This window comes from [Clostridium] symbiosum ATCC 14940, assembly GCF_000466485.1.
GTDB classification, from domain to species: domain Bacteria; phylum Bacillota; class Clostridia; order Lachnospirales; family Lachnospiraceae; genus Otoolea; species Otoolea symbiosa.
In genome coordinates this window covers 1-46,943 of sequence record NZ_KE992859.1, presented here as the reverse complement: position 1 = coordinate 46,943, position 46,943 = coordinate 1, and the positions used below count along the sequence as shown (strand labels likewise).

49 protein-coding genes and 2 pseudogenes are annotated in these 46,943 nt (G+C 43.4%); 34 read left to right on the top strand and 17 right to left on the bottom strand.

The features are described 5' to 3' along the window. The first annotated feature begins 18 nt into the window (after positions 1–18). From CLOSYM_RS06825 to CLOSYM_RS06815, 3 genes and pseudogenes are all read left to right on the top strand, one after another. Positions 19–1,353, top strand: a pseudogene (locus CLOSYM_RS06825) (MATE family efflux transporter). A 384-nt stretch (positions 1,354–1,737) separates the two neighbouring features. Further along, a pseudogene (locus CLOSYM_RS24005) lies at positions 1,738–1,872 on the top strand (RNA polymerase sigma factor); the annotation flags it as partial. A 92-nt stretch (positions 1,873–1,964) separates the two neighbouring features. Next, positions 1,965–2,360 carry a replication initiator protein A gene (locus CLOSYM_RS06815; RefSeq protein WP_021641527.1) on the top strand — a complete coding sequence of 132 codons (396 nt, stop codon included), beginning with the start codon at positions 1,965–1,967 and terminating at the stop codon, positions 2,358–2,360. Here CLOSYM_RS06815 and CLOSYM_RS06810 read toward each other — a convergent pair. The 3 genes from CLOSYM_RS06810 to CLOSYM_RS06800 form a co-directional block, all read right to left on the bottom strand. Then, complete coding sequence (locus CLOSYM_RS06810) at positions 2,300–3,154, bottom strand: C39 family peptidase (protein ID WP_021641526.1); 855 nt, start codon at positions 3,152–3,154, stop codon at positions 2,300–2,302. The genes CLOSYM_RS06815 and CLOSYM_RS06810 overlap by 61 nt on opposite strands. Before the next feature lies 1 nt (position 3,155). Beyond that, the gene (locus CLOSYM_RS23620) at positions 3,156–3,929 is read right to left on the bottom strand and encodes a lytic transglycosylase domain-containing protein (protein ID WP_081697053.1); all 774 of its coding nucleotides are present in this window, start codon (positions 3,927–3,929) and stop codon (positions 3,156–3,158) included. Positions 3,930–4,029: 100 nt separating this feature from the next. After that, positions 4,030–5,694: a flagellin N-terminal helical domain-containing protein gene (locus CLOSYM_RS06800; protein WP_044902216.1), complete on the bottom strand. Its 1,665-nt coding sequence runs from the start codon at positions 5,692–5,694 to the stop codon at positions 4,030–4,032. A gap of 227 nt (positions 5,695–5,921) precedes the next feature. On the opposite strand from CLOSYM_RS06800, the gene CLOSYM_RS06795 reads away from it, so the two are divergent. Together CLOSYM_RS06795 and CLOSYM_RS06790 are read left to right on the top strand one after the other, a co-directional pair. Further along, positions 5,922–7,196 carry a nucleotidyltransferase family protein gene (locus CLOSYM_RS06795; RefSeq protein WP_021641523.1) on the top strand — a complete coding sequence of 425 codons (1,275 nt, stop codon included), beginning with the start codon at positions 5,922–5,924 and terminating at the stop codon, positions 7,194–7,196. A gap of 137 nt (positions 7,197–7,333) precedes the next feature. Continuing rightward, positions 7,334–7,834 (top strand): flagellar brake protein, encoded by a 501-nt coding sequence (locus CLOSYM_RS06790; RefSeq protein WP_169728238.1) that lies wholly within the window; start codon positions 7,334–7,336, stop codon positions 7,832–7,834. A gap of 2 nt (positions 7,835–7,836) precedes the next feature. Here CLOSYM_RS06790 and csrA read toward each other — a convergent pair whose 3' ends face one another. The 11 genes from csrA to CLOSYM_RS06730 form a co-directional block, all read right to left on the bottom strand. Further along, positions 7,837–8,073: a carbon storage regulator CsrA gene (gene csrA, locus CLOSYM_RS06785; RefSeq protein ID WP_021641521.1), complete on the bottom strand. Its 237-nt coding sequence runs from the start codon at positions 8,071–8,073 to the stop codon at positions 7,837–7,839. Continuing rightward, positions 8,067–8,525 (bottom strand): flagellar assembly protein FliW, encoded by a 459-nt coding sequence (gene fliW, locus CLOSYM_RS06780; RefSeq protein ID WP_021641520.1) that lies wholly within the window; start codon positions 8,523–8,525, stop codon positions 8,067–8,069. Before fliW ends, csrA begins: the two co-directional genes overlap by 7 nt. An 897-nt stretch (positions 8,526–9,422) precedes the next feature. Beyond that, positions 9,423–10,016 (bottom strand): DUF6470 family protein, encoded by a 594-nt coding sequence (locus CLOSYM_RS06770; RefSeq protein ID WP_021641519.1) that lies wholly within the window; start codon positions 10,014–10,016, stop codon positions 9,423–9,425. 41 nt (positions 10,017–10,057) lie between these two features. Next, on the bottom strand, positions 10,058–11,056 hold the full coding sequence (locus tag CLOSYM_RS06765; RefSeq protein ID WP_021641518.1) for a flagellar hook-associated protein 3: 999 nt from the start codon (positions 11,054–11,056) through the stop codon (positions 10,058–10,060). A 12-nt stretch (positions 11,057–11,068) separates the two neighbouring features. Then, entirely contained in the window at positions 11,069–12,586 is a 1,518-nt protein-coding gene (flgK, locus tag CLOSYM_RS06760; protein WP_044902215.1) for a flagellar hook-associated protein FlgK, read from the bottom strand. A 13-nt stretch (positions 12,587–12,599) separates the two neighbouring features. After that, positions 12,600–13,094: a flagellar protein FlgN gene (locus CLOSYM_RS06755; RefSeq protein ID WP_021641516.1), complete on the bottom strand. Its 495-nt coding sequence runs from the start codon at positions 13,092–13,094 to the stop codon at positions 12,600–12,602. 13 nt (positions 13,095–13,107) lie between these two features. Then, entirely contained in the window at positions 13,108–13,410 is a 303-nt protein-coding gene (locus CLOSYM_RS06750) for a flagellar biosynthesis anti-sigma factor FlgM (RefSeq protein ID WP_021641515.1), read from the bottom strand. Positions 13,411–13,489: 79 nt separating this feature from the next. Beyond that, positions 13,490–14,068, bottom strand: coding sequence for a CheB methylesterase domain-containing protein (locus CLOSYM_RS06745; RefSeq protein ID WP_021641514.1), 579 nt, complete (start codon positions 14,066–14,068; stop codon positions 13,490–13,492). A 10-nt stretch (positions 14,069–14,078) separates the two neighbouring features. Beyond that, positions 14,079–14,891: a CheR family methyltransferase gene (locus CLOSYM_RS06740; RefSeq protein WP_021641513.1), complete on the bottom strand. Its 813-nt coding sequence runs from the start codon at positions 14,889–14,891 to the stop codon at positions 14,079–14,081. A gap of 15 nt (positions 14,892–14,906) precedes the next feature. Next, on the bottom strand, positions 14,907–15,413 hold the full coding sequence (locus tag CLOSYM_RS06735) for a chemotaxis protein CheW (protein ID WP_021641512.1): 507 nt from the start codon (positions 15,411–15,413) through the stop codon (positions 14,907–14,909). An 11-nt stretch (positions 15,414–15,424) separates the two neighbouring features. Then, positions 15,425–17,506, bottom strand: coding sequence for a chemotaxis protein CheA (locus CLOSYM_RS06730; RefSeq protein ID WP_021641511.1), 2,082 nt, complete (start codon positions 17,504–17,506; stop codon positions 15,425–15,427). A 105-nt stretch (positions 17,507–17,611) separates the two neighbouring features. On the opposite strand from CLOSYM_RS06730, the gene CLOSYM_RS06725 reads away from it, so the two are divergent. The 10 genes from CLOSYM_RS06725 (at position 17,612) to CLOSYM_RS06675 (ending at position 28,599) form a co-directional block, all read left to right on the top strand. Then, positions 17,612–19,054 carry a hypothetical protein gene (locus tag CLOSYM_RS06725; protein WP_021641510.1) on the top strand — a complete coding sequence of 481 codons (1,443 nt, stop codon included), beginning with the start codon at positions 17,612–17,614 and terminating at the stop codon, positions 19,052–19,054. Further along, the gene (locus CLOSYM_RS06720; RefSeq protein WP_021641509.1) at positions 19,041–19,313 is read left to right on the top strand and encodes an EscU/YscU/HrcU family type III secretion system export apparatus switch protein; all 273 of its coding nucleotides are present in this window, start codon (positions 19,041–19,043) and stop codon (positions 19,311–19,313) included. The genes CLOSYM_RS06725 and CLOSYM_RS06720 overlap by 14 nt, the downstream gene beginning before the upstream one ends. A 29-nt stretch (positions 19,314–19,342) precedes the next feature. Next, positions 19,343–20,542, top strand: a complete 1,200-nt coding sequence (locus CLOSYM_RS06715) for an N-acetylmuramoyl-L-alanine amidase family protein (RefSeq protein ID WP_021641508.1) — start codon at positions 19,343–19,345, stop codon at positions 20,540–20,542. 60 nt (positions 20,543–20,602) lie between these two features. Next, entirely contained in the window at positions 20,603–21,979 is a 1,377-nt protein-coding gene (locus CLOSYM_RS06710; RefSeq protein WP_021641507.1) for a methyl-accepting chemotaxis protein, read from the top strand. A 36-nt stretch (positions 21,980–22,015) separates the two neighbouring features. Beyond that, the gene (locus CLOSYM_RS06705; RefSeq protein ID WP_021641506.1) at positions 22,016–25,291 is read left to right on the top strand and encodes a GGDEF domain-containing phosphodiesterase; all 3,276 of its coding nucleotides are present in this window, start codon (positions 22,016–22,018) and stop codon (positions 25,289–25,291) included. Positions 25,292–25,473: 182 nt separating this feature from the next. After that, positions 25,474–26,292, top strand: a complete 819-nt coding sequence (locus CLOSYM_RS23190; protein ID WP_049943621.1) for a type II toxin-antitoxin system HicA family toxin — start codon at positions 25,474–25,476, stop codon at positions 26,290–26,292. A 10-nt stretch (positions 26,293–26,302) separates the two neighbouring features. Continuing rightward, the gene (locus CLOSYM_RS06695; RefSeq protein WP_021641504.1) at positions 26,303–26,617 is read left to right on the top strand and encodes a toxin-antitoxin system antitoxin component HicB domain protein; all 315 of its coding nucleotides are present in this window, start codon (positions 26,303–26,305) and stop codon (positions 26,615–26,617) included. Positions 26,618–26,715: 98 nt separating this feature from the next. Continuing rightward, complete coding sequence (locus CLOSYM_RS23380) at positions 26,716–27,126, top strand: hypothetical protein (protein WP_021641503.1); 411 nt, start codon at positions 26,716–26,718, stop codon at positions 27,124–27,126. Positions 27,127–27,519: 393 nt separating this feature from the next. Then, positions 27,520–28,095 carry a hypothetical protein gene (locus CLOSYM_RS06680; protein WP_021641502.1) on the top strand — a complete coding sequence of 192 codons (576 nt, stop codon included), beginning with the start codon at positions 27,520–27,522 and terminating at the stop codon, positions 28,093–28,095. A gap of 15 nt (positions 28,096–28,110) precedes the next feature. After that, a complete protein-coding gene (locus CLOSYM_RS06675) occupies positions 28,111–28,599 on the top strand; it encodes a hypothetical protein (RefSeq protein WP_021641501.1) in 489 nt (162 codons plus the stop codon). Between the two features lie 249 nt (positions 28,600–28,848). Here the strand turns inward: CLOSYM_RS06675 and tnpA are convergent, their stop codons facing one another. From tnpA to CLOSYM_RS06660, 3 genes are all read right to left on the bottom strand, one after another. Beyond that, entirely contained in the window at positions 28,849–29,070 is a 222-nt protein-coding gene (gene tnpA, locus CLOSYM_RS06670) for an IS66 family insertion sequence element accessory protein TnpA (RefSeq protein WP_044902213.1), read from the bottom strand. Positions 29,071–29,290: 220 nt separating this feature from the next. Next, positions 29,291–29,878, bottom strand: a complete 588-nt coding sequence (locus tag CLOSYM_RS21975; protein WP_049943619.1) for a late competence development ComFB family protein — start codon at positions 29,876–29,878, stop codon at positions 29,291–29,293. A 17-nt stretch (positions 29,879–29,895) separates the two neighbouring features. Further along, on the bottom strand, positions 29,896–30,657 hold the full coding sequence (locus CLOSYM_RS06660; protein WP_044902212.1) for a ParA family protein: 762 nt from the start codon (positions 30,655–30,657) through the stop codon (positions 29,896–29,898). A 178-nt stretch (positions 30,658–30,835) separates the two neighbouring features. Between CLOSYM_RS06660 and fliD the strand changes: the two genes are divergently transcribed. The 19 genes from fliD to CLOSYM_RS06565 all read left to right on the top strand — a co-directional run bounded on the left by fliD (position 30,836) and on the right by CLOSYM_RS06565 (position 46,851). Next, complete coding sequence (fliD, locus tag CLOSYM_RS06655; RefSeq protein WP_021641496.1) at positions 30,836–33,268, top strand: flagellar filament capping protein FliD; 2,433 nt, start codon at positions 30,836–30,838, stop codon at positions 33,266–33,268. Positions 33,269–33,304: 36 nt separating this feature from the next. Next, on the top strand, positions 33,305–33,676 hold the full coding sequence (locus tag CLOSYM_RS06650; protein ID WP_021641495.1) for a flagellar export chaperone FliS: 372 nt from the start codon (positions 33,305–33,307) through the stop codon (positions 33,674–33,676). Next, positions 33,676–34,074 carry a hypothetical protein gene (locus CLOSYM_RS06645; protein ID WP_021641494.1) on the top strand — a complete coding sequence of 133 codons (399 nt, stop codon included), beginning with the start codon at positions 33,676–33,678 and terminating at the stop codon, positions 34,072–34,074. The genes CLOSYM_RS06650 and CLOSYM_RS06645 overlap by 1 nt, the downstream gene beginning before the upstream one ends. 22 nt (positions 34,075–34,096) lie before the next feature. Beyond that, positions 34,097–34,504: a bacteriohemerythrin gene (locus CLOSYM_RS06640; RefSeq protein WP_021641493.1), complete on the top strand. Its 408-nt coding sequence runs from the start codon at positions 34,097–34,099 to the stop codon at positions 34,502–34,504. A 262-nt stretch (positions 34,505–34,766) separates the two neighbouring features. Continuing rightward, positions 34,767–34,964, top strand: coding sequence for a hypothetical protein (locus CLOSYM_RS06635; protein WP_147296733.1), 198 nt, complete (start codon positions 34,767–34,769; stop codon positions 34,962–34,964). 68 nt (positions 34,965–35,032) lie between these two features. Next, on the top strand, positions 35,033–35,257 hold the full coding sequence (locus CLOSYM_RS06630; protein WP_044902210.1) for a hypothetical protein: 225 nt from the start codon (positions 35,033–35,035) through the stop codon (positions 35,255–35,257). A 438-nt stretch (positions 35,258–35,695) separates the two neighbouring features. Further along, complete coding sequence (locus CLOSYM_RS06625; protein WP_169728237.1) at positions 35,696–36,400, top strand: response regulator transcription factor; 705 nt, start codon at positions 35,696–35,698, stop codon at positions 36,398–36,400. A 343-nt stretch (positions 36,401–36,743) separates the two neighbouring features. Then, a complete protein-coding gene (locus CLOSYM_RS06620) occupies positions 36,744–37,103 on the top strand; it encodes a hypothetical protein (protein ID WP_021641488.1) in 360 nt (119 codons plus the stop codon). A gap of 20 nt (positions 37,104–37,123) precedes the next feature. Further along, on the top strand, positions 37,124–37,579 hold the full coding sequence (locus CLOSYM_RS06615; RefSeq protein WP_021641487.1) for a hypothetical protein: 456 nt from the start codon (positions 37,124–37,126) through the stop codon (positions 37,577–37,579). Positions 37,580–37,638: 59 nt separating this feature from the next. Next, the gene (locus tag CLOSYM_RS06610) at positions 37,639–38,355 is read left to right on the top strand and encodes a Cas9 inhibitor AcrIIA9 family protein (protein WP_021641486.1); all 717 of its coding nucleotides are present in this window, start codon (positions 37,639–37,641) and stop codon (positions 38,353–38,355) included. A 26-nt stretch (positions 38,356–38,381) separates the two neighbouring features. Continuing rightward, the gene (locus CLOSYM_RS06605) at positions 38,382–38,948 is read left to right on the top strand and encodes a DUF7666 domain-containing protein (protein ID WP_002571645.1); all 567 of its coding nucleotides are present in this window, start codon (positions 38,382–38,384) and stop codon (positions 38,946–38,948) included. A gap of 3 nt (positions 38,949–38,951) precedes the next feature. Further along, positions 38,952–41,171 (top strand): PcfJ domain-containing protein, encoded by a 2,220-nt coding sequence (locus CLOSYM_RS06600; RefSeq protein WP_021641485.1) that lies wholly within the window; start codon positions 38,952–38,954, stop codon positions 41,169–41,171. A gap of 211 nt (positions 41,172–41,382) precedes the next feature. Then, entirely contained in the window at positions 41,383–42,126 is a 744-nt protein-coding gene (locus CLOSYM_RS06595) for a hypothetical protein (RefSeq protein ID WP_021641484.1), read from the top strand. Positions 42,127–42,213: 87 nt separating this feature from the next. Further along, complete coding sequence (locus CLOSYM_RS06590) at positions 42,214–42,582, top strand: hypothetical protein (protein WP_021641483.1); 369 nt, start codon at positions 42,214–42,216, stop codon at positions 42,580–42,582. After that, on the top strand, positions 42,540–42,821 hold the full coding sequence (locus tag CLOSYM_RS06585) for a DUF5688 family protein (protein WP_147296731.1): 282 nt from the start codon (positions 42,540–42,542) through the stop codon (positions 42,819–42,821). The genes CLOSYM_RS06590 and CLOSYM_RS06585 overlap by 43 nt, the downstream gene beginning before the upstream one ends. A gap of 151 nt (positions 42,822–42,972) precedes the next feature. Further along, positions 42,973–43,908, top strand: coding sequence for a DUF5688 family protein (locus CLOSYM_RS06580; protein ID WP_021641481.1), 936 nt, complete (start codon positions 42,973–42,975; stop codon positions 43,906–43,908). Positions 43,909–44,335: 427 nt separating this feature from the next. Next, a complete protein-coding gene (locus CLOSYM_RS06575; protein WP_002571651.1) occupies positions 44,336–44,548 on the top strand; it encodes an excisionase in 213 nt (70 codons plus the stop codon). Positions 44,549–44,622: 74 nt separating this feature from the next. Then, positions 44,623–45,828 carry a site-specific integrase gene (locus CLOSYM_RS06570; protein ID WP_002571652.1) on the top strand — a complete coding sequence of 402 codons (1,206 nt, stop codon included), beginning with the start codon at positions 44,623–44,625 and terminating at the stop codon, positions 45,826–45,828. A gap of 231 nt (positions 45,829–46,059) precedes the next feature. Then, complete coding sequence (locus CLOSYM_RS06565; protein ID WP_003499008.1) at positions 46,060–46,851, top strand: nitroreductase family protein; 792 nt, start codon at positions 46,060–46,062, stop codon at positions 46,849–46,851. Positions 46,852–46,943 lie beyond the last annotated feature (92 nt).

Below are 46,943 nucleotides of genomic sequence, written 5' to 3'. Positions count from 1 at the left end.
GGGGGGGGGGGGGGGGCAATGAGTGACCTAAATCCACTATCACAGAACTTCACAATAAAATCATTGCTGAAATTTGCATTTCCGACAATTTTAATGATGATATTCATGGGGCTGTATACAGTCGTTGACACAATTTTTGTGGCACGATTTGTAGATACAAATGCGCTTTCGGCATTGAATATTGTCTGCCCTGTTATCAATCTGATTGTCGGTCTTGGAACTATGCTTGCAACAGGAGGAAGCGCGATTGTAGCCCGCAAAATGGGAGCAGGAGAACAAAGAAGAGCGGCACAGTATTTTACGCTGATTATCTCGGCAGGCATTTTGTTAGGTGTACTGATTGCAGTCATGGGAACAGCTTTTATTGATAGGATTGTTTGGGGGCTTGGAGCGAGCAGTATTTTATTTTCCTATTGCAAAGAATACCTTTTCATTCTGCTGTTATTCACGCCTGCAAGTATCCTGCAAGTGCTTTTTCAAAATCTGATTGTAACAGCAGGACGCCCCGGAATTGGTATGTTGCTTGGTGTAAGCGCGGGAATCGCTAATATTTTACTGGACTATATTTTTATGGTGCCGCTTCACATGGGCATTAAGGGTGCTGCATTTGGTACGGGCATTGGCTATATGATACCGGCGGTGATTGGATTGTGGTTCTTTTCCACAAAGAAAAACAGCCTGCATTTTAGGAAGCCAGTCATAGATTTTTCCGTATTGGCTGAAAGCTGTACCAATGGTTTTTCCGAAATGGTAAGTCAGGCGGCAACAGCGGTTACAACATTCCTTTTTAACCGCATTATGATGAAACTGCTTGGAGAAAACGGAGTTGCGGCAATCACAATCATTATCTATACACAGTTTTTGTTGAGTGCCCTTTACATAGGCTTTTCTATGGGAGTAGCCCCTGTTATCAGTTATAACTATGGGAAGTAGGACGAAAAACAGTTAAAAAATGTATTTTGTATTTGTATGCGGTTCATTGTCTTTATTTCTATCTCTGTTTTTGCAATAGCTTTTATTTTTGGTTCGCCATTGGTTGGAATTTTTGCGGAAACGGGAACTCCTGTTTACGAAATCGCACGAAACGGATTTTTGATTTTTCCCTTTAGTTTTCTGTTTTGCGGGCTGAATATTTTTACCTCTGCCACATTTACAGCATTATCAAACGGGAAGCTGTCAGCAATTTTGTCGTTCCTGCGGACTTTCGGATTGATTACAGTGCTGTTGCTTACATTGCCTTATTTTTTGGGCGTAACGGGTGTATGGCTTGCAGTACCGATAGCAGAGTTAATCACTATGATTGTAGCACTGGTTTTTCTTCATCAGAACAGAGAAAAGTATCACTACGCATAAAAAGATTTTCATGCCGTCCGGCGGTTAATAAAAAACCGTTGTGTGGCGGCAAAATCATCATGCACCAAAACAGAATACAAGCGGCTAAACGGCGGTTTTGAAATAACAATCAAAGCCGCCGTTTTTATGTGGCAGGACAGCTTTCATGGATATGGCGGTGCGAGGTACTGCTATGTCTGTTTTTTATTTCATGGGTAGTTTTGGCTATGGTGAATTATCAAAAAAATCCTGTCTTGTGGAATGGGATTTTCTGCCTATGAGTATGAACACACATATCATTTAACATGTCTTAATAACTCGCATTACTCAAATACCCATGCGCTTTCTGCTGTATGGGTATTTGCTGTAATAACCCCCTACTGGGAAGAAAAGGGGTGAGAGAAAATGAGATATTCTGAACAGTTCATGGAGCATATCGAATATGCTTTCAATGCGTTCTGCAAGATTGTATTACGCCACGAAGCAATCAACGCATGGCGGGATTTGAAGCGGAAAGAAGCAAGGGAAATATCCCTTGATTTACATGGCTTTGCAAGCACAGAACAGGGGCAGGCAATAGATACTATCGTCCGCCCTCGGAAACGGGCTTCTAACCGTCCACAAAATACGATATGACAAACACCATTTATATCCATCAGCCGGAAAAGGCGTTCAGCTTTACCCGGCTCCCCAATTTTCTCTTTGAAGCCCCCTCATTCATGCCCTTGTCCAACGAAGCAAAGATACTGTACGCCTTTATCCTGCGGCGGGCGGAGTTATCCCGCAAGAACGGCTGGGCGGACGAATACGGGCGCATTTATCTGTATTATCCCATCTGCGAGGTGGTCGCTTTGCTCCACTGTGGGCGGCAGAAAGCGGTCAACACCCTGCAGGAATTGCAGTATGCGGAGTTGATTGACATTAAAAAGCAGGGCTGTGGAAAACCCAACCGCATTTACCCAAAATCCTATGAAGCGGTTTCAAACACCGTCTTCAAGAAATCCCGTTCCGGTACGCCGGAGGGCTGAAAACCGCACTCTAATGGAAGGTTTATGGACCACAGCAGTTTCCCACCAGAAGAATTACTCTTCAGCTGTTCCAATATAAAAGAAATAGGCCAATCATGATAACAGTTTTCTAAGTTGGCAGAATCGGCAATGCGGACCGTGTTTTCGTCTGCTCCTGGTTTAATCATTATGAGAAAATGGCCGTTATCAGAAAAGTATCCTTTTCCAACAAGAGCCACCAGGGAATTACCCGAATATAGTTCATCTAAAACATTCTGCACGGTAGGATCCGGGAGGGGACGGGGCTTCAGCCCAAAAGCGGAGCAGCCCGTTTCAACAATATCATGTGATGAGCCGTCTCCCGGAACGCAAAGCCCATTATCTGCCGCCCATGAAGCCGCTATGTCTGGTGTTAGGGTGAGACCTGTATAGCTGGATACCAGCATAGCCAGTACCGTAGGACCACAGCCGTGAGTTCGGATGGGATCTTTAGGGCCAAAGAGAGAATTGCCCCAACGGCTGTCTTCCTGATTATAGTAGGTAAAAAGCCCAGACACAGATTCCAGATAATCCGGATATCCTGGGTGTTTTATGGACTCTTCAGCAGGAGACGGGATATCTTGAACATCGCTCTGATTCGGGAGAACGGTTGAAATGGAGATTGGCATGTCATCTTCCATCCCGAAATTTGTATCAATCGGTTGTGCTTCGGAACGATGCGAACAACCGATTAGAAAACAGACTGAAATTAGAAATAATATTATTGTAAGACTTATGTGACATAATACATATTTGTTTGCCCTATAAAATTTCAAACTATGTTGCCTCCCATAGCAGATTCGGAAAACCAACGCTACCAAATGATGGAGACTGCCCGAGATTCGGCGTTCCTGCAAATACACTGTTAAGGGAAGAAGACATTGAAAGCCGCATCATCTCCAGCAGAAGGATATAATCATCTTCGGTAAAACCGTCGAATCCCAGAACCTGTGTCAATAACTGACTATAGCTGCCGCTAGATAGCGCATTCCGGACTGCCTGGTCAGAAGTCTGTCCGCACATGCCTGGAGAAAGCGAAGGATATTCCGTCACGCTGGACTCCCTTAACATCCCCATGATTTTTGCCACATAGTTCTGGGTCTCCTTGAAGGGAGGAATTCCACCGTATTTATCCACGTTGTTACTGCCGGCATTATAGGCGGCAAGGGCCAGCTTCAGGTTCCCGTCATACTTATCCAGCATGGAACGGAGATACCTGGTTCCGCCCATGATATTCTGCCGAAGGTCCCATGGGTCAGTCACTCCAAGTCCACGGGCCGTGGCGGGCATAAGCTGCATTACACCCTGGGCGCCACAGTGAGAGAGGGCCCTGGGATTAAAATCCGACTCGGCCTTGGCAACCGCCTTAATGACAATGGCTGGAATGCCATAGGCGGAAGAAGCCTCCTGAAATATTCTCTCCATCCCACTGGGGGCAGAAAGTCTGGATGAGATCGTCTGGGCAAATTCAGTTCCCTCTGGGGATATGGACTGCCTCTGCCGTATGTTCATTTCCTTGAGATTGGTGTTGCCTAAGCTGGTAATCTGCATGGAGCGCATATTTTCCTCCTCACTTTTCTGCATCCATATTATGTTGCATTAATACGAAGAAACAGCCCGAAAGCTGTTTCTTCTGAATTCCTATGAAACATTACTGTAATAACTGAAGAACTCCCTGCGGGATCTGATTGGCCTGTGCTAGCATGGCCTGGGAAGCCTGAACCAGAATATTGTTCTTGGTGTAGTCCATCATTTCGGATGCCATATCAACGTCACGGATACGGCTCTCAGCGGCTGTCATATTCTCAGCGCTTACACTCAGGCTGTTGATGGTATGCTCCAGACGGTTCTGGACAGCGCCCAAAGTACCGCGGGTAGAGGATACGGTATTGATAGCCGCCTTAATCTTATCTACAGCAGCATTGGCACCTGCCTGGGTTGCTACACTGATACTGTCAATGCCTAGAGATTTTGTGCTCATGTCGGAAACAGAGACATTCAACTGGTTGAAATCTTCTGCGGTATCACCAATTTGAAGGGTCAGACCACCGCCTGCAATCGCTTTGCCTTCTGCGGAGATGCCCAGAGTCTTGGCGACCTCACCACCTTCTTTGTCGGAGAAGCCGATTTTATTGCCACTGGTGTTTGTAAACTCCAATGCACCCTGATTATTAAAGGATACGGTTACCTTACCCTGCATGGCATCGGGAGTACTTGTTGTGCCTTTTGCAGTATCATAATTGGTGAGGGCAGTATCGATTGCGGTCTGAAGCTGGTTAACGATATCCGTTGCAGTGCTTGTGTTGGTTAAAGTAGAGGTGGTGATATTGAGCTCTTCTCCATTTATTAACATATTAAATGAACCATTAGCACTGGTGGGATCAATAATCAGGGTGGAAGTGGCTGCCGCAGTTGCTTGCGTATCCGTAACACCGGTTACAATACCCAATACAGTTTTGTTAGTTGTAGGTTTTGCAGACTGATCAAAGCCTATAGAAGAAGCACCAGTACCTTTCATACCACTGGTAATGGTAAATCCTTGATTATTAGCGGTGCTAGTTACGCTGACATAATCAATACTGGTCCCCCGATCCTTATTTGCCTTATCAATAGCTGCATTAATGGTCTTTTCCATCAGTGCGGCTGCATCCTTGGATACTGTAGCATTGTTATTGGTTGTCCAATTCTTAGTGAGGAGAGTCTGCTCATCTGCACTCAAGGTGCTCCAGTCTACCTCTACGCGGGAACCATCAACTAAAATAACATCTTTTTTAGTAAAATCAATAGCTGAAGCGGCACTGGCATCCTTACCTGTACCCGTAAAGACAGCTGCCTTCCAGTTGGCAATTTTTCCACCAACCAGTCCATTTGCACCAGCGCTTCCTGCACCGTCAAGGGACCCATCCAACAGCTTGATGCCGTTGAAATTGGTACCTTCTGCGATACGATCAATCTCATCCTTTAAGGAAGTGATTTCCTTCTGCATGTTGGTACGGTCTACTGCGTTGTCATAAATGCCGTTGGAAGATTGGTTCGCTAACTCGACCATACGGTTCAACATAGAGTGAACTTCAGTTAACGCGCCCTCAGCAGTCTGTACCAGGGAGATACCGTCCTGAGCGTTCTTCTGCGCGGTGTTCAGACCGGTAATCTGAGCCCTCATCTTCTCAGAAATAGCCAGACCTGCGGCATCATCACCGGCCCTGTTGATGCGGAAACCGCTGGAAAGCTTCTCTAAGTTCTTGGATACAGAATTGTTGTTGTTTCCTAACTGTCTGTAGGAATTCAGTGCTGCAATGTTGTGTTGGATTCTCATATTTTTCCTCCTTGAGTGTATACAGAAGAATCCTTTCTTCTGCATGTTTAATCCGTTACGCGTCACGGATTAATTTTATCTTACATATATTATATCGGTTTCGGCTAAGATGGAATTAAGGAAGAGAGAGGGATATTTTTACACAAAAATACTATATTTTTTTTGTTGAAAGTAATACTTAATTTTTATCAGGATTTGCCGAAGTTAAATATAAAAAGGAGTATGTCATGGTCTACAATTCGATGGAAATGGATTATCTGCTTTCTCTTCTGAAAGCAGTTTTGAATAACGAGGCAGCAGGGGATACGGGCAACAGGCATGACTGGGGGCTTATCTTCAATATGTCTGCATATCATAGGGTACAGACAATGGTCTGCTATGCCCTTCTGTTTAATGAATCCATGCCTCCGGAATGGAGGGAACGGTACGGTGCCAGGTTCCGTGAACTGGTGACAAAGGATGCTGCCTACAGGAAGATGGTTCATGGAATCCTTGGGATGCTTGAAAAGGATGATATCCCAAGTGTTCTGTTGCCTCCGCAGGATGTTAAGGGGCTGTATCCCCAGTCAGATATGAGAGAGGTGGACGGGCTGTCCTTTCTGGTCCGGGAAGACAGGGAGGGGAGATTGTTTCAGACTATGTATGCAGGCGGCTTTCGCTATGAGGGGGAAAGCCTGCAGGGGGGACACCGGTTCGTTGCATCTGATGGCTGGCATATTACCGCGTATGTCCACCTGTTCCGGTGCGACCGAAAGATGGAGCGACTGTTTGCCAATCTATGGGAACGAATCCATAAGGCTGGGGGAGAGAATGAACTATATTGTATGGATCCGGAGGACCGGTATCTGCTGATGGTTTGTTGGAGTGCCGTCAGGTTTTCCTTTTCACAGGTAGATATCCGTGATGCCGTAGACATCTATCTCTACCTGCAGTCGTATGGGCAAGGTCTTAACTGGGCCTATATTGATCAACGGCTAGCCGAATGTGATGTCCTTGATTTTTCCAGGGGCTTAAGGGCTTTGGCGTGGCTGTGGTTCGCGAAATTTCCCAGAGAGATGAAGAACAATGGCTATCTTGATATGGAGGAATATATTCTGTCCAAGGGAATGTATGCGAAGGAGGCCTGTATGAAATTGCTTCCCCTGATGGCCAGGTTGGAAATCTGGAAGATTAAGGAGGAGAGGAAGGTCAGAGTCTTGGCCGTTCTGCATTGGTTGTTTCCCCAGAGGAAGTATATGATTGGGCTTTATCCCGTATTGGAACACCATCCATGGCTCTTATGGTTTTGTTGGATTCGCCGCCTCATTCATATACCCTTCAGGAGATTACGCCAAAGAGTGGAGAGGGCTGTACAAAGTTTCTTTTTCCTAATTTTCCCCTATTTGGAAAGAATCTTGTCTCGTTGGGAAAGACGTGGACGGGCGGCAAAGGAGGAAAAGCGCGGGCGGGCGGGAGAAGATGGAAAAGGGAGTAATGAGAGCAGATCAGGAGGTTGGATATGAACTATTTGAACATAAAGTATCTGAATTGCCTTTGTGAGGTCAGAAACAAGGAGAACAAGTTAGTCGCGGCAGGCTCCATACAGGAGATAAGTGAGCAAGAATTTGTCATTTTCAGAAGAAATGGAAACATTCCGGGATTGAAAGAGGATATGGAGGTAAAGGGCAATATCTTCAATTTTTCCGAAGGTTTCTGCATGGTGACAGGTACTGTAAAAAGGATTTTAGTGGACATGATTACAGTTAATGACATAGAAAATATATTAAATGGTGAACGCAGACAAGCGTTCCGCGTGGAAATATCGGAAAGGGCTGAAATACTAAAAAGAAAGGGAAAACGTAGTGTATTGATGGAGGTGGTTTTGCGGGATCTGAGTCTGGGCGGTTGCCTTATCGAGACAAGGGAGGATTTGGGAGATATCGGGGAAAGCTTTGAACTGAGGTTTGATTTTTTGTCAAAAATGAAGGTCAGGATGGACTGTAGGATATGCAGACGGGAGAAGGTAGGGGATGTTTGGAGGGTGGGCTGTTCATTTACAGCTTACCCTCCAGGAATTGAGGATAAGCTGTGTGCATATATCTTTGAACAGCAGCGGCGGCAACTCTGCAGCAAAGAAGGGAGGCCTGTTGCCCGCGAATAAAATTATTCAATATTAACCGTTTTTAAAACACGTGTGAGATTGGTGAGGGCGTCGGCAGAAAATGCGGCGGCCTCCTTGTTATTTTTTGCGGCTTCCACTAGCTCCTCCCTTGCAATGGGAATGCATTTAGGTGCCTCTATAGCCAGCTTGACCTTATCACCGGAGGTATCTGTCACCGTAATTCGTATATCATCTCCAATACATATGGATTCCCCGGTTTTTCGCTGCAGTATCAGCATCGCAGTTCCCCCCTTTCATCTAAGGATAAGTCTGGAAAAGGGTGGTGAAAACCATACTGCGGGTCCTGAAGTACCACCTGGAAGCCTTTCCTGGTATCTGTACGTATTACCAGGGGAGCCTTCAGGTTACAGGTACTATGAGCAATGTTTTTGTTCAGGACACAGATGGAGTAGAAGATAACGGGGGTGTCGTCCTGCAGATCCAATTGTATTAAATCCTCCTTGCTCAGAGAGGGAGAGTAGCCTGGATAAAGAGTGAAGGGGTTGGCTAGGATAAAGGACAGATTTTCATCCTGAAGGCTCTGAAGATACATAAACGAATCTTCAATGGGTGAGATGTGAATTAACAGGTAGTCAATCATATTTTCAAAGCCGAACAGACCATCCTGGAAGTGGATGATGTCCTTTTGTTCGTATTCGACAGTTCCAAAGCAGGGTGTGTTAAAATGCATAAAATTACCTCCTCCTATAATAGATTTTGTGGTGGTTAGATACCTGACAGCTAGTTAGGACTAACCGTTGCGTTGTTTAAGTTATAGAATGCAATGGCGTTGGTGTGACGATGTCTCCTTGAACCTCAGTGTCCGTTTGGTCAGCTGGCCACTCTATTTGCAACTGTTTGTTTCATGCAGGCCGGACTGTCATTGTACATGTCCGTATGATGCCTAGGAGATTGAATCAGCAATGGATAACCGCTGGCACCATGCAAATCTATCTGATTGGAGATCACTTACTATGTTAAATGCAGTCGGCATTGACGTATTGAAAGGCAAAAGCACCGTTACTGTCCTGCAGCCAAGCGGCACTGTACGCAAAAAGCTCTTTGAAGTTATGTAAACTTGCTGTTCACCAGTCCGGCACGCGATGACGGCAGCTAGCAATGGATTGATTATGTGGAGTCCTTCTGGCATGTGGACTGGGTCCATAATATCGGTCTTAAAGCATTTACGGGGCGTTATCAGGCGTTTTCAAAAGGCATGGATATAATTTTCAGCCAAGCGAACCACAGGAGTTATTTGAGGCTTCTAAAGAACTTGTCGCTGTGAAGCTCTTACCGCTTTTGATGGTGTAGATCTTGGAGTAGATGCATCTGGTTCCCACAGGTCTAAAAGCAAACCTGCGTCAAATTGCGGACCATCAAGGCTGCGAAAAACGTTGTGCGCCGATGACCGAGTTTATCAGTTTCTTGACAAAAAGTGTTCTGGTGGCGAGCCCTATATCTTGTATAGATGACTGCCGGCACCAATGGCGGTCTTATTGTAGGACAATAACCTACCTCCATGAATTTCTTTAAAGAATCTTCAATTGAGACTTGACTTATTAGCAGGCTTTTAAAAAGCAAGAGCGGGTCACGCTCTTGCTGAAAACTGATCATCCCTGGGGGGAACATACATGGGCTGGCCAATATATTCAATTAATACATTAGGCCATTGGGTGATGGTGAAATCCACGGAACCGGGAATATATTCTATATCACCGCCAGACACGCGGACATCGAAATTCATCCGATCCATCTGATACTGGATATCCAGACTGGGTTCCTGATATTGGATGTCTGGTCCGGTTTTAGGAATAAAATCCAGATTAAAGTCTCCTACAGGAAAGGAAACACAACTGTCAATGATGGTTTTTAAGATGTTCTGAGACGGCGTTGCGTTTGCCATCATGGTTCCCTCCTTTGCGCTCTTTTGTACACTTTGACCAACACATTCCGCTCCTTTAGCCGCGTTCTGGCGTATTGACAGGCTGAGGGAAGGACACACGGAATTCCTGGCCTCCTGACTATTGATCTGAAGCCTGGCGGGTCTTGCCTGTATGGTTAGGCTGCCGGGCGTATGCTCTATCTGAAGCTGAGAAACCTTGGAATTCCTCTGGATACGGGAGGGGGTAATGGACAGTTCATATTTTAGTGGAATCATTTGGATGTTAATCAACTGCTGCATATTAAATCTCCTTTCCTTCCATGTATCATTCAATCAGGCCGCTATTTCAGGAAATCCAGCAGGGAGGGACCAAGAATGGAGCTTCCTACCCTCAGGGCTGCATTATAAGTATACTGCGCGTAGTAATATTCAGAGATTGCCTCGGCATCATTGACATACTCCACGTCTACGATCTGGGTGTTGTAAGTGAGGTCTAAATCGTTTAGCCGGCTGGCTGTGATCTCTAATGACTGGCTCTGAACACCAATTGCGGATTGTGTGTCAATCACCTGATTGAGACTGTCCTCATACTGGGACATCATGTCCTTGAAGCGCTGGGCCCCTCCGTTAACCCAGTCTCCCTCGCTGCTTTTAAGAAGCTCAGACATCTGGCCGGTGAGGGCAATCAGATTCTTGCTGATTCCATCAGGGGTGACTCCATAACCCAGGACAGCAATACCGGGAATGGAGGTATTTAAGGTATTGCTGTCCGATACGGGACCATTATTTAATCCCAGGCCGATGTCTACGTAGGCTTTTTCCTGGCTCAGGGTATCCAAGGCAGCAATCTGGCCACTGGTGACATCCGTTCCTACATAGGTGATGCGGCTGCCGCTCCCGGAAAAGGGAGCGCTGTCATTGTGGCATCCGCCGAATATGTATTTTCCCTGATAGGTTGTATTGGCATATTGAAGCATGGATTCCTGAATCTGTCTGAAGGTTTCAGCAAAAGCGCTTCTCTCGCTGGCAGAAGTGGTACCGTTAATAGCCTTGAGAGCGGAATCTTTCAGGACCTTTGAGCCTTGGCCCTGGATATCCTCCAGGGCAGAACTGACCATGTCCAGCCGTTCTTGATGGGCCTTGACCGTAGAAATATAGTCTTTATTCTGCAGATATCTGCGGTGGAGCAGAGATGCAGTCTGGGCAGAGCGGGGGTCCTGGGAGGCTTTGGTGAATTTGCGATGGGTCATGGTTTGATTCCCCGCGCTATCCCTGTTGCCCATAATTGTATTCAGATTATATATATAGTTGTTCATGACGGAATTAGTGGTAATCCTCATTCAAATCCCTCCTTATTTTGTAATACCCATACCCATTACTGAGTTTAACATGTCATCCAGAGTAGTCATCAACCGGGCAGCAGCAGTAAATGCTTTATTGAGCTGCATCATATTGGCCGTCTCTTCGTCCAAATTCACACCGGATACACCCTCCCTGACGGAAGCAATGTCCTGGACGATGCTCAGGTAATTTTTCATCGTGGATTCTGTGGTCTTGGTATCTGTTGCAAGAATATTCCGGAAATCTTCCAGGCATTCCTGAAAGCTGCCCTTGAATACTGTACCGCCTTTTCCATCGGTAAATGTCTGACTGCCGGTGAGGGCAGATATCATGTTCAGGATGTTGCTGTTGTCTCCGGCAGGGGAATCGGCAGCCGCACCGCCGGTGATACGGATGGTCCCTTTCATCCACTCCTCAGTAATCCGGATGTTGCCTGCATTGATGGCTTGGCCATCGGAGGAGGTGAACAAATCCTTTCCAGCAAGCTTCCCGTTTAGATTGTTCAACGTGTTGAAGGTTTTAGCAAATACTCTGGCAAATTCATCGAGGCTCTTCTGATAATAACCTATCCCGTGAGTGGCAGTGCCATCAAAACTACCATCATCATTCAGCATGGACAGGGTACTTTTGAAGGAACCCGCGGAAAAAGCTGCGCCCTCTATCTTGGCGGAACCATCGCCGGGAGTTATATCCACGCGGAGTGAGCCGTCTGCACTGGTTTGGAGCTGGAATACGGCCGGGGTGCCGGTTCCCTTCAGCAGATTCACAGAAGAGCCATCCGACATGGTCATATTCAGCGTCATGGTATCAATGGAAGCACCGGAAGGGGCTATGGTACTGGTATAGTTTACGCTGATTTTGCCATAGGTTGACAGGGAATCCAGCAGCAGGTTCCTCTGATCCTGGAGTTCCAAGGCGGGGAGTCCATTGGCCTGGCTGTTCATTATGGAGATGTTCAGTTCCTGAATCTGGGACAGCAGTTTATTGATATCATCCGTATCTCTTGATAGCCCTCCTTCCATCTGGGACCTCAGTTCCTTCAGTTGATTGCTGTAAAGATTTAAGTATTCGGTAATGGATTTGGCTGCACCTCTGACAGCATTGTCCATCGTCACATCACCGGGGGAATTCTGCAGCGCCTGGAGACTGCTGTGGAAATCGGACAGCTGAGCAGCCAGTGCATCCTTGCCTCCTCCAATTTCATCCAGGTGGCTTTCCAAATCATTTAAGATGGACAGCTTCTTATCAAATTCTCCCAGATTAGCCATTTGGAGACGGTACCGGGTATCGACAAAGGGATCGCGGATTTGAGAAACTGTGTTAACAATCACGCCATAGCCTATATGGGCATCAGAAACTTTATTGTAAATATTGGTGGACCCGAATAAGCTGCTTTGCTCGAGACGCTGGCGGCTATATCCAGTGGTCTTTACATTGGTGATGTTCTGTCCCGTCACCTCCATGGCGTTCTGGCTGGCCATGAGGCCAAGCCGTGCCGTATTAAATCCTGTAAAGGATGAGCGTATCATGGAACGGTACCTCCTATATCTGTATATTTTTCATGCGATGAAAGGATTGAATCTCAGAGGAACCGTCCTGCTTGTAGGGCCTGCCCAAGGTAGTCCTCTTATCTAAATCCTGGATATGCCTGTCTAGAAGACGGGCATTCATTTCCAGTATATTGTGGGTTTTTTCATAAATGGAAAGAAAAAAACAATAGGAACTTAAAAGCTGTTTTGTGTAATCGCTAAACTCTCTCCTTACGGCAGGGGAAAGAATCTGCTCTAATTGGCTCAAGGGTGTTCTTTCAGGAAGATTTAAGGCTTTAAACAGCAAAATGCGTTTCTGCTCATATCCCCTCAGCGTCATGATGAGTACCTGTTCTTCTTTCATGGCAGTATTTAAAGCATGAAGGTCAAATGCTTTTGCCCCCTGGTACTTTAGCTGCTCCACTGCTCCAAGTTCCTTAAAAAGGTCCGAATACTTGATGAGCAGATCCTTGAGCTGTGTATGAAATTCTGAAACATTATCATTCATGGTTATTCTCCATTTACTCGTTTGAAATGATTTCTGACATCATGATTTTATCGGCGATGGCATCTACATCAGGATGGTAGTTTCCGTTGCGGATTCTGTCAGCTAAGTCCGCCAGCTTATCGGCGGAGGCTCCCCGGCGGACATCGGTCCATATATGGGAAACCAAGGATTTTCGGAAACATACATCCTCTCCCTCCTTCTGTATTGTTATCGTGTCATAGTTTGTCGTGGTGCCTCTGCTGTTCCCCTGCGAATGGGGAGGCATTTCATTTTTTGCCGGATGAAGGCAATATGAACCGATGGGATTAATTTTCATGGGAGCCCTCCTTCCTTTTAAGTATACACATCCGATTCCCTACCTCCTATCGTATATATCGGCCAGAATGGCAGTTAAATTAAGATGAACGGGTCAGATAATTCATCAATATGGCGGGAATTCCGGAAAGCGGAGCCTGGATACACACAGCTCCCATTTCATAAGCAGCCATAGGCATGCCATATACGATGCAGGAGGCTTTATCCTGACCAATGGTGTAAGCGCCCCGGCGGCGCATTTCCAGAAGGCCTGACGCACCGTCCTGGCCCATTCCTGTCAGTATGATTCCCACAGCGCTTGAACCGGCAAGCTTTGCAGCGGAATGGAAAAGCTTATCCACTGCCGGGGCCACACCATGGAGCCGTTTGCCGGGCCAGACACGGACGGACAGTCCGGAAGAATTACCGGTCAATTTTAGTTGCATCCCTCCTGGAGCGACCAGAGCCAAACCGCGTTCCAGATGGTCTCCATCTTTGGCCTCTTTCACCTTCATGGCACAGGCTCTGTCCAGACGTTGAGCATACATGGCGGTAAAACCGGCTGGCATATGCTGGGTAATCACTATGGGGGGGAGCCCATCCGGCAGTTTCTTTAAGATATCCAAAATAGCCTCTGTCCCTCCGGTAGAGGCGCCAATGGCGATGACTTTAATATTCATGTGCTCCTCCTTACAGCTTCCGATAGGTTGCGGGTTTAATATAGTGATAGGAGGAGGCGGATTTGTTGACTGATTCCGAATGACCTATCAGCAGGTATCCTCCCGGATTAGTGGCATTATAAAAACGGTTGACCAGAGAATCTCTGGTTGAGCCGTCAAAGTATATCATTACATTCCTGCAGAATATAACATCAAAGTTACTGCGGAAACGGATGGGTGACATTAAGTTAAATGTACGGAATATTACATCGGAACGGACCCGAGGGGCTACGGTATAACTGTCGTGTCCGGACTGCTTTACAAAGTATTTTTTTTTCCAATCTTCGCTGACCCCCTTTAACGCTTCTGACGGGTATTGGGCCGTCTTTGCCTTTGAAAGAACCTCCTGGGAGATATCGGTAGCCAGAAGCCGGGTGTCCCAAAGGGATGCCTGATTACCCAGAAAATCCTGGATAATCATAGAGAGTGTATAGGGCTCTTCCCCACTGGAGCATCCAGCGCTCCAGATACACATGATTTTATCCCTCCTTGTTTCGACAATCCAAGGAAGGATGGTGGATTTGAAAAATTCAAAATGTTCTGATTCCCGCATAAAATAGGTATAATTTGTAGTCAGTTTGTTTAGCATGATATCAATATCCTGGGATGGACGTTCTTCGGTTATATGACGGACATAATCGGAGAAATTTTGGTAGCCATCATGGACCAATGTAGAGGTTAAGCGGTTTTCAATCAGGCCCTTTTTATGGGATAGATTGATACCATAATTCTTCTGTACGAATTGGGACAGGATGGCAAAGTCCTTTTGTGAAATTTCAAACATATACGCACCGACTTCCTATAAGGTATTGACCAGCATCTCATGGTCAAAGAAGAGGACAGTCTCTCCATCAGGTGTTGTCTGGATACCGTTTACTAATTCCTGCCTGTTATTGGCCGGCATGGGGGCAATTGCAGCTTCAGAGATATCCAGAGTCTTAGTGACTGTATCCACGATGATCCCAATTTCCATCGCATGTATACTGATGACGATAATACAGTTCTGTTTTTTTGAACTTTCATCCGAAGGATAATAATTTCCCATTCTTCGGCGGACATCTACGATGGGAATGATTTGCCCCCGCAGATTAATGATACCAGGTATATAGCTAGGTACCATAGGAAGTTTTCTGATTGAATGGTTGGTTATAATCTCTGTCACACAGGAAGCATTTATGACATAAGTCAGGCCATTGGAAATGAATGCCACATAGCGGCTTAGGCTTTCTGCGTTTTCTGTTTCCGAGGATTCCTCAAAATAGGATTCCCCATCATAATTTGTGTTATCTGACCAGGTGGTTGACATGGTATTCCTCCTTAATATTGTCTGAGGGCTACATCAAACAGGGAGGATATATCCAGTATAAGACTGATATTTCCATCCCCCATGATGGTGCAGCCGGTGATGCCGGAGTGCTTGATATCGAAATTATCCAGATAGGCAGGGAGGGGTTTTACCACAACCTGCTGTTCGCCTAGAAGTTCGTCTAGAAAGAGGCAATAGGACTTATCGCTGGATTCCACCCAAATAAGGATTCCACTCTCAATATCATCACTTTTTGTTTCTATATTATAAAGTTGGTGGAGACGCACTATTGGGTAATAGCTACCCATACATTCAATCATTTCCTTACCATCTGCATCATGGATTATTTTTTCACGGGTGACTTTAAAAGCCTGGTGGATATTGGAGGTGGGGATGGTGAAAATAGAATCCCCTACTGAAACCTCCATGCCGTCCATGATGGCTAAGGTCAAAGGAATCTTTAATGTCACGCAGGAACCCTCTCCTTCTTCGCTGGATAGCAGGACGGTTCCGCCTACGGCCTTTACATTTTTTTTGACCACATCCATACCAACTCCCCTACCGGAATACTCCGTTACGGTTTCATTGGTGGAAAAGCCGGGAAGCATTAGAAGATTTAAGATCTCCTGCCGGCTGTAATCACCTTCCGCTTTCGTGAGAAGCCCATTTTTCGCAGCTTTATCCAGTATGGCTTTCGAACTCATCCCCCTACCGTCATCTCTGATTGAGATAAGCACTTCGCTGCCCGTATGTTCTGCGGAAAGGGTTATGGTGCCCTGGGCAGGCTTCCCCGCTGCCAGACGGGTCTCCTGGTCGGTCTCAATCCCATGGTCCATGGCATTGCGGACAATATGCATAATTGGATCGCTGATTGAATCTACGATGGTTTTATCTACCTCCGTATTTTCTCCGACCATGATTAATGCCACATCTTTGTTTAATTCTCTATTCATGTCCCTCACGATACGGTTCATCTTTTGGAAGATACCGGATATGGAGACCATCCGCAGGGACATGGCAATATCCTGAAGTTCATCCGTAAGCTTCCGCAACTGACGGCTGGATTTTAAGAAGGAATCCAACTTAAGCCCTTTCAAATCAGGAGAAGAGGTAACCATGGACTCTGTGATGACGATTTCTCCAACCACAGCCATAAGGCTGTCCAGTTTCGATAAGTTGACGCTGATTAAACTCTGTTTGGAAGCACTGTGGGTTGATTTGGCCCCAGAGTCATTAATATTTGGGGCGGCAGCGGGCAAGGAGAATGTCTTTTCCGGTACGGTGCTGATGGCGTCTAGTTCAGGTGCCTTTTCATCCGCTGTTTCAGGGAGATTTACTAGTGTTTCGTAAGATGATATGTTCGGCAAATTGACCAGGATGTGTACAGCGGCATCCTGCTCTTCCTGGGAGCGAAAACCCAGATAAAACCCCTGTTCTATGATGAATTCACTTGTATCGGAATTTGTCTCTACGTCCGGAGGATAGCAGGAGAAGGAAAACGGTCCACCCTTTAAGCTATCCATGAGCATGTATGCCCTTAAGCTTTCCATGCCGATTCCTTCTTCAAAAAATACTCTTATTATGTACGGCTCTACCAGATTGTGAAAATCCATTGATTCTGCCAGCTGTTTCGAGGGCGACTGCTGAAGGTGCAGGGTATCCCTATCCGTATCAGTAAAGTTTTTACTTATTTTGTCGAGAAATGCCTTAATTTGGCATGTGAAATTGCCGATATTAGCAGTAAGGGGTTGATTGTTTTCAACCTTTTCGACTTCCGCCCTTAACCAGTCCGTGGAACTGAACATAAGGTCAAACAAATCCTGTTTAAAGACTGGGGCCAGTTGTTCGATTCCATTTTCGCGGATAAAGTAGAATAAGTCCTCAATATTATGGGCAATTGTCATAAGGGAAGTGAATTCCATCATGGCGGAGGAACCTTTGATTGTATGCATAATTCTGAAAATTTCATTTACATTATCCGCTGTAAAATCTTTTGATTTCTCAGCGTTGATTAAAAGTTCATCTAATTGCGCCAGAAGAGAGTTTGTTTCAAAAAGATATGTGTCCAGCATATTTTCCATGCCATTATCCATAATAATGCACCGCCTTCTCTTATTAGTGTATATTAGTTTAATCGGTAAATTGGGAAAAAAAATAAGGTCAACGGGTACAAAAACATTTAGAAAGACTGGTGAAATATGGCAGATATATTAAGAGCAACGCAGCCGGTGAATCCCGGCTTTGAAAGTAATACATTGCGGGATAATCCAATCAGGCCTGGTGACAGAGGGGTTGAGAATGTGGTAGACCCGTCTAAAATTATCAGGCCGGATAATCGCAGCGAGAGGGAGGATAAAGCTTCCAATTTATTATCACAGTCTAATTATGATAGCTTTATTCGCCAGATGAAGGAATCTTCTAGTTTTGTGGAGGAGTTTTCCGGCCTCTTCTTTGACAAGGCACAGGCATATGCGGCCTTTGGAGGGAATCCTGCACTGATGGAACTGTATACTGAACTGACAGGCATCGCGGACTTGGATGAGAATGGAATATTGGAATTTATGAAGGCCCAAGCCAGGGGAGGCTCTGAATATTCGGAGGATTTCTTCCGGTTTTTGAAGAATGCTTTCGATTCTACATCCCAGATGACGTTTAAAAGTCAGATACTGCAGGCAGCGGGAAGATATGGTGATATGGTTGCTGGCGGCCATAAGCTTCAGATGATTATTGGGGAAGGAAATGCCATGTCTGAGCATCTGTTCCCGGCGGACGCGCAGATTTTGCAGGGGATATTATCCAGACTGATTCTGCCGCAGACAGACCAGCTGATGGGTCAGGATCCCCTTGCTTATATGAAGGAGAATTATCAGAATAACAGGAAGGTGCTTTTGCGGGAATTGATTCCATTTTTTTCAAACTATATCCACCGAACCCATGACATGGGGCTGGTTCGCAGTCTGATGTCTCTGGTTACCCATCAGACTGCTGCCTATATCAACGGCAATCCGGATAAGGTCCTGGAGGCTTTTACTGGTCTGGCCTTCTCTTTGGGAATGGCAGACATACCAGTGGGGGAACAGGGGGCAGCTATGCTGGTCTCGGGACTTCTGAAAAAAAGGATGGACAGACCAGAAGAAAAATTCAATGATAAACTTTGCGCCATGTTAAAGGCTGGTCTAGAATCTGCCGCCTCTAAGGATGTCTTTTCACAGATGTTAAAGACTATATTGGGGAATGAGAGTGTATATATGCCCCTATTGCATTTTATGATTCCGGTAAACATGGGGAGTCAGTCCTTGTTTTCGGAAATCTGGGTGGAGCAAAATGATGGCAGGAAAGAGAAGGATAGAGAGGACGAAAAGACAATCCGAATGCTGATTAAAATGGAAGTGAAGAGGCTAGGGATGTTTGATATAATTCTGGATTACAAGGAGAGTGGTGAAGTGGGAATCCAGCTTTACTATCCTGGAAAATTGTCGGGCGAGGAGCGGGAGATGGAAAACGCTTTGAATGCAATGATAGCAAAGAACAGCATGTCTCCGCATGCAGTTACACTTAAGGCAATGAAGGAACCGCTGAGACCGATTGATGTTTTTGGCAGACTTACAAGGGAAAAGGAGATTGTCGATGTCAGAATTTAGCAGGATTTTTAATCAGAAAGCAGTGGCACTTAGTTATGACGAAGAACGTGGACTGGCGCCAGCTGTTGTGGCCTCGGGTTCTGGTTTCCTGGCGGAAAGGATTGTGGAATTGGCGGTTGAGAATGGAGTACCCGTCTATGAGGATAATTCATTAGCTAATGTGTTGAGCCAGATGGAGGTTGGCAGTGAGATCCCTCCTGGATTATATCAACTGGTAGTTGATATTTATGTGTATTTCCTGAATTATACATTTAGATGATTATCGATAGAAGATAAAGAGGTGGATATATGTTTAAAAACAAAAGATGGATGGTCTTTATGGCAGGGGTGCTGGTATTTACCACCTGTTTTCCTATGACTGCCGAAGCAGCAGCCCGAAAACAGGAGACCAGGGTTCCTGTTGAAACAGTAACCATCAACGTGGAGTCTGCGGTTAGGGAAGGGGATATGTCGGGATATATTATGATTACTAAGGACAGCGATTCCTACTCTGTAGGAAATTATGAGTGGAGCGGCATGAAGAATGAGGAGGGGTGGCAGATTGGGGACAAGCCGAAGGTGAAAATTTCCCTGCATGCCAGGGCTGGCTATTATTTTAATAAAACCAATGGCAAGGGAAAGGTGACGGTTTATGGGGCTGATTATAATTCCGCCAGGATTGCAGATAATAAGGAGACACTGATTATCACGGTTACCTTACCCACTGTGGCAGGCAAATATGATAAACCTGATGATGCATGGTGGGATGATGATTATTCTAATGGCAATGCTAGATGGGAGGCTATAAAGGGAATCAGTGCTTATGAGCTTGTACTGTACCGGGATGGAAATAAGATTTGTGAGTTGGAGAAGGTGATAGGGACTTCTTATGATTTCTATCCTTACATGGTACAGGAGGGTACATATGTGTTCCATGTTAGAGGTATACCTAAGGATTCGGAGGAGGCGTCTTATATTTGGCCTACAGCCTGGACCAAATCCGATGGTCTGCGTCTTAAATCAAGGGAAACTCCAGACAGAAGGTATGGATGGTATGCAGCTTCAAATGGAGGAAAACGGCCAGTTCATGGCTGGCAGAAGAGTGATGGTGGCTGGTGGTTCCAGGAGGAGGATGGCACATATCCAAGCAACACATGGAAGGAGATTGATGGCAAATGGTATCTGTTTGATCCGGCGGGATATATGCTTACTGGATGGCAAAAATGGCAAGGCCATCAGTATGTCCTGAGCGAGGATGGAGCCATGAGGACAGGATGGGTTTGGGATAACCGTAACTGGTATTATTTTGGCAATGATGGGGCAGCGGTAACAGGCTGGAACAACATTGATGGGAAAATTTACTATATGAATGACCGGTATGCTGCACTTTCTGGGTGGTGGTTGTTAGATGGGAAATGGCATTACTTTGATACCTCTACAAGACAAATGTTACATGATGCATGGATAGATGGTTACTATGTGGATTCTTCAGGGGTATGGAAACCTTGATTGTAATTCCGTTTTGACACGAGGTGGTAGGTCCAGAATGATGATGAAAGAGGATAAAAAATGAATAGTATTAAAAATAAAATGATAGCAATATTTGGGGGTTTGAATCTGCTTTTTGGGATATTAACTGGGATTGTGCCGGTACTAACACATGGAGGTGTGACAAGTTTATTTCAAATATTGATTAGTGTCTCTTTTCTGGCCTTGACGTTGTATGCGGCTGCAAATATATCGAATTGGATTTGCAGGCCGTTGGATTACTATACGCAACGATTGGAGGATTTGGCTCAGGGGGACCTGCATACCGCGGTTGACGATAAATCGGATTTGATGGAACTTAAGAGCTTGTATGTAGCCCTGAATGATACATCGCGGGTATTGAACACCTATATAACAGATATAAAATGTGGCATGAAAGCACTTGGAGAAGGGGATTTGACGGTAAAACCAAATGTAGAATTTGTTGGTGATTTTACGGAACTTAGAGACAGTATTATGGCCATAGTTGCCTCGTTCCAGTCTATACTTTCCCAAATTAAGGTGGCCTCTAGCCGGGTTTCAATGGGCGCAGAGCAGTTATCGGCCAGTTCCCAGGATTTGTCTCGGGGAGCAGTATCCCAGGCTAGTTCCATTGAAGAATTGGCAACTACTATCGGAAGTATTTCGGGCCGGATTAAAGAGAATGCTGATAATTCTTCTCAGGCGAGTGAACGGGTGAAGTTTGTAGGAGGACAAATACGGGAAAGCAATAAGAAGATGCAGGATATGCTGAATGCTATGCTGGATATTAACGAAAGCTCAAAGAGAATCAGTAAAATTATGAAGGATATCGAAGATATTGCTTTCCAGACGAATATACTGGCATTAAATGCCGCTATAGAGGCGGCCAGAGCCGGAGCGGCGGGAAAAGGATTTGCCGTTGTGGCTGATGAGGTACGCAATCTGGCAGCAAAAAGCAAGGAGGCTTCCCAGAATACGGCGGCGCTGATTGATAATTCAGTGCGGGCTGTTGAATATGGAAAACAACTTGCCAGTGAAACGGCAGAAAGGATGCAGGAAGTGACAAAAGGTGCAGACGATGTGGTGGAGACTATTGACTGCATCTCTAAGGCTACGGAAGAGCAATCTAAATCGGCTGCTCAGATTACTACAGGTATTGATTTGATATCTAACGTGGTACATACGACTTCTGCAGCTTCGCAGGAAAGTGCTGCAGCTAGCCAGGAATTATTTGATCAGGCTCAGGTCTTAAAGAACGTAGTTGATAGATTTAAACTAACAGATAATCCAGTCACTTCCAAGGAATATCGTCAGGAATTGGAAAGCAGTGGAAGGGTATCAAAGCAGATAGCAAAGAGTGGAAGTACTTATAAGACGGACTTATCTGGCAGGGAAATTGCGCCTTCAGTAGTTTCTGATGGAAGAGATAAATACTAATTCGGTGGTTTGTCAGAGGAGAGTGAAGGCGCTAGCATGATAGGACTGGAAAACGAAAACAATTGTGTTATAAATTCTAAATGGATAAAAAAGGCCATAACGAAGGGCAATATTGGCCTCTGGAAAATGGTATTGGAGAAAAGAAGTGGGAAAAGGTATGCGTGGATTGATGAAAGACTCTGTGGATTACTAGAGATTAGTGCCTTATCTGCAGAAGCGCTTTATGATTTTTTGTATAAAAGAATTCATAAAGGTTATTATGGATATGTGGATTCCGCCATTGACAACGCTATTAGAAGTAAAAATAGGATAGAAATTCAGTTTACTTGGAATTTTCCTAAGGAAGGCTATGTACCTGTACTCTGTGAAGGAGAGTTTGACTATGAAGATTCGGAAGTTGCTGTGCTATACGGCAGTTACCGAAGAGTGAAGGGACTTCAGGAATTCCCCTATGAAGTTCTGGGGTTGGAACATGATATTTTTGAATATAGTTATATTACGGGTACGGCGGTATTAGTATCTGGGTTTTCCTGGCTTCCAGGGAAGGAACGGATTGTGACAAATTTTGTCGAGAAGTGTATTGACTCTGGATGTATCATTCCGGACAGTCAGGATGTTTTTAAGGACACTTTTAAAGTAGCTGAGGTGGGGAACACCAACAGAAATTCAGACATCAAGCTTAGGAAAGAAAATGGCAAGGAGCAATGGTACCGTCTAACACTTTCGTCCCCTGCTGGCAGTGGTAGGGAGAAAAGAAGTAAGGGTGTCCTAAAGAATATTGACAATATGAAATTGTTAGAGACATCCTATGTTAAGGATATGCTGTTGTTCACTGTTTTTCTTAAGGAATATGCTGCATATGGAGAGGTGGATTTGACTGATAACAAGGTTCTCTGGATAGGGGGGTTGTGGTCTGTCTATTTTAGTCAGAAGGAAACCATGACCTTTTCTGATATTGCGGAGCAGGGAATTAAAAATGTGACTTACCCGGAGGATATTCCTAAATATCTGAGAGCGATGAACAGAGATTACTTAATGAGAGCCTTTGAACAGGGAGAGAAAGAAGTTGGCATTGAATTTAGACGCACGGTGGAGCGGAATGACGTATCTTGGATGGCACTTAGAGGGCGGTTATATGTAAATATTTATAATGGACACGTATGTGCATTCCTTTATCTTCAGGACATTAGCGGAATAAAGAATGCATGGTCTCGGCCCTGGAAGGTGGACAATGGGTTGACGGCAGTGCTGCAGGAGTTCTGTTTTGATAGGAGTGAGATGGCTTATATTGTGGATCCCCGAAATTACATAGTGATGGCTGTCAACGGAGCCGTCACCAGGAGGCTGGGAATCCTGGGCGATGACTGTGTAGGGAGGAAATGTTATGAGCTGTTGCACCATAGGAGTTTACCGTGTACCAGTTGTACAGTACTAAAATGGAGTAGGGATGAATTCTTTCAATGGAGGCAATACAATGAATGGCTTAAGCAAGAGTTTCTGATTAAAAACATACTTATATGTCATGGTGGGAAGGAATATATGGTGGCATTTGCCAGAAATCTACAGAATAATATAGATGAGTCCATGAAAGAGGCGGACGATGGAAAAAATGTAATCGAGAGTGTCTATGAAATGGTCCAGCAGCCGAACCTGTCTTCATTCATAAATACGGCACTTCAGGGAGCAGTCTCATTTTATCAGTCTGATGCCGCAGCTGTTTTTTCGATAGATATTAATAACTGGGAAATGGAGCACTTCTATATTTGGCGGAGAAATAACAGTCTGGTGACCGATGAGACCGATTTTTCACTTGCTGTGTTACAGTACTCAAAAAATAGAGGCTGGGAAGAAATGTTGAGTATTTTTTCTCTGGAAGAAGCAGCCTCTGGTTCAGTTGCACTTTATCGTATTATGATGGAGGAAGGTATGAAAGTCCTCGATGTGCTTACGGTTTTGGTAAACGGGAATAAAGCGGAATTTTTAGTCATAATCAACAGGAAGAAGTCAGATAATGATAAAAAAATTATTAGAAAGTTATTTTTTGTTATCCAGGAGGAGAAGAAGAAACGAGAACTGGCTGACCGCTTTCACTATTTAAGTGGGCATGATGAAAAAACTGGCGTGAAAAATTATGATAGTTATTTTGACTTCCGTACCAAGTTCGATGGTGATTTTGTAAAAAGTATCGGGGTAGTGGTTGTCAGTATGAATGAGATGAGGCGTATCAACGAGCTTTTGGGATTGAAGTACGGAGACAAACTTCTCAGGGAAATGGCGCTTGTGCTGAAGGAATGTTTCCCTGAAGAGTCCATTTATAGAGTTAGTGGAGATGTGTTTTATGTTATCCTTTTGAATCAGAATGAGGAAGAATTTATGTCTGGGGTGTCGCTCCTGCATGAAAGGCTGAATCAGCACTTAGAACTCTCTGCATCCATTGGTCAGGTATTTGATGATAAAAGCAAGAGCATAAAAAAATGTGTTGTTGATGCGGAATATTTGGTGGAAAACCAAAAAAAGTCTTATTACCAGAAAATAGCTGCGGAGAGGTCAGGGGGAGTATCAAGGATGGGGGTTCTGGGGAAAATGTTGAATAACATTGAAAAGAATGCCTATGAAATTTTTTTTCAGGCCAAAGTATCGCTACGGACTCATGAACTTATTGGGGCAGAGGCACTGGTGAGGTACAACGATGACCTGGAAGGAATGCTCACCCCTGATAAGTTTATACCTGCATTGGAAGATAACAATTTGATTGCCAGCCTGGATCTTTACGTATTTGAAAAGGTATGTCAGTTTATAAAGTTATGGCCGGAGAAGGTTACGATTGCTGTCAATTTTTCCAGGCAGACCCTGCAGGAGTTATATTTAGAGGATGATTTAAAGAATATATTAGAGCGCTATGGGGTACAGCCGGACCGTATTGAGGTAGAGATTACTGAAAGTAGCGGGTGTTTGGAGAATGGGACTGTTCAGTATATGGTAAGACAGTTAAAAGCGTTGGGATTACGTATCTCATTAGACGATTTTGGGGCATCTTATAATAATTTATCTATGTTGGTGGATATTCCCTTTGATCAGGTGAAAATAGATAAAGGGTTGGTGGCAAAGCTGGAAGAGAATGAAAATAACCGCATCTTAGTGCAGTCACTTCTTGACATGTGCCATAAAATGGGCTTTGAGATAGTCGCTGAGGGCGTGGAAACGATCGGGCAGGAACGGATTCTGGCAGAGTATGGTTGTGACATTGGACAAGGGTATTACTATTCAAAACCTATCCCTTTGGATATGTTCATAAAAAAATATTTGGGCTAATGGATGAATTAAGGACTAATCATTAGCGAATGCCTATTTAAAATAATGAAAAAGAATGGAGGGTGAATCCAATGCATTGTTAATAGTTGATAGGCAAGGAAATTTTCGCTTATTAATTAATTTTTGTGATAATTGCACGTAGAAAAACTAAGAATGTAAAAAATGAAAGAGGGGAATTCAGTATGAAGAAATTGACTAATAAAATATTAAGTTCTATATTAACATTATCAATGATATTTAGTTTAGCAGTTCCTACTTATGCTACTGAAAATTTCAATGATGAAACAGATTCAATTAGTACTGAAGAAATAATTGAAGATGCCCGTGAAGTATATAATTCATTAACACCAGAAGCCAAGGCGATATTCGATGCATCTTTAGCATATGATTCTGAGATGTTGGAATTCCATCTAACTTACGTTGATAAAAACTTTACGCCACCTACAACACCTAAAATACGGGTAAATACCATGGCAGCTTCGACAGATCCTATGCGGGTTTTAATGACCCAACTTGGTGGATTGGGTTTACCTTCTGCTGTGCTCTATTCACTTAAGGCAATGGGAGCCTCAATGGTTGCAGCAATTGCTGATGGCCCTCTTCCAGTTGGTGATATTCTACTTGCTGCAGCAACTGCTAGTACCGTAGTGGTTATAGCTGCTAATTGGAAGGTTGTCTCACCCAAGATGAATCAAATTACCAAAGCATTTCAGACTGCCTTTGCATCATCGAAATCAAATGTTTCATCGGCCTTTGCTAAAATTAAAAGAGAGGCAAAAAAAGAAGCTGAGAAAGGTGAAAAAAAACCAACTGGCAATAAAGTTAAAGACGTTCACAAACGACTAAAGAAAGAAGGATTTAAAAAGACAGGTCAATCAGGAAGTCATGAAAAATGGAAAAAGGGTGACAGGACTGTAACTGTTCCTAATCATGGTCTCAATACTGAAATTCCTATTGGCACCTTAAGAAATATTTGGAGGCAGGCAGGTTGGATTAATTAGGAGGATATATATGGATATTGAGTATTATGCAGTATTTAATTACGATGAATATGACAACCACGAAGAGAAGTATGGGATAGCAATTACATTTCCAGATATCCCAGAGGCTAATACTTGTGCCAGAAATGATAAAGAAGGAATAGAAATGGCTCGAGAAGTGTTACAATTATCTCTTATTAATGATGACGGAAGTAGTCTTGTACCTGATAAATTGCCAATCCCGACACCATTAGAACAAATTGAGTTGGGAGAGAATGAAAAAGTATTTCTGATTAAGTATCGAACACAAGATATTGATATACGCAATTTCCAATTTTTTAGATAAGTTTATAATGAATCTAATGTATTTAATAATTTCGATTTAACATGTTTGTGAGAAAAAGGAAGATGTGGTGTTACACTTGCCTTTAGGAGGAAGATTTTATGGGAAAAATTAATTGTCTTGGAATCTCAATTAAAAAAAATATAGCTAGCTTATTTTGGACGATATTTTTAGTATGTTTACTTGCGTTGCCTACTTTTGCAGCGGAAAATATTGGTGGCGAACCAGTTGATCGTAGCGGAACAGTGACATATATTAGTATTCCAAATGAAGATGGTACATTTACGACACTTGAAGGCAAAGAGGCACAAGAATGGTATGATAGGGCTGTTCGTGAGGGGAAGCAGCGAGAATCTATGCTTGAGTCAGAGTATTCTGGCGAAGGGGTAAAATCAGAGGCAGAGACACGTGGTCCCTTTCATTATAAGTATCGTTATCGTGAGTCTAGCAATAGGAAAAATGTTGAGCGTACTGAATTGGAAAAAACAGTGACAAATAAAATTAAGAAATGATTCATCTTCTCAACAATCCTATCAATTAAGTTTAAGTGTTTCTCAAAGTTGGTCTGTTTCTCCTTCTGTTGAAGGAAAATATAAAGATGCTATTAAAGCTAAATTAGGTGGTTCTTGGGGAAAAAGTTATAGTAAAACAGATTCTTTTACTATAAACGTAAAGCCTAGGAAAACTGTATGGGTAACTTTCATTCCAATCATGGACGAATCAAAGGGTAAGGTGCAAAAATATTATATACCACGTGGCGGTTTATCAAAAGATGAAATTGTGGTAAAGAGTACAAATGTTGTAACATATAACCCGAAATACTTAACTGTTCCGATCGGAAAATTTATTAAAACAAAATCTGTATATGGTGTTTATGTATGGCATGAGAGTTAAACATTGCATTAATGTTTATAAACACAAATATCTCTGCATTTGCTCAAAATAATTACGATAGTACTGCTATCCAAAGTGAAAATGTACCTTCTGGAAGTGTTATAATAACAGAAAACGGTGTTACTATTAATGGTGTATACTATACCAAGGCGGAATTTACAAATTTACTCAATCAGGCTGTTGAAGTTAGTAATTCAGAAGATAATGGCATCCAAACACGAGGTCCAATTGCGGCAGGAGTATATTTTATCCCAGGCATTGGAGAGGTTGCAATTGCGGCAACTGGAGCCATTGTAGTCGCTGGTGTAGCGGTAGTGGCAGGTACATGGCTGTATAAAACTTCTCAAGCTCGTACAATAGCTAAGATAAGAGCTAAAATTCCCTCCAGATTAAGAAAAGAAAATGGAGATGTAGATTTAGGAAAATTTAATGAAAAAGTAGGTGGAAAAAATTCTTATAAGGAAAAAGGCGGTTGGACAATTGATAAAGATACAGCGGGACATGGAGGTCGAAAGTGGAAATTAAAAGACAAAGCAGGGAATCGAGTTGCTTCATTAGGAGAAAATGGAGAAGTTCTTGCAAAGTGATGAGGGTTAGTTATTATGTATGAAATAATAGAATTTCTTCAAAAATCATATGACTATTACTATATTGACTATATTCCATATGAAACATCAGATGTACGTTTTCTGGAATTAGAGAATTACTTTGAAAAAACTTATCTTCCTATATATGCAGAGAAGGTATCTTGTATTGCATTAAAGTTGATTTATTTTTACCCTTGTGAGATTTTTATGACTGAATCTTCAATACCTGCTGATGTGAAATGTGAACTTTTTTTTGATATAAATATCAGAGATAGCTCGCCTGACAAATTAGCATATGTAATAAAGAATGTAATATCAAGGGATTTTTCTTCGATACAAATACTTTTTTCTAATCCTCAATTTCTAATGAGTATTGACGGAGGATTTTCAGTTTCTTTTTACCAATTAACGACTGAAGTGCTTCAAGTATTACAGAGATTAGCTACACAGGAAGGATTGTTTTTGAAACACAGAAATTCAAATGGAGAAAACGTATTAATATAACTCTATAACTCTTCCTCAATTACACTATGAAGGTGTTCCAGCTCTTTTATAATATAGACTCCAAGACTTAATTATGATCTGACCAGGAATCTAATACAGAACCTGGTTCCGTCCAAAGAAAAACATTGTGAGAACCTTTATCAAAAGATTACATTTTCCTATGACGGAAACAGGCACAAGGTAAAAGAACACAGGTTCAGCGGATACTGGGATAAAGATGGAAATCTGCTGCGTAAGGCTGGAACTGGGTTATGTCTGACTTCGGACGCGGTCCCCAAGATAACCGTAATTCGGTGGCAGGATCTGATCCGCTGCAGCTTTTCGACAGCGGCTGACCCAGTTGTAAAAGGTACTCACTGCAATGCCGTTTTCACGGCACCAGTCAGCATCTGTCATGCCGCTCTGGCGGCATTCATTAATCAGCCTGATCTGTTCCGGCATTAGAACACGGGTTTTGCGAGTAATTGACATAACCTATCCTCCATAAATGTAGTGAAATAATCTAAAGATCTTTCGACTACTATTATAAGTTAAACTGGAGGGTTATGAAATCCGGTGGAATATTTGGCGCTTACCAAAGAAACGCCAGAACCGACAATTGCCGGAACTGGCGTTTCATAATTAGGAACTTATTTTACAGCCCCCCGACATTCAGTATAGAACCTGTTTTTGTCTTGCCTGGTTTCCTTTCCTAATGACGAGGATTGTCAAGAATTTGAAAGCAGGCCTTCGTCAGCTCGGTCATGATAGAAACCTTATATTTACCTGAAAAAAAATTGAGAAGAGGGGATACTGCATTTTGAGGTACAACAATATATTTGGCAGGTAATCGGGTAAGAGCCAGCGCCATCACATCGGCCTGACAACGCAGGCAGGTACACAACCCAAAGCGCTCCATATAATCCAGTAGATTCTCCTTTACAGTAATCTCCATGACATTCACAAATTGATAATCTAATTCTTTATCGGGCACAATCTTTTCGGAACTCTCTTCCTCCTGGGGAGGAGCTGGTGATTTGGGCTGGATTCCCATCAGGGCAACCTCTTGTTCTAGGGAAACCTTAATCGCATCGGCGATTGGATGATTGATGCCCTGATCAGACTCAACGATACGTATTGCCGCTGGTGAAGCTGATGCCTGTGGAACGGTCATTTGTGAACCCGTTATTGGCTGGGGGGCAGACTGCAGGACTTCGGATGGTGAGGCATCGGATTTCACTTGATTACCGTTTACCAGAAGGTTTAAGACATGATTGGTTTTATTCGTTTTTTTGGGCATGTCGTGTCTCCTCATTGTTATTTAAGTATAGTGAAAACTTCCTGGACAAAAGCGGTATAGTCCTTGCCTGGATTGGAGCGAGGGGCATAAAACTGCACAGGCTTTCCATGAGCAGGGCATTCAGCTGTAGATACGCCATTCCGAATCCTGGTTGTAAATATCCTGGTATTAAATAGGGCAGATAAATCAGAGGCCATTTCCTCTACCTCTTTTGACAAATTCAATCGTGTTATGTTTCTTGTCATCAGAATTCCCAGTACTTTTAACCTGGGATTGAAGGATTCCTGAACAGCCTGTATGGTCTCACGGATCTTTATAACCCCGGAAAGGCTTAATATTTCAGTGAGCATGGGTATGATGATATAATCAGAGGCCACATAGCAGTTTACTGTTAGGATGTTAAGGGCTGGAGGGGTATCAATGATGATGTAATCATAGGAATCGATAACTGGCCCAAGGACATCCTTTAAATAAGCTTCACAGCCACCCTTGGCGAATTCCACTACCACACTCTCTAAAGATATATCCGATGGAATCACATCTCCGTACTCTGTACTCTGGATTGCAGACTGAGCGGGACACTTTTTTGTAAGTACATCATAAAGTGTTACTGGTGAATCGCTTTCAAGACCCAAGCAGAAACCTAAATCTCCCTGAGGATCTAAGTCAATGCTTAAGACTTTTTGTCCCAATGCAAAGAGTCCGGCAGACAAACTGGCAGCTGTAGTGGTTTTTCCAACCCCTCCCTTTTGGTTAGAAATAGATATAATTTTGGTCAAAACAATTTTCTCCAATCAATCTTCTTAATCATTATAGCATGTATGCCGATATAAAATATAGAAACGTTATCCTTGATATTAAGTATAAGATAAAATTTGACAAAAAACAATCTATTTCAGTAACTATGAGGAAAGAAACTTCGTCATATGGATGGAAAGATGTAGGAGGAGAGGTACTATGGCATCAATAGGAAGCTTATCATCTGCAACCAGTGCAAACTTATATGGTGCGACCATCCGAGGTGTATCAGGGCTCGCTAGTGGGATAGATACAGATACTATGATTGAGCAGATGACCACGGGAACAAGAAATAAAATATCACAGCAGTTTCAGGAACGCCAGAAACTTCAGTGGAAGATGGATGCTTATAGGAATATTAGTTCCCAGCTGATAGACTTTAACAGCAAGTATTTACGGCTTACAGCACAGAATAGTCTGTACCGTGCAAGCACCTTTGACCGGAGCATCGTTACCTCCCAAGGGAGTAATGCCTCCAAGGTAAAGGTATCCGGTTCCTCTGCTTTACTAGATGGACTTAAGGTAACGAGTGTGAAAAAACTGGCAACTACAGCTGGACTGACGGCAAAGGAGAATGCCAGCGTTGGTAAGTTGGCTAGCGGGGAAATTGATTTGGAGGGTAAAGTCCAGCTCCAGAAGCTGGCAGATTCTTCATTATATTTTTCTTATGGCAAACAGTCTTATTCCGTATTTTTAAGCGCATCAGCTGACTATACGAATCCAATAGAAACAGCAAGACTTATTAATGCGGCTTTGGACCAGGTAGAGACATCAGATAATGGGAAGCTGGGAGATAAGGTGGAGTTGTCTTATGAAGATGGTAAATTCAAATTTAAGGACAAACAGGCCAATCATGACAATATGGTGAGCCTTACTGGCGGCAGTGATGGAGTTATGGAAGCACTTGGTTTCAATGATGCCGATTTGACAGACGATAACAACATCGGCTCTACTGGTGTGCTGGAGGGCAAGGAAAGAACAGCAACGGATTTGGTTTCAGAGATTACTATCACTGATTTTATGGGTGGAAAGGAGATGTATTTCTCTTTAGACGGTGTATCTAAGACCATAAAGCTGCCTGATGCAGTGGAGCTTCGGAACATGACTATGAAAGATTTGGCTGTCTATATGCAAGCGGCGATGGATAAGAATTTTGGCAGGGGGAAAGTAACGGTTGAGGGGATGAATTCCAAAAAGGGAAGCCTGACCTTTGAAACAACACATGCATCCTCCGTCTTCAGTGTGACGGGCGGTACGAGGGGGATGTTAGGTTCCAGCGGCGCCATGAAGATGACGGCAGGGGATTCTAACCGTTTGAATCTGAATCTGGGAATTGAGGAGAGTGGGATTCTTAAAAATGGAACAAGGGACAGCCTGGATAAATATACGTTTTCACCTCTAACAGGCGGCCATGATGAAGAATTATATCTGGAGATTAATGGAACGGTTATTAAAGGGCTGACATCGAAGAGCAGTATCCGGGATATAGTCCAGGCTGTAAATGATTCCGATGCCGGTGTCAAAGTCACATACTTGTCAATTGCAGACAGGTTCACCATTACTGCCACAACAAGCGGCAGTGGAGGTGCGGTTGGTTTTGAGAAAGAGGCAGAGGTGGAGGCAAAGATACCAGATACATCCAGCCCTAGTGTGATGATTCCGGGGAAAAAGAAAGTCCAGAACTTTGCGAATGTTTTGTTTGCTGGCTGCGATGGCACAGCCCAGACAGGGCAAGATGCGGAGTTTACGGTCAGGTATGGCGGCTCGGATGAGGAGGTGACGGTGATAAGACCAGGCAATTCCTTTGTGTTTGAGGGGGCGTCATTTACCCTTAATGATGTATTCAATGTGGATCCTGCTTCTAAGTCTGAACCGGTCACATTTTCTTGTAAAGTGGATTCTGAGGGTATATCCAAGAAGGTTTCCGAGATGGTAGAGGATTATAATAAAATGGTGGATGAGATTGCCAAGCAGGTCGGTTCCAGACCAAACAGGAAATATCAGCCGCTCACAGATGAAGCCAAGGCAAAAATGTCGGAACTCGAAATTAAAAATTATGAGGATAAGGCTAAGGAAGGATTGCTGTTTGGAGATACCCTTCTGCGGGGACTGTCCGATAAACTGCGCTTTGTGTTCAGTGGTGTGGCTAATGGGCAGACCCTGGAGAATATGGGGCTGATGATATCAGGTAGCTATTCAGAAAATGGTAAAATTTCATTTGACGAGACGAAGTTTAAGGAAGCCCTGGAACGGAATCCTGAGCAGGTACAGCGCCTGTTTACAGGCACAGTGGATGGAAAGGGACAGGATGGCTTTATGGCAAGGATGTCCGGGGTATTTAACATATATGCCAAGACTGATGGACTCACCAAAGGAAGTCTGATTTCCAGGGCAGGAAGCACCTACGCTGCAACCTCTCTGCTAAATAATGAAATTCAGAAACAGATGGACGAGATAGATAAACGAATTGATAGCCTGGCTGAAAAACTCCAGAATGAAATTGACCGCTATAGTTCGCAGTTTACTCGTATGGAACAGCTTATCGCCCAAATGAATAGTCAAAGCAATATGTTTAGTTCTTTTGGGGGCTAATGAATAGGTGGTGCCGGAATAGGAGAGAAAAGAATTATGAATGCGTCAGGTTATCAAGCGTATAAAAACCAGTCTATATTTACTATGACACAGGGAGAACTTCTATTGCTCCTATATGATGAGTTGGTAAAGCGATTGCTTCAGGCTGATTTGGCTCTGAAAAATCAGGATTATGGGATTTTTGAACATTCTATCGGAAGAAGCGCGGAAATTGTAGATTATCTTAACTCCACTCTGGATAATCGATACCAGATTAGTGGACAATTAAGCAGAATGTATGATTTTTTTAAATTTTACCTTGCCAGGATTGAAGCAGGGAGGGATGATGAAAAAATCATTGAGCTTATAGAACTTGTAAAAGAGCTACGGACTGCATTTTATGAGGCAAACAAGAAAGCGGGGATTTAGTGACTGGGGAATACATTGATGAAATTATTAAACAGTATCAGAAACAGTATAGAATTATGACGGAGCTTGGACATCTTACTGGGGAACTGGAATCCGCCATTCAAGCCAATGACCGTGTTTCTATTCAATTGGTTTTAGAAATGCGCCAGCAGGCGATTCATGAAATGGAGGCTTGTCGGAGGGGGGTTATTATTCTGATAGACAGTATACCTGTTGAACAGAGAGGGCATATAAAAGGCCTTCTGAGTAAAGCGGATGATGATATTCCAGGAAATGCGCAGGAAGAATTACTTAGGGAGAAAAGTTATAAGGTTTATGAAATCGTTAGACATGTCATTGAAATGGATCGCAAGCTCAGTCTGAAAACAGCTGGGAAAGATTCTTTTTATTACACATAAGAGAAAAGGAGATAATAGGAAGATGCAGGCTAAATATAAGATAACTAAAGATTTGGAGACGGGAAACCAGTTAATAGACACCCAGCACGGCCAATTGTTTGATGCAGTTAATAATCTTTTAGATGCTTGTTCCCAAGGAAAAGGGAGGGAACGGGTGGTTTCCACGGTAAACTTTCTGGAGAATTACGTCAGGAAGCATTTTAACGATGAAGAGAGCCTTCAGGTACGATATCATTATCCTGGGTATGAAGGGCACCGCCAATTCCATGAGAGATATAAAAACGGGCTTTCCTTGCTAATTAGGAAGATTTCCCAAGAGGGGGCGGATATGCGAGCGATAACTCAACTGAACCAAGAGATAGCGGTATTGATTTCCCATATCAGGTTAGAAGATAAAAGGCTTGCGGAGTTTATTCGCAATTCTAAATAGGGAATGGGGTATTTGATATGTGTAGAAAGTTATTTTAACTTCATTTCGTAAAGTAAAAATAAACACCTGGTGTTAAGGGTATTGGCTGATTTTGACGGACACGAGGTATCTTATGAGTTCCATCCTGAATTCGGTGGTCGTATTGTGGAAGGACTACATGGGGGTGAGGAAGGCCATCCCCTGATATTTGGTGTTGAGAATCAGATAGGATATGTGGCTGATAGTATCTATGTGAATGGAGCCCCCTTTTGAAGCTGATTACGTGACAGATAATGATGATGGCCCCCATACTGCCTGGTATTCTGTTCCGGAGGTTTATGAGGAGCAGGAAGTAGGGGGCTATATAACAGAGACAAACATACAGCCCGCAGTCGTGTTGGAACCTATCCATATGGAAGACGGCGTTATCATTTATATCGGTGCTGACGAGGGCGTGCTTCCAAGATGGAGGACTGTGTGAGACCGCATCGTTACGGGGACAGAGGATTCGGTTAAGGAGAACGTTGAGGCGGATAACAGAAAGAATTAGTGGCATCTTTTTCCTATAATATCGACCTGATGCTGGGTAAAAACAAACTGGACAATGAAATCTGGGATGGTTCAGTCCAGATGGCATTTAGCGGTGTCCCGATTGAAAAGATGAGCAGGGAAGCGGACTCTGTGGAAGTAATTGTTGCAACTACTAAAGAGGATGAAAATCAGGCGGATGTCTCAGCAGAGGATGTTGTTGAGGATTGTAAATGCAAAAAGTGATATGAAAGATGCGAATTATACAAAAGAACTAGAAGAATCACTAATAGAGCCACTGGTAGTATTGCGTAAAAATGCTCCTAAACCAACTCTCATAAATTGCAAACCGTCAGAAGCGTTGCCTGTGATTGTGAATCAGATTAGGTAGTTCTCTATATATTCCCGTTTATTTCAATTCTTACATACACGATGGGGGGGGGGAGTTCTGATGCACCTGGTTTATTGTTCCGAAATAATCCGAACCCGTATGTCACTGTAATTTTGTGGCAGCCCCCTGTTATCTCGCATAAGCAATGGGACTTTAGCTAAGTCGGTAAGCTTGAGTCCGGGAGGACGGTTATACTGACGTTGGATAACGAGCAATCCGCTATAATAATGGCATATATTCTCAAAAGGGATCTATTAATTGCATACATATTACGGACGAAAAAAGGACAGTACATGAAGAGGAACATATTAGTAATTAGCAGAGAAAATTGTATTGGACATATGCTTGAAGATAACTTTATGGACTCCTTAACTACAGTATTAAGTGTCCGAACATCAACTCATGCAATGGAAATGATTATGCAGGAAACATATAGTTTGATTATACTTGATGTTTTAATACAAGACATGGATGGGAGTGTGTTGTTGCAAATCATCCGTAAGCTGAGTCGTGCGCCTTTATTGGTTTTGACAAAACAGCTTAAAATTCAAGACAGAATCAAAATATTAAATTTGGGAGCAGATGACTGTCTAGTCTGGCCTGCGGATACAGATGAGCTGATTGTAAGGATGGAAGCCTGCATGAAAAGAGGCGTAGAAAGATTAGATTTAAAACCTGTGTTTCATAAAAACATCGGATTACTTATTAATCCCTGCAAACGGACGGTAGAAATAAAAAGCAGGGAAATTGTTCTTACAAAACGAGAATTTGACATTCTTCTCCTTTTGGCGAGTAATCCCGGTGTGGTCTTTTCTAAAGAGCAGATATACGCCGCAATATGGAACGGTAAATTTGTAAAAGATGGTAGTAACATCATGAGCTATATTGGACGGCTGCGCAAGAAAATAGGACTGGAGGCAGGTAAGAACATTCAAACAGTATGGGGAATTGGATATCGGTTTGATGAGGGAGACAAAGAAGCCGATTTGACAGTTTAAAAAGCACAATATCAACTATATGTGGTATAAAAAAGATTGACTTATGCTGTATAATGTTATAGACTTATGATGAGATTGATTTTGTGTGATTGAAAAACACATTAAGTTTTGTTTCGGAAGATATCCGGAAGTCAATTTTTATACCAGGAATAATTGGGTACAGGAATAAACAGGATTTCTGTGCCTTTTTATTATAAAAATTCAGAGAGGAGGTTCTAATTCACGATGTAAAACGCTACAGAGACAAGATAAAAAAGCGGTAAGAGACCGCGCAGGAATGACACTGGATTTTATAAATCTGAGTGTCTTTTTTATTTTTTAAAAATAGAGAGGAGGGAGGTAAATGGACGAAAGTGTTCAGGTAAAATCAATATTCAATGATTTCTATGTGCTTTTCAATGCGAATAAGGGAGTACTGGCTTTGTATGATAAATACAAGGACAGCAATCTTTTTATGGCGCTGATTGGAAATCTGGATCTGGCTGTGGAATCGGATGCAAATATGATTATGAAAGAGACATATGCTTTTTATAAACGTTATGCAGACCGGGAATTGAGTGATGAAGATTGGGACGCGGCGGTGGAAGATTTCAGGCGTATAAACAACGCCTGGGATAACCAGTGGTGCAAAGAGCATATGCTGGAACTCTTAGGGATATTGGAAGCGCAGGAAAAAGAACGGAAATCAAAACAGGTGGCCTGAAATGTTGATGGAGGTAAGGGATGGATTATCAAGTTCTTGTGAAAAATTTATTCAATGATATGTTCGCATTTTTTAACGGCAAGCAGACAATGGATCTCAAAACGCTGGCGGAGACTTATCCGGATGAACCGCTGTTACGGGCATTTATAAGCGGTCTGGATCAGGCATTAAGCGTCCCGTACAACGATGTTATGAAGCAGTGCTATGCGTTTTATAAAAAGTATAACGGAAGAGAACTGTCCGAAGAGGAATGGCGGGACATTGTTGACGGCGTTCAGATTTATAATCAAAAATGGCAGAATACATGGTGCAGGGGACTGATCTTGGCGCTGCTGTCAATTTTGGAAAAAGAGGATAAAGACAGGAAGGGAAAGACGCCAACTGAAAAACATCCAGAGGAAGGAGAAACAGAAGAAGGTGGAACCAAAGAAGGTGAAATCGAAGAAGGAGAGCAGGAAATGGATACAGCTGCTTAATCCTATTATGGCCGGGGGTGCAGGTTGCTCCGGCTGTTTTTATGTCAGGAGGATAGGAAATGGTAGAAAAAATTTATGACAAAATAGGAAGCGTTCAGGAAATCAATGGGATTGCTGCGGATTTAAGGCGCATTGGCCTTCGGGAAGAAATCAAGATTCTGGCAGAGAAAAATAAAATTCCCACAGGCGATATAGAAGACTATCTGAAAGGGAAACGGTATTTTCTGGTGGACGGAGGAAATGCAAAAACCTATGAAACCGTCAGAAGCAAGCTGTTGGATGAGATGGGATTTTTAAATGATCCTCAATTTGGCGATGTGATAGGACAGTATCTTCTGGAAAACTGTGGGGATTCTGAATTTTCAAGGCGAGTCCTTCAAAACCATAAGACATTGCAGCGGTGTATCGAGTACTTGATGAAAAAAGCGCGGGAAATGGTGACCGATGAGGAAAGCAAGAGACCGCAAAAAACCTGTGTTGCAGTTGGAGAGGATATGGTATACCAGTGGGCAAGTGAGTACTATGAACTGGATGACGCAGAGGAGGCTGCCAGAGCAGTTCAGGAAGAAGAGAAGAAATTCCTGGAGCGCAATGCGCCAAAGCCACCGGTTAGTAAATTAGGAAAGAAAAGCTCGTCGGCGAAACGTACTGGTAAGAAAAAATCAGCTCCGTCGGAACCGGTATCCCAGAAGGAAGACTCTATCAAGGCTGTGACTGAAAAGAGAGTATTAAAAGAGGATAAAGACCAAATTGAAGGCCAGGTTTCTTTATTTTAAATTTTACAAATAGGAGGAGTCCACAAGTGATAGTTGCATATAAAGCGTTTGATAAAGACCTGTCCTGTACCTCCGGCGGGAATCGGTTTCAGTACAGATTAGGAATATGGAATGAGGAAGATGTGGCAAATTGCTCCCACAATGGCTTTCACTGTGCTGAAAACCCATTGGACTGCCTGACATATTATTCAGATTGGAGCAACGCGGTCTATTACATGGTTTTGGCAGATGGAGACATTGATGAGGACGCCCATGACAGTAAAATTTCTGCAACCAGGTTAAAGCTGGTAAAGCAGTTGAACCTTGCTGAATTTATTGCACACAGTCTCAGGTATATATGCGAACATCCCATGAGAAGCAATCATGCAAGGGTGGCTGACAATGAGGGAGAAGCAAGGAATGGTTTTGTTGTAGTCAGAGGCAAGAATCCGGCTGCAAAAGGAAAAACAGGAGATGTCCTGGGATTTGTGAAAGAAGACGCAGGCAGCAGAGACGTTTCAGAAATCGGGCTTTTTGTTGTGGATGGAAAAGAAATCCTGCCGGATACCTGGTATTTGACGGACGGATCTATCACAGAAAGGAAAGCAGCATAAACTATGGAAAGAAAAAAATTGATGGCGCTTGGCGGACTGGCTCCTACCAGTGAGATGTTTCGGCTCGCTGGACAGGATATTCTGAAGAAAAGGGCAGAGTTTGGCCCGGATACATACCGGTATGAGATTTATATAAGATGCCAGGTTATGGATGGGATTTTGAAAACTGCATTTTATCTTACAAGGGATTTGAAAATCGGGGCTGTCAAGCCGGTATATGAGGTATTCATAGATGGGAAAACCAGAACATTTCTTACCTGGGATGTGATTCATACAAAATGGAGAAGTTCCATGTTGATAAACCTTGAATGGCCCAGATATATTGATGATTCCAATTCCTATATTACTGCCGAAGAAAATGAGGAAATGAAAAAGTATCTTGGGGTAGCGGCAGATGGATATAGCGGAATACTGGATTATCAGGAGCAATTACGCGAAGAAGCGTTAGCGAGAAAACACAGGAGGAAAACGGAGTCATGGGATAAAGTGATGGCGCAGGTTCCGGCGGAACCGAAAGACTGGAACCACTGGGTTAATAAGCATGGTATACATCAAAATTATGTCTTTTATGATTATGTGAGGAATGGCGCCAAAACAGGTTACTGCACCTATTGTGAGAAGGAGGTGCCGATTATCAAACCAAAGCATAATGCGCTGGGTAGGTGTAGATGCTGTGGAAACAAAATTCAGTTTAAATCAAGAGGACGCGCAGGGCGTTTTTTCACGAAAGAGGAAATGATATACCTTGTGCAAAAATGTGGAGAGGGGACTGTCGTCCGGCAGTATTGTGCAACGCGGACTTATTCAGCAGGGAATTATGAAACCCCTGATATATCTTGCCGGGAGGAACGCAGATATGTTTATAGTGCGGATTTAGAAGAAACCCCTTACTATTATGGCAGATACCGATTCTGGGAATATAGATGGATAAAAGGGGAAAAACCAGATGTCGGTTTTGGATATTATCAATATTACAAATCCAGAGAGGAAAAGCTGGGTGCTGTTTATAAGCGGACACTGCCGGCTTTGTCTGCCGGAGCTTTAAGAAAAACCGGATTGCCGCAGTTAGCCAGGAAAGTAGACAGGATAAATCCAATGGAATATCTTGAGACACTGAGCAGAAAACCGTATCTGGAGCAAATTGTAAAATCAGATCTCTTTCAGCTCGCCTGGAGCGTTATCTATGACCACAGAGAGCTTGAATTAAGCGATAGCAATGATTTTGCAAAATCCCTGGGGATTGATAAGAACCGTATGAAACGGCTTAGAGAGCATAACGGAGGTTTTGTGTATTTAGAATGGCTGAGGTTTGAGAAGCTGCGGAAAAACAACATCCATGATTCAATCATTGAGTATTTTGAGCGGAATAATTTAAGCCCCGGTGACTTGGACTTTATCATTGAAAAAATGACTCCGGCCAGAGTCTGCAATTACTTAAAACGGCAGTACCGTGAAACTGGACGGCCTCCAAAGGAACTGGTTTCAACATGGCAGGATTATACTGCAATGGCAAGCCGGTTGAAAATGGATTTAGGGCAGGAACAGATATTTAAGCCAAAGGAATTAATCAAAGCCCATGATGATTTACTTGCATTGTTAGGAAGTAAGGAGATTGCTATGCAGGCGGCAGAAATATTGGAAAAGTATCCTGACGTTGATGAAATCTGCCAGCAAATCAAAGAGAAGTACGAATATGGAGATAAAGATTACATGGTCATTGCTCCGGACCGAATTGAGGACATCATAAATGAGGGATACATACTTGGGCATTGCCTGCATCGGAGTGATATCTATTTTGACCGGATTCAAACGAGGGAGAGCTATATTCTCTTTTTGCGCAAAGCCAGCGAACCGGATCAGCCATATTATACGTTGGAAGTGGAACCGGGAGGGACTGCGCGTCAGAAGCGGACAGTTGGAGACAAACAGAACGCTGATTATGAGGAAGCGAAAAACTTTATAAGGAAGTGGCAGAAAGCAATCAGCCGGCGACTGACAAAGGAAGATTGGGAATTGGCAGAGAGAAGCGCTCTGCTGCGTGTGAAGGAACTTGCCGAGATGAGGGAAAAGAATGTGAAAATCAGACACGGACATCTGGCGGGGAAGCCTCTCGCGGATGTTCTGGAAGCGGATTTGATGGAAGCCGGGCGCTGCGCTAAGGCGGACAGCCTGCTGGTGGAATCTGTACAGGAAGGAGAAGATAAACTTTGTGTAGCGGCCTAAAGGGAAAGGAGACATACTGATCCGGTGAACCGGTTATTGTGAGACTGTTAAACACAATGTAAAAGCAATAGTAGTTGCGTGAGCAGATGCCGTGATTAGGGAAAAGCGAAGAATGATACGGCTGAGAAACCGGCTTCCCTGAAACCGGCTGTCAGACTGCGAGCTTGGGAAGGTATATTGCTTGCCACGAACTGATCGTGAGTGGCTGAGTATGAAACATGTGGTGTTATATTCCGGAGGCGCCAGCAGTGCATATATGGCGTATCTGGTGCTCCAGGAGCAAAAGAAAGAGGAGGTCGTCCTTCTGCATACGCCAACCTTTACGGAGAACCACGACGCAGATACATTTCGCTGCCGTGTGGCAAGACGTCTTGGCGTGCCGATTACAGAATGGGGAGACGGACGGGATTTAGATGAGCTTTTAGAAGACCAGAAAGCGATACCGGGGCAGTTTCTCCCGTTTTGTACAGTAGAATTAAAACAGAAAATGAAGGAGGAATATTTCAAATACATAAAAAGCCAAAACCAGGATTTTATTGAGTATGTTGGGTTTGGCCTGGAGGAGGGAAAGCGGGTTCACAATGCGCTTAACAGAGCCGGGCAGACCGGGAGGACCATCCGGTTCCCCATATACGAAAAGAAGATACCGGGCTGTGAGATAAAACGGATGATTGAGCAGGAATGGAAGATACCGCTCCCCCAAACCTATAAAAATGGCTTAAACCACAATAACTGTATTCCCTGCTACAAAGCGGGAAAGACGAGCTGGAGAGTTTATTGGGAGCAGTACCCGGAGCGATACTGGAAAGCGGCAGAGTACGAAGAACGGTACGGCTATACAGTCTTTAAGGACTGCAGCCTTACTGAACTGGCAGTGTGGTTTGAAAAGGATAAGGAGTGGGAAGACATGCAGTACCATTTAAAGGATTACTTCCCCTGCGAGTACTGGGCATAAGAAAGGAATAACGGCAGGAGACTGCCAAAATACAAGGCGTCGGAAAATATCCGGTGCTTTATTTTATTTAAGAAGGGAAGAAAAAAAATGAAGCAGGAGACATTTGCGGAAATAAAAGACAGAATTATTTATGTATTGGAAAACACTGAGGCAGCAGAGGTAAAAGCCAGATCCCACGAAGCCTATCTGGATATGGTGAAAACATTCCGGGTATACCAGTGCGATGGAGAGAATGATTTTAATATCGCCTGGGACGATTTGGAAAAATGGGGTGTAAAGCTGGAGACGGTCAAGGAAGCGGCAGAACGGAACACTCCGGTATTAATCCCGCCCATGGTCTACCAGGTTGTCCAGATTCCGTCAGGAATCCGGCAGATAGAGATGGGGATAACATGGAGGCTATTTTGGAGCATATGGCCGATATTGATAATGTGGAAGATCCAATGTACATGCTGACGAATGCCACGGGCCAATACGGGGGCGGCAGTATTTTAAATGAACTGTTGCTGGAGCGGATTGCGGAGTTGTGGAAAGAGGATATTATTTTATTACCCTCCAGTGTGCATGAGTTTTTATTGATACCCTTCAGTAAAAAAAAGAATGGAATTAAAGGATTGGCAGGAAACGGTATCATTCATGAACAGTACGATGCTTCTGGAAGGCGGTGTCCTGTCGAACAGCGTATATCAGTATGATTGGATTAAAAAGAAGTTTGTGATTGGGTGCAGCCCGGAGCTCGTTGATTAAAATTCAGAGACCTGATAGGAGTAGCAGCGATATAGGCTGTGCGCAAGTAACCATGTAAGATCATGATATTAATATTACCAGCACTGCTGGAGGAAAAGGATGGAGAAATCAATGAATAAGAACAGAGATTATTGTAAGTTTGTTGAAGATATTAAAAAGGAAGTACAGGATATAATCAAGGATTGGGGAGCAGAGGCTGTGTTTGTGCCAGCTGGCAGCCCGGAGACAGAAGATTACCTGATTGTAAAAATACCAACCGATGAGGGAATGGGAATGCAGCGTTTTCTTATGGAGGAGATTTATCAGGATTTAAGAGATAAAAGGGGGACGATGGAAGAGATTGTGGAAGAAGTCAGAGATGCGCTGAAGATGGCGCGCCAGGTGTCAGAAATGGGGGTGCTTGATAAGGTGGACCGTTACGATGAAATCAGAGACTCTTTAATTTTACGTCCACTCAATTATGATGCCAATGCGGAAAAACTGGATAAAGGAATATTTTATCAAATTGGTGATGTGGCGCTGGTATTATACATAAATATAGGAAGTATGAAAGATAAGTATGTCAGCAGTATGGTCAGCTCTAACGTGCTTTCTATCTGGGAAAAGACAAAGAAAGAGGTGATTGAAACTGCAATAAGAAATACATACCGTTTATTTCCTCCCAGGACAGTTGATGTATATTCATTGTGCTTTGGGCTGTCAGAAGAACAGGAATTTATGCATACAGTTCCGGAAACAGTAAAAAACAACCAGGGAGACGGGATATTCGTAACCACGGTGAATTATGTGAATGGAGCTATTGCTGTTTTTATGCCTGGTGTAATGGAAAGGCTGAGCGAATTGCTTGAAAGTGATATTTATTTTGGATTCCTTAATACGGAGGCTGCGGTGATCCACAAAAGTAACCTGGTATCTCCGGGGGTAATCCAAGACGCTTTAAGGTTCCAGAACCATAATTGTGGCAGTGAGGAATTTCTTTCGGAAAAAGTGTATTTTTATAGCAGGGAGCGTGACCGGATTGAAGTGGTCGGATAAAAAACGAAAGAATAAAGTGAGTTTATCATAACGTGTTAGCGGCAAGGGACTATTGGTGGAATCCAGTAGTTCCCCTGCCGTTTTTTTATGCTGTTTTACAATTTACCGCCGAATGGGGATTTGTTTTAGATGTATTGAAAATCAGAGAAAGCAAGACTGTCAAGAATCCTCTATGTGGAGCAATACAGCAATTTGCCATGACCTTGTGAAAGCGAGCGAAGATATACTGGAAATTGATTTAGCCAATCATCTGCGATGATATGTAGAGAAAACGATAATGATACTTCCCTCTAAGATGTGAAACCCATCGGGTGGGCCTGGACGGTAAAGTGCGGGATATGCGGTGACGTATATATGTGGCTGTTGGCATCAGCCGGTTGGCAGGCTTGTAATCTTGCGCTCATTATGTGTGAAGGCAGGTGAAAAAATGGAGAAAGACTTGACTGTCCCGCTTTGGGAGAAGTATCTGCTGACGATAGAAGAGGCAGCCGTCTATTTCGGGATAGGAGAGAACCGGCTGCGGGAACTGGCAGCATTGGATATGAAGCGGGAGTTTACGATAGACAATGGAAACCGGACCCTGATAAAGCGGAAAAAGTTTGAGGGGTGGCTTGATGAAAAAAAGAAAATTTCTTTATAAATACGGTTCAAACAGAGAAATCGAATTTGATAGGATTATAATTAAGAGGTAGTGTAATCAGAAAGGTGGATTACATGGGCAAAGATTTACGTGGCAAGGAATTGGGGGTTGGCTTATATCAAAGGAAAGACAAAAGGTATTCAGCCCGATATACCAATCAATATGGAAAGCGTATGGAGTTTTATGATTTCAAACTATCCGTAGTGAAAAAGTGGCTTAATGATGCCCGTTATGAAGATGAACATGGCCTTTCTGGTACAGGGGAGAAGGTAACTGTCACCGAATGGTTTGAAAAGTGGATAAAGCTTTATAAGGAAGGGGTTGTAAAAGACAACACTGTAAAAAATTATAAAAGCCGCTTTGAGAACAATATCAAACCGGCGATAGGCAATTTGCAATTAAACAAGGTGAAAAAGATTCAGTTGCAGACCATTTTAAATAACATGTACGAAGAAGGATACGCTTTTGGAACTATGGTATTGGCTCAGATTACAATACACGCATTGTTTGATGGGGCGGTACAGAGTGAAATATTAGCGAAGAATCCGGCGAATGGGTTAAAATGTAAGCAACGGGATGTGAAAGACTCCAGGGTTCTTACCAGAGAAGAACAAAAAGTTTTCCTTGAATATAGCAGGGGAACAATGTACTATAATGCATATGCGCTTTTATTGCAGACGGGTCTCAGACCAGGTGAGGTGGGCGGTTTGAAATGGGAAGACATTGATTTTGATAAAAGAGAGCTGCATATAACAAGAACCTTGCTGCAGGATAAGGCAAAAGGTGGTTTTTACTTTGGAAGTCCCAAAAACAAAAAAAGTATCAGGACTGTCCCGTTAACTGATACGGCAATCCAACTATTAAAAGATCAGCGGATATGTAATTTCAAACTCCGACAGAGAAGTGATAACTGGCAGAAAAACAAAGAGTTTGATAATTTGATATTTTGCACTATAAATGGAAATCCAGTAGGTCAATCGACATTTCGTATGATGATGCTCCGGGTGATTACCAGAATTAATAATGACCGCAGAGCAGAAGCAGAAATTAACAATACTACTTATGTGGAATTTGAACCGGCACATCCCCATACGCTTCGCCATACATTTGCAACCAGATGTATTGAAGATGGAATGAAACCAAATGTTCTGCAAAAAATATTAGGACATGCTTCTATCACTGTAACAATGGATTTATATGTACATGAAACACATGAGGAAAAACACAAGGAAATCAGGAAATTGGGCAATGTTGAAGAAATTGGCGTAAAATTGGCGTAAAAAATTTTTTGAGGCCGGGAAGGTGCTTATAATAAGGGCAAAACGAGCAAGTTACAGATTACGCGAAGTAATTATTCAGAGTGAGACAATAAATGCCCCAAACCGTAGAAAACTAGTATTTGTGCGGATTGGGGCATTTTTTATTGATGGCGGTGACCTGTGCGCGGAGCATGCAGGTTATCGTTTAACAGGAGAATTTTCCTGCCGTAAAATCTCAAAGGAGGATAATATATGGTAAAAATTGAACAGTCATTATGTATAGGATGTGCGAAATGTGTGAAGGATTGTGTTTCGGGTGTATTACATATTGATCAGGGAAAAGCGGCTGTTAGAGAGAGCTGTATGCAGTGCGGGCATTGTGTGGCTGTATGTCCCGTTAAGGCGGTGTCAATACCGGAATATGATATGGCGGATGTGGCGGAGTATGACAAGGACAGCTTTACCTATACGCCGGAATGCTTTTTAAACGCAGTGAAATTCCGCAGGAGTATCCGAAGCTACAAAGATCGCCGGGTGGAGCGGGAACAGCTTCTGGGACTGATAGAAGCAGGCCGGTATACGGCAACGGCGGTTAACACGCAGAGTGTGAGCTATGTGATTGTACAGGAGAAACTTGAGGAATTTAAAGCATACGCATGGAAGGGCTGGCTGTCTTACGCGGATACGCTTCCCTCAGAACAGGCAGACTTAAAAGCCGCCATATATAAATTCTATGAGGCATATCAAAAGGATCCCAGGCAGGACCGCCTGTTTTTTAATGCTCCGGTCCTTCTGGTAATTGCTACTGAGAATTCCTGGGACGGAGGGCTTGCAGCGCAGAATATTGAGATGATGGCAGTTGCAGAGGGGCTTGGCGTACTGTATAACGGTTTTATGGTGCGGGCAGTCCGGCAGAATCCGGAGGCTGCCGAATGGCTGGGACTTTCGGGAAAGAATGTCTGCTGCTGTCTGCTGATTGGGTATCCAGATGTCGTTTACCAAAGAACAGCCCCCAGAAAAACAGCGGATGTCACCTGGAAATAGGTTACTGTTATTTAACTGAGGTTTGGAGGACGTGTTCGGAACGGATCGTGTCCGGTGTGGGGGCTGGCTGAGTCTTCCGTCCCCGGTTGAAG

Excerpts from the sequence above, each read along its gene's own strand:
- CLOSYM_RS06610 (WP_021641486.1), top strand. The coding sequence starts at position 37,639 with ATGGTAGAAAAAATTTATGACAAAATAGGAAGCGTTCAGGAAATCAAT.
- CLOSYM_RS06765 (WP_021641518.1), bottom strand. The coding sequence starts at position 11,056 with ATGAGGATTACCACTAATTCCGTCATGAACAACTATATATATAATCTG.
- CLOSYM_RS06740 (WP_021641513.1), bottom strand. The coding sequence starts at position 14,891 with ATGTTTGAAATTTCACAAAAGGACTTTGCCATCCTGTCCCAATTCGTA.
- flgK (WP_044902215.1), bottom strand. The coding sequence starts at position 12,586 with ATGATACGCTCATCCTTTACAGGATTTAATACGGCACGGCTTGGCCTC.
- CLOSYM_RS06755 (WP_021641516.1), bottom strand. The coding sequence starts at position 13,094 with ATGAATGATAATGTTTCAGAATTTCATACACAGCTCAAGGATCTGCTC.
- tnpA (WP_044902213.1), bottom strand. The coding sequence starts at position 29,070 with ATGTCAATTACTCGCAAAACCCGTGTTCTAATGCCGGAACAGATCAGG.
- CLOSYM_RS06600 (WP_021641485.1), top strand. The coding sequence starts at position 38,952 with ATGGAAAGAAAAAAATTGATGGCGCTTGGCGGACTGGCTCCTACCAGT.
- CLOSYM_RS06650 (WP_021641495.1), top strand. The coding sequence starts at position 33,305 with ATGAATGCGTCAGGTTATCAAGCGTATAAAAACCAGTCTATATTTACT.
- CLOSYM_RS06745 (WP_021641514.1), bottom strand. The coding sequence starts at position 14,068 with ATGAATATTAAAGTCATCGCCATTGGCGCCTCTACCGGAGGGACAGAG.
- CLOSYM_RS23620 (WP_081697053.1), bottom strand. The coding sequence starts at position 3,929 with ATGCAGATTACCAGCTTAGGCAACACCAATCTCAAGGAAATGAACATA.
- CLOSYM_RS06575 (WP_002571651.1), top strand. The coding sequence starts at position 44,336 with ATGGAGAAAGACTTGACTGTCCCGCTTTGGGAGAAGTATCTGCTGACG.
- CLOSYM_RS06770 (WP_021641519.1), bottom strand. The coding sequence starts at position 10,016 with ATGCAGCAGTTGATTAACATCCAAATGATTCCACTAAAATATGAACTG.
- CLOSYM_RS06675 (WP_021641501.1), top strand. The coding sequence starts at position 28,111 with ATGTATGAAATAATAGAATTTCTTCAAAAATCATATGACTATTACTAT.
- CLOSYM_RS06590 (WP_021641483.1), top strand. The coding sequence starts at position 42,214 with ATGAAGCAGGAGACATTTGCGGAAATAAAAGACAGAATTATTTATGTA.
- CLOSYM_RS06580 (WP_021641481.1), top strand. The coding sequence starts at position 42,973 with ATGGAGAAATCAATGAATAAGAACAGAGATTATTGTAAGTTTGTTGAA.
- fliW (WP_021641520.1), bottom strand. The coding sequence starts at position 8,525 with ATGCATTTTAACACACCCTGCTTTGGAACTGTCGAATACGAACAAAAG.
- CLOSYM_RS06815 (WP_021641527.1), top strand. The coding sequence starts at position 1,965 with ATGACAAACACCATTTATATCCATCAGCCGGAAAAGGCGTTCAGCTTT.
- CLOSYM_RS06640 (WP_021641493.1), top strand. The coding sequence starts at position 34,097 with ATGCAGGCTAAATATAAGATAACTAAAGATTTGGAGACGGGAAACCAG.
- CLOSYM_RS06715 (WP_021641508.1), top strand. The coding sequence starts at position 19,343 with ATGTTTAAAAACAAAAGATGGATGGTCTTTATGGCAGGGGTGCTGGTA.
- CLOSYM_RS06595 (WP_021641484.1), top strand. The coding sequence starts at position 41,383 with ATGAAACATGTGGTGTTATATTCCGGAGGCGCCAGCAGTGCATATATG.
- CLOSYM_RS06710 (WP_021641507.1), top strand. The coding sequence starts at position 20,603 with ATGAATAGTATTAAAAATAAAATGATAGCAATATTTGGGGGTTTGAAT.
- CLOSYM_RS06615 (WP_021641487.1), top strand. The coding sequence starts at position 37,124 with ATGGATTATCAAGTTCTTGTGAAAAATTTATTCAATGATATGTTCGCA.
- CLOSYM_RS06720 (WP_021641509.1), top strand. The coding sequence starts at position 19,041 with ATGTCAGAATTTAGCAGGATTTTTAATCAGAAAGCAGTGGCACTTAGT.
- CLOSYM_RS06795 (WP_021641523.1), top strand. The coding sequence starts at position 5,922 with ATGGTCTACAATTCGATGGAAATGGATTATCTGCTTTCTCTTCTGAAA.
- CLOSYM_RS06565 (WP_003499008.1), top strand. The coding sequence starts at position 46,060 with ATGGTAAAAATTGAACAGTCATTATGTATAGGATGTGCGAAATGTGTG.
- CLOSYM_RS23190 (WP_049943621.1), top strand. The coding sequence starts at position 25,474 with ATGAAGAAATTGACTAATAAAATATTAAGTTCTATATTAACATTATCA.
- CLOSYM_RS06800 (WP_044902216.1), bottom strand. The coding sequence starts at position 5,694 with ATGAGAATCCAACACAACATTGCAGCACTGAATTCCTACAGACAGTTA.
- CLOSYM_RS06695 (WP_021641504.1), top strand. The coding sequence starts at position 26,303 with ATGGATATTGAGTATTATGCAGTATTTAATTACGATGAATATGACAAC.
- CLOSYM_RS06570 (WP_002571652.1), top strand. The coding sequence starts at position 44,623 with ATGGGCAAAGATTTACGTGGCAAGGAATTGGGGGTTGGCTTATATCAA.
- CLOSYM_RS06735 (WP_021641512.1), bottom strand. The coding sequence starts at position 15,413 with ATGTCAACCACCTGGTCAGATAACACAAATTATGATGGGGAATCCTAT.
- CLOSYM_RS06750 (WP_021641515.1), bottom strand. The coding sequence starts at position 13,410 with ATGAAAATTAATCCCATCGGTTCATATTGCCTTCATCCGGCAAAAAAT.
- CLOSYM_RS06625 (WP_169728237.1), top strand. The coding sequence starts at position 35,696 with ATGAAGAGGAACATATTAGTAATTAGCAGAGAAAATTGTATTGGACAT.
- CLOSYM_RS06680 (WP_021641502.1), top strand. The coding sequence starts at position 27,520 with ATGTTTATAAACACAAATATCTCTGCATTTGCTCAAAATAATTACGAT.
- CLOSYM_RS21975 (WP_049943619.1), bottom strand. The coding sequence starts at position 29,878 with ATGCCCAAAAAAACGAATAAAACCAATCATGTCTTAAACCTTCTGGTA.
- fliD (WP_021641496.1), top strand. The coding sequence starts at position 30,836 with ATGGCATCAATAGGAAGCTTATCATCTGCAACCAGTGCAAACTTATAT.
- CLOSYM_RS23380 (WP_021641503.1), top strand. The coding sequence starts at position 26,716 with ATGGGAAAAATTAATTGTCTTGGAATCTCAATTAAAAAAAATATAGCT.
- CLOSYM_RS06725 (WP_021641510.1), top strand. The coding sequence starts at position 17,612 with ATGGCAGATATATTAAGAGCAACGCAGCCGGTGAATCCCGGCTTTGAA.
- csrA (WP_021641521.1), bottom strand. The coding sequence starts at position 8,073 with ATGCTGATACTGCAGCGAAAAACCGGGGAATCCATATGTATTGGAGAT.
- CLOSYM_RS06730 (WP_021641511.1), bottom strand. The coding sequence starts at position 17,506 with ATGGATAATGGCATGGAAAATATGCTGGACACATATCTTTTTGAAACA.
- CLOSYM_RS06620 (WP_021641488.1), top strand. The coding sequence starts at position 36,744 with ATGGACGAAAGTGTTCAGGTAAAATCAATATTCAATGATTTCTATGTG.
- CLOSYM_RS06585 (WP_147296731.1), top strand. The coding sequence starts at position 42,540 with ATGGCCGATATTGATAATGTGGAAGATCCAATGTACATGCTGACGAAT.
- CLOSYM_RS06705 (WP_021641506.1), top strand. The coding sequence starts at position 22,016 with ATGATAGGACTGGAAAACGAAAACAATTGTGTTATAAATTCTAAATGG.